The organism is Pseudomonas sichuanensis (assembly GCF_024749065.1).
Classification (GTDB): domain Bacteria; phylum Pseudomonadota; class Gammaproteobacteria; order Pseudomonadales; family Pseudomonadaceae; genus Aquipseudomonas; species Aquipseudomonas sichuanensis.
Map to the genome: position 1 here is coordinate 5,476,900 of NZ_CP087185.1, position 56,717 is coordinate 5,533,616.

The 56,717-nt window shown below is 65.4% G+C and carries 51 protein-coding genes, 3 pseudogenes and 1 riboswitch (2 of these 55 only partly in view); of the genes and pseudogenes, 28 read left to right on the top strand and 26 right to left on the bottom strand.

What is annotated here, in order from left to right:
• The 7 genes and pseudogenes from LOY51_RS24635 to tkt form a co-directional block, all read right to left on the bottom strand.
• Positions 1-1,219, bottom strand: partial view of a putative bifunctional diguanylate cyclase/phosphodiesterase gene (locus LOY51_RS24635; protein WP_125860735.1) — the 5' portion only. It extends 899 nt beyond the left edge of the window; only the first 1,219 of its 2,118 coding nucleotides appear in the window; its start codon is at positions 1,217-1,219; its stop codon lies off the left edge, out of view.
• Between the two features lie 233 nt (positions 1,220-1,452).
• Positions 1,453-2,517, bottom strand: a complete 1,065-nt coding sequence (gene fba, locus LOY51_RS24640) for a class II fructose-bisphosphate aldolase (RefSeq protein ID WP_008093958.1) — start codon at positions 2,515-2,517, stop codon at positions 1,453-1,455.
• Between the two features lie 100 nt (positions 2,518-2,617).
• Entirely contained in the window at positions 2,618-2,947 is a 330-nt protein-coding gene (locus LOY51_RS24645; RefSeq protein ID WP_110994178.1) for an MliC family protein, read from the bottom strand.
• A 160-nt stretch (positions 2,948-3,107) separates the two neighbouring features.
• Complete coding sequence (locus tag LOY51_RS24650; RefSeq protein ID WP_110994177.1) at positions 3,108-3,326, bottom strand: hypothetical protein; 219 nt, start codon at positions 3,324-3,326, stop codon at positions 3,108-3,110.
• Positions 3,327-3,358: 32 nt separating this feature from the next.
• Positions 3,359-4,522, bottom strand: coding sequence for a phosphoglycerate kinase (locus LOY51_RS24655; protein ID WP_125860737.1), 1,164 nt, complete (start codon positions 4,520-4,522; stop codon positions 3,359-3,361).
• A gap of 12 nt (positions 4,523-4,534) precedes the next feature.
• A pseudogene (epd, locus tag LOY51_RS24660) lies at positions 4,535-5,595 on the bottom strand (erythrose-4-phosphate dehydrogenase).
• Positions 5,596-5,725: 130 nt separating this feature from the next.
• On the bottom strand, positions 5,726-7,723 hold the full coding sequence (gene tkt / locus LOY51_RS24665; RefSeq protein ID WP_125465812.1) for a transketolase: 1,998 nt from the start codon (positions 7,721-7,723) through the stop codon (positions 5,726-5,728).
• Between the two features lie 316 nt (positions 7,724-8,039).
• Between tkt and LOY51_RS24670 the strand changes: the two genes are divergently transcribed.
• From LOY51_RS24670 to LOY51_RS24685, 4 genes are all read left to right on the top strand, one after another.
• A complete protein-coding gene (locus tag LOY51_RS24670) occupies positions 8,040-9,023 on the top strand; it encodes an ArsR/SmtB family transcription factor (protein WP_125860743.1) in 984 nt (327 codons plus the stop codon).
• A 12-nt stretch (positions 9,024-9,035) separates the two neighbouring features.
• A complete protein-coding gene (gene metK / locus LOY51_RS24675) occupies positions 9,036-10,226 on the top strand; it encodes a methionine adenosyltransferase (protein ID WP_125860745.1) in 1,191 nt (396 codons plus the stop codon).
• A gap of 145 nt (positions 10,227-10,371) precedes the next feature.
• The gene (gene ligB / locus LOY51_RS24680; protein ID WP_258643465.1) at positions 10,372-12,042 is read left to right on the top strand and encodes an NAD-dependent DNA ligase LigB; all 1,671 of its coding nucleotides are present in this window, start codon (positions 10,372-10,374) and stop codon (positions 12,040-12,042) included.
• Between the two features lie 59 nt (positions 12,043-12,101).
• Positions 12,102-12,497, top strand: a complete 396-nt coding sequence (locus LOY51_RS24685; RefSeq protein ID WP_125465816.1) for a DUF1090 domain-containing protein — start codon at positions 12,102-12,104, stop codon at positions 12,495-12,497.
• Between the two features lie 101 nt (positions 12,498-12,598).
• Here the strand turns inward: LOY51_RS24685 and LOY51_RS24690 are convergent, their stop codons facing one another.
• Positions 12,599-13,045 carry a c-type cytochrome gene (locus tag LOY51_RS24690; RefSeq protein ID WP_258646716.1) on the bottom strand — a complete coding sequence of 149 codons (447 nt, stop codon included), beginning with the start codon at positions 13,043-13,045 and terminating at the stop codon, positions 12,599-12,601.
• A 119-nt stretch (positions 13,046-13,164) separates the two neighbouring features.
• On the opposite strand from LOY51_RS24690, the gene mltA reads away from it, so the two are divergent.
• Entirely contained in the window at positions 13,165-14,316 is a 1,152-nt protein-coding gene (gene mltA, locus LOY51_RS24695) for a murein transglycosylase A (protein ID WP_258643467.1), read from the top strand.
• A gap of 87 nt (positions 14,317-14,403) precedes the next feature.
• On the opposite strand, the gene LOY51_RS24700 is transcribed toward mltA, so the two are convergent.
• Together LOY51_RS24700 and LOY51_RS24705 are read right to left on the bottom strand one after the other, a co-directional pair.
• A complete protein-coding gene (locus LOY51_RS24700) occupies positions 14,404-14,790 on the bottom strand; it encodes an MAPEG family protein (RefSeq protein ID WP_125860750.1) in 387 nt (128 codons plus the stop codon).
• Between the two features lie 30 nt (positions 14,791-14,820).
• Positions 14,821-15,654 carry an EamA family transporter gene (locus LOY51_RS24705; protein WP_125465819.1) on the bottom strand — a complete coding sequence of 278 codons (834 nt, stop codon included), beginning with the start codon at positions 15,652-15,654 and terminating at the stop codon, positions 14,821-14,823.
• Positions 15,655-15,894: 240 nt separating this feature from the next.
• Between LOY51_RS24705 and LOY51_RS24710 the strand changes: the two genes are divergently transcribed.
• The gene (locus LOY51_RS24710) at positions 15,895-17,130 is read left to right on the top strand and encodes a cation:proton antiporter (RefSeq protein ID WP_125465820.1); all 1,236 of its coding nucleotides are present in this window, start codon (positions 15,895-15,897) and stop codon (positions 17,128-17,130) included.
• Between the two features lie 96 nt (positions 17,131-17,226).
• Here LOY51_RS24710 and LOY51_RS24715 read toward each other — a convergent pair whose 3' ends face one another.
• Complete coding sequence (locus LOY51_RS24715; protein WP_016712397.1) at positions 17,227-17,628, bottom strand: acyl-CoA thioesterase; 402 nt, start codon at positions 17,626-17,628, stop codon at positions 17,227-17,229.
• 179 nt (positions 17,629-17,807) lie between these two features.
• A riboswitch (S-adenosyl-L-homocysteine riboswitch) is annotated at positions 17,808-17,903 on the top strand.
• Positions 17,904-17,924: 21 nt separating this feature from the next.
• Here LOY51_RS24715 and ahcY point away from each other — a divergent pair.
• On the top strand, positions 17,925-19,334 hold the full coding sequence (gene ahcY, locus LOY51_RS24720) for an adenosylhomocysteinase (RefSeq protein ID WP_125465822.1): 1,410 nt from the start codon (positions 17,925-17,927) through the stop codon (positions 19,332-19,334).
• A 68-nt stretch (positions 19,335-19,402) separates the two neighbouring features.
• On the opposite strand, the gene LOY51_RS24725 is transcribed toward ahcY, so the two are convergent.
• Positions 19,403-19,594 (bottom strand): hypothetical protein, encoded by a 192-nt coding sequence (locus LOY51_RS24725; RefSeq protein WP_258643471.1) that lies wholly within the window; start codon positions 19,592-19,594, stop codon positions 19,403-19,405.
• A gap of 60 nt (positions 19,595-19,654) precedes the next feature.
• Here LOY51_RS24725 and metF point away from each other — a divergent pair, with 60 nt between their 5' ends.
• From metF to rhlE2, 4 genes are all read left to right on the top strand, one after another.
• Entirely contained in the window at positions 19,655-20,500 is an 846-nt protein-coding gene (metF, locus tag LOY51_RS24730; protein ID WP_125465823.1) for a methylenetetrahydrofolate reductase [NAD(P)H], read from the top strand.
• Between the two features lie 78 nt (positions 20,501-20,578).
• Positions 20,579-21,655, top strand: coding sequence for a hypothetical protein (locus tag LOY51_RS24735; RefSeq protein WP_258643474.1), 1,077 nt, complete (start codon positions 20,579-20,581; stop codon positions 21,653-21,655).
• Between the two features lie 37 nt (positions 21,656-21,692).
• Positions 21,693-22,493 (top strand): substrate-binding periplasmic protein, encoded by an 801-nt coding sequence (locus LOY51_RS24740; RefSeq protein WP_374046875.1) that lies wholly within the window; start codon positions 21,693-21,695, stop codon positions 22,491-22,493.
• Between the two features lie 222 nt (positions 22,494-22,715).
• Entirely contained in the window at positions 22,716-24,623 is a 1,908-nt protein-coding gene (gene rhlE2, locus LOY51_RS24745) for an RNA helicase RhlE2 (RefSeq protein WP_258643475.1), read from the top strand.
• 127 nt (positions 24,624-24,750) lie between these two features.
• On the opposite strand, the gene LOY51_RS24750 is transcribed toward rhlE2, so the two are convergent.
• The 3 genes from LOY51_RS24750 to LOY51_RS24760 all read right to left on the bottom strand — a co-directional run bounded on the left by LOY51_RS24750 (position 24,751) and on the right by LOY51_RS24760 (position 28,063).
• Positions 24,751-25,329, bottom strand: coding sequence for a YceI family protein (locus LOY51_RS24750; RefSeq protein ID WP_125860760.1), 579 nt, complete (start codon positions 25,327-25,329; stop codon positions 24,751-24,753).
• Positions 25,330-25,363: 34 nt separating this feature from the next.
• Positions 25,364-25,915, bottom strand: coding sequence for a cytochrome b (locus LOY51_RS24755; protein WP_125860762.1), 552 nt, complete (start codon positions 25,913-25,915; stop codon positions 25,364-25,366).
• Between the two features lie 282 nt (positions 25,916-26,197).
• Positions 26,198-28,063 carry a flavin monoamine oxidase family protein gene (locus LOY51_RS24760; protein ID WP_258643479.1) on the bottom strand — a complete coding sequence of 622 codons (1,866 nt, stop codon included), beginning with the start codon at positions 28,061-28,063 and terminating at the stop codon, positions 26,198-26,200.
• 238 nt (positions 28,064-28,301) lie between these two features.
• Here LOY51_RS24760 and LOY51_RS24765 point away from each other — a divergent pair, with 238 nt between their 5' ends.
• Positions 28,302-29,708: an adenosylmethionine--8-amino-7-oxononanoate transaminase gene (locus tag LOY51_RS24765; protein ID WP_125860765.1), complete on the top strand. Its 1,407-nt coding sequence runs from the start codon at positions 28,302-28,304 to the stop codon at positions 29,706-29,708.
• A 126-nt stretch (positions 29,709-29,834) separates the two neighbouring features.
• Positions 29,835-30,554, top strand: a complete 720-nt coding sequence (locus tag LOY51_RS24770) for a 16S rRNA (uracil(1498)-N(3))-methyltransferase (protein ID WP_258643481.1) — start codon at positions 29,835-29,837, stop codon at positions 30,552-30,554.
• Here the strand turns inward: LOY51_RS24770 and trhA are convergent.
• The 7 genes from trhA to pilG form a co-directional block, all read right to left on the bottom strand.
• Complete coding sequence (gene trhA, locus LOY51_RS24775; RefSeq protein ID WP_110994155.1) at positions 30,551-31,168, bottom strand: PAQR family membrane homeostasis protein TrhA; 618 nt, start codon at positions 31,166-31,168, stop codon at positions 30,551-30,553. The two genes, LOY51_RS24770 and trhA, sit on opposite strands and share 4 nt — an antisense overlap.
• A gap of 128 nt (positions 31,169-31,296) precedes the next feature.
• Entirely contained in the window at positions 31,297-31,770 is a 474-nt protein-coding gene (locus LOY51_RS24780; RefSeq protein ID WP_125860767.1) for a chemotaxis protein CheW, read from the bottom strand.
• Positions 31,763-37,045 carry an Hpt domain-containing protein gene (locus LOY51_RS24785; protein WP_258643482.1) on the bottom strand — a complete coding sequence of 1,761 codons (5,283 nt, stop codon included), beginning with the start codon at positions 37,043-37,045 and terminating at the stop codon, positions 31,763-31,765. Before LOY51_RS24785 ends, LOY51_RS24780 begins: the two co-directional genes overlap by 8 nt.
• A gap of 11 nt (positions 37,046-37,056) precedes the next feature.
• Entirely contained in the window at positions 37,057-39,081 is a 2,025-nt protein-coding gene (locus LOY51_RS24790; protein ID WP_258705249.1) for a methyl-accepting chemotaxis protein, read from the bottom strand.
• A 48-nt stretch (positions 39,082-39,129) separates the two neighbouring features.
• Positions 39,130-39,684: a chemotaxis protein CheW gene (locus tag LOY51_RS24795; protein WP_125465834.1), complete on the bottom strand. Its 555-nt coding sequence runs from the start codon at positions 39,682-39,684 to the stop codon at positions 39,130-39,132.
• Complete coding sequence (gene pilH / locus LOY51_RS24800) at positions 39,681-40,046, bottom strand: twitching motility response regulator PilH (RefSeq protein ID WP_110994150.1); 366 nt, start codon at positions 40,044-40,046, stop codon at positions 39,681-39,683. The genes LOY51_RS24795 and pilH overlap by 4 nt, the downstream gene beginning before the upstream one ends.
• Before the next feature lie 48 nt (positions 40,047-40,094).
• Positions 40,095-40,496 carry a twitching motility response regulator PilG gene (gene pilG / locus LOY51_RS24805; RefSeq protein ID WP_110994149.1) on the bottom strand — a complete coding sequence of 134 codons (402 nt, stop codon included), beginning with the start codon at positions 40,494-40,496 and terminating at the stop codon, positions 40,095-40,097.
• Between the two features lie 243 nt (positions 40,497-40,739).
• On the opposite strand from pilG, the gene gshB reads away from it, so the two are divergent.
• From gshB to LOY51_RS24875, 14 genes are all read left to right on the top strand, one after another.
• Entirely contained in the window at positions 40,740-41,693 is a 954-nt protein-coding gene (gene gshB / locus LOY51_RS24810; RefSeq protein WP_125465835.1) for a glutathione synthase, read from the top strand.
• 147 nt (positions 41,694-41,840) lie between these two features.
• Positions 41,841-42,740, top strand: coding sequence for an energy transducer TonB (locus tag LOY51_RS24815; protein ID WP_258643486.1), 900 nt, complete (start codon positions 41,841-41,843; stop codon positions 42,738-42,740).
• Between the two features lie 174 nt (positions 42,741-42,914).
• Positions 42,915-43,484: a YqgE/AlgH family protein gene (locus tag LOY51_RS24820; RefSeq protein WP_258643488.1), complete on the top strand. Its 570-nt coding sequence runs from the start codon at positions 42,915-42,917 to the stop codon at positions 43,482-43,484.
• Positions 43,484-43,909 carry a Holliday junction resolvase RuvX gene (gene ruvX, locus LOY51_RS24825; protein WP_110994144.1) on the top strand — a complete coding sequence of 142 codons (426 nt, stop codon included), beginning with the start codon at positions 43,484-43,486 and terminating at the stop codon, positions 43,907-43,909. The genes LOY51_RS24820 and ruvX overlap by 1 nt, the downstream gene beginning before the upstream one ends.
• A gap of 51 nt (positions 43,910-43,960) precedes the next feature.
• The gene (gene pyrR / locus LOY51_RS24830) at positions 43,961-44,479 is read left to right on the top strand and encodes a bifunctional pyr operon transcriptional regulator/uracil phosphoribosyltransferase PyrR (RefSeq protein WP_125860773.1); all 519 of its coding nucleotides are present in this window, start codon (positions 43,961-43,963) and stop codon (positions 44,477-44,479) included.
• Positions 44,480-44,491: 12 nt separating this feature from the next.
• Positions 44,492-45,496, top strand: coding sequence for an aspartate carbamoyltransferase catalytic subunit (locus tag LOY51_RS24835; RefSeq protein ID WP_110994142.1), 1,005 nt, complete (start codon positions 44,492-44,494; stop codon positions 45,494-45,496).
• Entirely contained in the window at positions 45,493-46,764 is a 1,272-nt protein-coding gene (locus LOY51_RS24840; protein ID WP_125465839.1) for a dihydroorotase, read from the top strand. Before LOY51_RS24835 ends, LOY51_RS24840 begins: the two co-directional genes overlap by 4 nt.
• 183 nt (positions 46,765-46,947) lie before the next feature.
• On the top strand, positions 46,948-47,478 hold the full coding sequence (gene hslV / locus LOY51_RS24845) for an ATP-dependent protease subunit HslV (RefSeq protein WP_011536056.1): 531 nt from the start codon (positions 46,948-46,950) through the stop codon (positions 47,476-47,478).
• A 73-nt stretch (positions 47,479-47,551) separates the two neighbouring features.
• Complete coding sequence (gene hslU / locus LOY51_RS24850; protein ID WP_125465840.1) at positions 47,552-48,895, top strand: ATP-dependent protease ATPase subunit HslU; 1,344 nt, start codon at positions 47,552-47,554, stop codon at positions 48,893-48,895.
• A gap of 137 nt (positions 48,896-49,032) precedes the next feature.
• Entirely contained in the window at positions 49,033-49,410 is a 378-nt protein-coding gene (locus tag LOY51_RS24855; RefSeq protein ID WP_125465841.1) for a gamma-butyrobetaine hydroxylase family protein, read from the top strand.
• A gap of 336 nt (positions 49,411-49,746) precedes the next feature.
• A complete protein-coding gene (gene phaC, locus LOY51_RS24860) occupies positions 49,747-51,426 on the top strand; it encodes a class II poly(R)-hydroxyalkanoic acid synthase (RefSeq protein WP_125465842.1) in 1,680 nt (559 codons plus the stop codon).
• Positions 51,427-51,490: 64 nt separating this feature from the next.
• Complete coding sequence (phaZ, locus tag LOY51_RS24865) at positions 51,491-52,342, top strand: poly(3-hydroxyalkanoate) depolymerase (RefSeq protein ID WP_125465843.1); 852 nt, start codon at positions 51,491-51,493, stop codon at positions 52,340-52,342.
• Positions 52,343-52,519: 177 nt separating this feature from the next.
• Entirely contained in the window at positions 52,520-54,202 is a 1,683-nt protein-coding gene (gene phaC / locus LOY51_RS24870) for a class II poly(R)-hydroxyalkanoic acid synthase (protein ID WP_125860778.1), read from the top strand.
• Between the two features lie 4 nt (positions 54,203-54,206).
• Positions 54,207-54,821, top strand: a complete 615-nt coding sequence (locus tag LOY51_RS24875; RefSeq protein WP_125465845.1) for a TetR/AcrR family transcriptional regulator — start codon at positions 54,207-54,209, stop codon at positions 54,819-54,821.
• 86 nt (positions 54,822-54,907) lie between these two features.
• Here LOY51_RS24875 and LOY51_RS27305 read toward each other — a convergent pair.
• From LOY51_RS27305 to LOY51_RS24890, 4 genes and pseudogenes are all read right to left on the bottom strand, one after another.
• Positions 54,908-55,222, bottom strand: a pseudogene (locus LOY51_RS27305) (hypothetical protein); the annotation flags it as partial.
• A gap of 78 nt (positions 55,223-55,300) precedes the next feature.
• Positions 55,301-55,723: pseudogene (locus LOY51_RS27310) on the bottom strand (phasin family protein); the annotation flags it as partial.
• Positions 55,650-56,066, bottom strand: coding sequence for a phasin family protein (locus LOY51_RS24885; protein ID WP_125465847.1), 417 nt, complete (start codon positions 56,064-56,066; stop codon positions 55,650-55,652). The gene LOY51_RS24885 and the pseudogene LOY51_RS27310, both read right to left, overlap by 74 nt.
• Before the next feature lie 239 nt (positions 56,067-56,305).
• Entirely contained in the window at positions 56,306-56,581 is a 276-nt protein-coding gene (locus tag LOY51_RS24890; RefSeq protein ID WP_110994133.1) for a polyhydroxyalkanoic acid system family protein, read from the bottom strand.
• Between the two features lie 125 nt (positions 56,582-56,706).
• Here LOY51_RS24890 and ubiE point away from each other — a divergent pair, with 125 nt between their 5' ends.
• A protein-coding gene (ubiE, locus tag LOY51_RS24895) for a bifunctional demethylmenaquinone methyltransferase/2-methoxy-6-polyprenyl-1,4-benzoquinol methylase UbiE (RefSeq protein WP_050707258.1) crosses the window boundary here: on the top strand, positions 56,707-56,717 show its 5' end (the start). The gene runs 760 nt beyond the window's last position; 11 of the gene's 771 nt are visible here — the first part of the coding sequence; its start codon is at positions 56,707-56,709; its stop codon lies off the right edge, out of view.

Genomic DNA, 56,717 nt, shown 5'->3' on the forward strand with positions numbered 1-56,717 from the left:
CGGGGTAGGTGGCAATGCCGATGCTCACCCCCAGGCTGACCTCCAGCCCGTCCACTTCCTGCAGGCCCGACAGGCGCTCCAGCAGTTTCTCGGCAAAGCGCCCGGCCTGCTCCGGGTACGGCAGCCCGTCGAACAGCGCGGTGAACTCATCACCGCCCATGCGCGCCAGCAGCGCTTCGTTACCCAGGCAATCCTTGAGCTGCTCGCCCACCCAGCGCAGCACCTTGTCGCCGGCCTCGTGACCAAGCAGGTCGTTGATCCGCTTGAAACCGTCCAGGTCCATGTACATCAGGGCGCGGGCCTTGTCCGAGCGTTCGTTGCGCAGCAACGCGCCTTCGGCGGCCTGGTAGAAGCCACGACGGTTGAGCAGCCCGGTCAACGGGTCAGTCACCGCTTGGTACTCCAGCTGTTGATGCAGGCTGCGCACCACCGACATGTCCAGCACCGTCACCACCATGGCCCGCTGCTCGACGGGCAACGGCGCGCAGGACAGCGCCACCGGCACAAGCTGGCCGGAGACGGTGCGCAATTGAGCGTCATGCACGCGGAAGATCTGCCTACCCAGATACGCCTGGTAGAAGTCCGACTCGCGCCACAGGCTGGCGCAAGGCAACTGGATCAAGTCCAGCACGTGGGCGCCCTGCAAGGTGTCCACTGGTGCATTGAGCAGCCGCGAGATGGCGGGGTTGGCGAAGCCGATAGTGCCCGCCTCGTCGACCACCAGGATGCCCTCGGCAGCGTTTTCCAGGATCGAGGCGTTGAAGGCCCGTGCCGACTCCAGTTCGCGGGTCAGGCGCTGCAGCATGCGGCGGTTGCGCTGCTGGTCCAGCTGGGCCTGCACCTTGGGTTTGAGGATTTGTGGGTCGAAGGGTTTGAACAGGTAGTCCACCGCGCCACTGGCATAACCCTTGAGTACAGCGGCGTCGGACTGCTCGTTGGCGGTAAGGAAAATAATCGGGGTCAGCCGCGTGCGCTGGCTGCCGCGCATCAGCCGGGCGACCTCGAAGCCGTCCATCTCGGGCATCTGCACGTCGAGCAAGACCAGGTCGACTTCGTGTTCGAGCAGCGCGCTCAGGGCTTCCATCCCCGAACTGGCGGTCAACACCTGCCAATCCTGACGGGCCAGCAACGCCCGCATGCTGATGAGATTCTCCGGATAGTCGTCTACGACCAGTAGCACCGACCGGCTGTCCGGAGGTTGTGTGTGAGCGACATCCATGCTGCTTCCCATGTTAAGACCGACCCTGGCCCGCTATTGGATCCGATCTTTACTCTAGACAGGGCGACCGAAGACGCAACGCGGGTAGATGGCTAAGCGCCATCGAATTTGATGTTAGCCGACTAACGGTATGGCTGCGGGTTATGTGGGGATAATCCTCATCTGTCGCTGGATTGTTACAGGCATAAAAAAACCCGCATCTCTGCGGGTTTCTTCAAGCAACTACCAACGGATCAGTTGACCTTGGCAGCCAGCTCGCCTTTCAGGTAACGCTGGAACATGCCTTCCAGGGAGATCGGCTTGATCTTCGAGGCATTGCCGGCGGTGCCGAAGGCTTCGTAGCGGGCGATGCACACGTCACGCATGGCCTTGACGGTTTCACCGAAGAACTTGCGTGGGTCGAACTCGCTCGGGTTCTGCGCCATCAGGCGACGCATGGCGCCGGTGGAGGCCAGGCGCAGGTCGGTGTCGATGTTGACCTTGCGCACGCCGTGCTTGATGCCTTCAACGATTTCTTCGACCGGTACGCCGTAGGTCTCTTTGATGTCGCCGCCGTACTGGTTGATGATCGCCAGCCACTCTTGCGGTACCGAGGAGGAGCCGTGCATCACCAGGTGGGTGTTGGGGATGCGCTTGTGGATTTCCTTGATGCGGTCGATCGCCAGCACGTCGCCGGTAGGCGGCTTGGTGAACTTGTAGGCGCCGTGGCTGGTGCCGATGGCGATGGCCAGGGCATCGACCTGGGTCTTCTTGACGAAGTCGGCCGCTTCTTCAGGGTCGGTCAGCATCTGGCTGTGATCGAGCACGCCTTCGGCGCCGATGCCGTCTTCTTCACCGGCCATGCCGGTTTCCAGCGAACCCAGGCAGCCCAGCTCGCCTTCTACCGAAACGCCGCAGGCGTGGGCCATGGCAACGGTCTGCTGGGTAACACGGACGTTGTACTCGTAATCGGTCGGGGTCTTGCCGTCTTCACCGAGCGAGCCGTCCATCATGACCGAGCTGAAGCCCAGCTGGATGGAGCGCTGGCACACGTCAGGGCTGGTGCCGTGGTCCTGGTGCATGCACACCGGAATGTGCGGGAACTCTTCGATGGCCGCCAGGATCAGGTGGCGAAGGAAGGGAGCACCGGCGTATTTGCGGGCACCGGCGGAAGCCTGGACGATGACCGGAGAGTCGGTCTTGTCGGCGGCTTCCATGATGGCGCGCATCTGCTCGAGGTTGTTGACGTTGAAAGCTGGGACGCCGTAACCAAACTCGGCGGCGTGGTCCAGCATCTGGCGCATGCTAATGAGTGCCATGGTGTATCTCTCTCCCGACAAGCGTCGTTTGTTTCGTGCAAGCCTGCCGCAGGGGCGGTTGCTGTTCAAGTAGTGTGGGCCACCGTGGCGGCCCGGCCAGTCACGGTGCCTTGCAGCCCCGCCCAATCAGATCGTTGGTCGCCACCCAGTACACCAGGCCTTCCTGGCCCTTGGTGTGGAAGGCCAGCACGCCATCGCTGTACAGCGCGCCCGAGGCGCCCGGCTCGGACTTGAGCCGGTAGACCTGGTCGCCGCCGCCAAGGCGCACGTCGACCGCATCCTGTTTCACATCGGCGAAGCGCCACAGCACCTCGGCCTGGCTGTCGCAGACCCAACGGGTCCAGTTGTCCGCCACCGGGGCGGGTGCCGGCTGCAACAGCGAGCAGCCTGCCAGGGTCGCCAGGGCCAGTGCGGCCAGAAGCGCTTTCATCCTAAAACCTCGTCATGGGCCCGCTGCGCGGCCCTTCGCGGGTAAACCCGCTCCCACAAGGTCAGTGCATGCCCTGTGGGAGCTGGATTACCCGCGAAGGGCTGCGCAGCAGCCCCTCTTCCAAGACCACGAAAGCCAGGCTTGGTTGCCTGCCGCCCGATCAAGGGCAGCCCGGCGCCTTGCGCTGGTGCTCGTCGTCATACTTTTCCAGGCCGTCCGGGCCCAGGCGCTTGTTGATCACCGGTACCGTCTCGGCCTGCCACTGGGACTGATAGCAGCCGCCCTTGTGGCTCTGCGACGGCTCGCCGTCCGCGCCCTTGTCGCTGGCGCAGGCGCCCAGCAGCAAGGCCACGATCATCACAGGCAATTGCTTGACCATCAGGTCGCTCCCTTTGCCAGGCGCCTTCGTGCTCAGGCCTTGGCCCGCTCTTCGAGAATCGCCACAGCCGGCAGCACCTTGCCCTCGACGAATTCGAGGAACGCGCCGCCACCGGTAGAAATGTAGGAGATATCCGCGCCGACACCATATTTGTCGATGGCGGCCAGGGTGTCGCCACCACCGGCGATGGAGAACGCGGCGCTGTCGGCGATGGCCTGGGCCAGCACCTTGGTGCCGTTGCCGAACTGGTCGAACTCGAACACACCGACCGGGCCGTTCCACAGGATGGTCTGCGACGACTTCAGCAGCTCGGCGAAGTTGGCCGCGGTCTGTGGGCCGATGTCGAGGATCATGTCGTCAGCCGCCACGTCGGCAATCGCCTTGACGGTTGCTTCGGCGCTTTCGGCGAATTCCTTGGCGACCACCACGTCGACCGGCAGCGGCACATTGACCTTGGCGGCGATAGCCTTGGCGGTGTCGACCAGGTCGGCTTCGTACAGCGACTTGCCCACCGGATGACCGGCAGCGGCGAGGAAGGTGTTGGCGATGCCGCCGCCGACGATCAGCAGGTCGCACACGCTGCTCAGGCTGTTCAGCACGTCCAGCTTGGTCGACACCTTGGAGCCGGCGACGATGGCAGCCATCGGCTTGGCCGGGGCCTTCAGGGCCTTGCCCAGGGCGTCCAGCTCGGCGGCCAGCAGCGGGCCGGCAGCGGCGACCTTGGCGAACTTGGCGACGCCGTGGGTGGAGCCTTCGGCGCGGTGAGCAGTGCCGAAAGCGTCCATCACGAACACATCGCACAGGGCAGCGTACTGCTGCGCCAGCTCGTCGGCGTTCTTCTTCTCGCCCTTGTTGAAGCGCACGTTTTCGAACAGCACCAGGTCACCGGCCTGCACTTCGACACCGTCGAGGTAGTCGGCAACCAGCGGTACTTCGCGGCCCAGAGCCTTGCTCAGATAGTCGGCGACCGGCTTGAGGCTGTTCTCGGCCGAGAACTCGCCTTCGGTCGGGCGGCCCAGGTGCGAGCAGACCATTACCGCCGCGCCCTTCTCCAGGGCCAGCTTGATGGTCGGCAGCGCGGCCAGGATACGCGCATCGCTGGCAACCACACCGTCCTTCACAGGCACGTTGAGGTCTTCGCGGATCAGTACGCGCTTACCTTGCAGGTCGAGGTCGGTCATCTTCAACACGGTCATGAATGCAGTCCTTCAGGGCTGTTTGCTGCGGGTGGGGTGGACGACGTGCAGATAGTGTTCGGCAACGTCGAGCATACGGTTGGCAAACCCCCATTCGTTGTCGAACCAAGCCAGCAGGTTCACCAGGCGGGGCCGGAAACGCGGGTCTGGCTGGCATCGACGATGGCCGAATGCGGGTCATGGTTGAAATCACAGCTGGCGTGGGGCAGCTCGGTGTAGGCCAGCAGGCCTTTGAGCGGGCCATCCAGGGCGGCCTCGCGCAGCACCCGGTTGACCTCGGCCGCGCTGGTGTCGCGGGCGGTCTGCAGGGTGATGTCCAGGCACGACACGTTGACGGTCGGCACGCGTACCGCTTTGGCCTGAATTCGCCCGGCAAGTTCCGGCAGCAGGCGTTCGATGCCGCGCGCAAGCCCGGTGGACACCGGGATCACCGACTGGAACGCCGAACGGGTGCGGCGCAGGTCTTCGTGGTGATAGGCGTCGATCACCGGCTGGTCGTTCATCGCCGAGTGAATCGTGGTGATCTGCACATACTCGATGCCGAAGGCCTGGTCCAGCACCCGCAGCAGCGGCACGCCGCAGTTGGTGGTACAGGAGGCGTTCGACACCAGCAGCTCACTGCCGGTCAGGCAATCCTGATTCACCCCAAAGACCACCGTGGCATCGACGTCGGCCTCGCTGGCCATGGGCTGCGAGAACAGCACGCGCGGCGCACCGGCATCGAGGAAGCGCTGGCCGTCGGCGCGGGTGTTGTAGGCGCCGGTGCACTCGAGCACCAGGTCGATGCCCAGGGCGCCCCAGTCGATGCCTTCGGGGGTGGCACTGCGCAGCACTTTCACGCAGTCGCCATTGATATGCAGACAGTCGCCATCGACCTTCACCTCACCGGGGAAACGCCCGTGGGTGGAGTCGAAGCGAGTCAGGTATTCCAGGCTGGCCTGGTCGGCCAGGTCGTTCAGTGCAACGATCTCGAAACCGGCCTTCGCCCCACGCTCGAACAGTGCGCGCAGGACACAGCGGCCGATGCGGCCGTAACCGTTGAGTGCAACTTTGTAGGGACGCGGGTGGGGCATTCGATACTCACGTGGCAAGTGCGTTGAACGACCATCGCGGGGCAAGCCCGCTCCCACAAGGCACCGGGATGCCTTGTGGGAGCGGGCTTGCCCCGCGATCAGGTGGGAGGCACACGGCCTCCCGGATACATCAGTCTTCCAGCAGCTCTTCAGCGGTACCCAGGATGTTGTCCAGGGTGAAGCCGAATTCTTCGAACAGCGCGGCAGCCGGCGCCGACTCACCGTAGGTGGTCATGCCGATGACGCGGCCTTCGAGGCCGACGTACTTGTACCAGAAGTCCGCGTGGGCAGCTTCGATGGCGATACGCGCGCCCACTTGCAGCGGCAGTACCGACTGTTTGTAGGCAGCGTCCTGGGCGTCGAACACGCTGGTGCTCGGCATCGACACCACGCGGACCTTGCGGCCCTGCTCGCTCAGCTTGTCGAACGCCTGAACAGCCAGGCCCACTTCGGAACCGGTGGCGATCAGGATCAGCTCAGGCTCGCCGGCGCAGTCCTTGAGCACGTAACCGCCACGGGCGATGTCGGCGATCTGCTGGGCGTCGCGGTTCTGGTGCTGCAGGTTCTGGCGCGAGAAGATCAGCGCCGACGGGCCGTCCTTGCGCTCCAGGGCGCACTTCCAGGACACCGCGGATTCGACCGCGTCGGCAGGGCGCCAGGTGTCCAGGTTCGGCGTGCTGCGCAGGCTGGTCAGCTGCTCGATCGGCTGGTGAGTCGGACCGTCTTCGCCCAGGCCGATGGAGTCGTGGGTGTAGACGTGGATCACCCGCTGCTTCATCAGTGCCGACATGCGCACGGCGTTGCGGGCGTACTCCATGAACATCAGGAAGGTGGCGCCGTAAGGGACCAGGCCGCCGTGCAGGGCAACGCCGTTCATGATCGCGGTCATGCCGAATTCGCGCACGCCGTAATACATGTAGTTGCCGCTGGCATCTTCAGCGCTGACGCCCTTGCAACCCTTCCACAGGGTCAGGTTGGAGCCGGCCAGGTCAGCCGAACCACCGAGGAACTCTGGCAGCAGCGGGCCGAACGCATTGAGGGTGTTCTGGCTGGCTTTACGGCTGGCGATGGTTTCGCCCTTGGCCGCGACTTCGGCAATGTAGGCCGCCGCTTTCTCGGCGAAGTCCGCCGGCAGCTCACCGCTCAGGCGACGCTTGAGCTCGCTGGCCAGTTCAGGGAAGGCGCCAGCGTAGGCAGCGAAGCGCTGGTCCCACTCGGCTTCGACCTTGGCGCCCTGGGCCTTGGCATCCCACTCGGCGTAGATGTCGGCGGGGATTTCGAACGGGCCGTGGTTCCAGTTCAGTTCCTTGCGGGCCAGGGCGATTTCGTCGTTGCCCAGCGGTGCGCCGTGGCAGTCTTCCTTGCCCTGCTTGTTCGGCGAGCCGAAGCCGATGATGGTCTTGCAGCAGATCAGGGTCGGACGGTCGCTCTTGCGTGCGGTATCGATCGCGGTGCGGATTTCGTCGGCGTCATGGCCGTCGACATTGCGGATCACCAGCCAGCCGTAGGACTCGAAGCGCTTCGGCGTATCGTCGGTGAACCAGCCTTCCACTTCGCCGTCGATGGAGATGCCGTTGTCGTCATAGAAGGCAACCAGCTTGTTCAGGCCCAGGGTGCCGGCCAGCGAGGCGACTTCGTGGGAGATACCTTCCATCATGCAGCCGTCGCCGAGGAACACGTAGGTGTTGTGGTCGACGATGTTGTGGCCTTCACGGTTGAACTGGGCGCCCAGCACTTTTTCTGCCAGGGCGAAGCCCACGGCGTTGGCCAGGCCCTGGCCCAGCGGGCCGGTGGTGGTTTCAACGCCAGGGGTGTAACCGAACTCCGGGTGGCCCGGGGTGCGGCTGTGCAGCTGACGGAACGCCTTGAGGTCGTCGATGGTGACGTCGTAGCCGGTCAGGTGCAGCAGCGAATAGATGAGCATCGAGCCGTGGCCGTTGGACAGCACGAAGCGGTCACGGTCGGCGAAGTTCGGGTTGCTCGGGTTGTGCTTCAGGTAGTCGCGCCAAAGCACTTCGGCGATATCCGCCATGCCCATGGGGGCACCTGGGTGGCCGCTGTTGGCCTTTTGCACGGCATCCATGCTGAGGGCACGAATGGCGTTGGCACGTTCACGACGGCTGGGCATCGCTGAGTCTCCTGGGGCTTGAATAGATAGTGAAACGAAAAAAGGCGGCCATTTTCGCCCACTGGGGGTGCCGGGGGCAATGACGGATGGTCGCAGTCGGGCATTTTTCCTGTGTTTGGCTGGGTATTCAGGTGAAAACAGCGGGAACCGTGTGGACTTCTTCGCGGGTAAACCCGCTCCCACAGGTAACGCGCTGGCCTGTGGGAGCGGGTTTACCCGCGAACAAGCCCACACCTCTCTCCGCCCATCAGCCAATATCAAAACTTTTTGATATTGCTATTGCGACGACAGCATCGCCTGTCTAGACTCGCGCCCCATGAATCTTCATGCGCCCATTCCCGTTCAACGCAGCGACACGCTGGCCGCCTTGTGCAAGGCCAGCGGCGATCCGCTGCGCCTGAACGTGCTGCGCGCGCTGGCCAACGACTCGTTCGGCGTGCTGGAACTGGCGCAGATCTTCGACATCGGCCAATCCGGCATGAGCCACCACCTCAAGGTGCTGGCCCAGGCCGAGCTGGTGGCGACCCGCCGCGAAGGCAACGCGATCTTCTACCGCCGCGCGCTGCCCGGCGGGCGCCTGCATGCCGCCCTGCTCGACGAGGTCGATGAACTGGCCCTGGCGCAGGACGTGCAGACCCGCATCGCCCAGGTCCAGCAACGCCGTGCTGCCACCAGCCAGGATTTCTTCCTGCGCGTGGAAGAGAAGTTTCGCGCCCAGCAAGACCTGATCGCCGGCCTGCCGCAGTACCGCGAAAGCCTGCTGACGCTGCTCGACAAGCTGAGCTTCGCGCCCACCGCCAGCGCGCTGGAAGTCGGCCCCGGCGATGGCGGTTTCCTGCCGGACCTGGCGCAGCGCTTCGCTCAGGTCACGGCCATGGACAACAGCCCGACCATGCTCGACCTGGCCCGTCAGGTCTGCGAGCGCGACGGGTTGAGTAACGTAAACCTGCAGTTGGCCGATGCACTGGGTGCAACGGATGTGGAAGCCGACTGCGTTGTGCTGAACATGGTCCTGCACCATTTCAGCGACCCGGCCCTGGCCCTGCGCCTGCTGGCCAAACGGGTGAAGGCGGGCGGCAGCCTGCTGGTCACCGAGCTGTGCAGCCATGACCAGGGGTGGGCGCGCGATGCCTGCGGCGATCTCTGGCTTGGTTTCGAGCAGGATGACCTGGCCCGTTGGGCCAATGCGGCGGGGCTGACCCACGGGGACAGCCTCTACGTTGGCTTGCGTAACGGTTTCCAGATCCAGGTCCGGCATTTCCAGCGGGCCGCTGGCGACACACACATCGGTACATTTTAGGAACCCCTCGAGATGAGCGAATACTCCCTTTTCACTTCCGAGTCCGTGTCCGAAGGGCATCCGGACAAGATCGCCGACCAGATCTCCGACGCAGTGCTGGATGCCATCATCACCCAGGACAAGTTCGCCCGCGTTGCGTGTGAAACCCTGGTCAAGACCGGTGTCGCCATCATCGCCGGCGAAGTCACCACTTCGGCCTGGGTCGACCTGGAAGACATCGTGCGCAAGGTCATCGTCGACATCGGCTACAACAGCTCCGACGTCGGCTTCGATGGCGCCACCTGCGCCGTGATGAACATCATCGGCAAGCAGTCGGTGGACATCGCCCAGGGCGTTGACCGCAGCAAGCCGGAAGACCAGGGTGCCGGCGACCAGGGCCTGATGTTCGGCTATGCCAGCAACGAAACCGACGTGCTGATGCCAGCACCGATCTGCTTCTCGCACCGCCTGGTCGAGCGCCAGGCCGAAGCGCGCAAGTCCGGCCTGCTGCCGTGGCTGCGCCCCGATGCCAAGTCGCAGGTCACCTGCCGCTATGAAAACGGCAAGGTCGTCGGCATCGACGCCGTGGTCCTGTCCACCCAGCACAACCCTGAAGTGTCGCAAAAAGACCTGCAGGAAGCGGTGATGGAGCTGATCGTCAAGCACACCCTGCCAGCCGAGCTGCTGCACAAGGGCACCCAGTTCCACATCAACCCGACCGGCCAGTTCATCATCGGTGGCCCGGTGGGCGACTGCGGCCTGACCGGCCGCAAGATCATCGTCGACTCCTACGGCGGCATGGCCCGCCACGGCGGTGGCGCGTTCTCCGGCAAGGACCCGTCCAAGGTCGACCGCTCGGCCGCCTACGCTGGCCGCTATGTGGCCAAGAACATCGTCGCCGCAGGCCTGGCCGAGCGTTGCGAGATCCAGGTCTCCTACGCCATCGGCGTGGCCCAGCCGACCTCGATCTCGCTGAACACCTTCGGTACCGGCAAGATCTCCGACGACAAGATCGTCCAGCTGGTGCGCGAGTGCTTCGACCTGCGCCCGTACGCCATCACCACCATGCTCGACCTGCTGCACCCGATGTACCAGGAAACCGCTGCCTACGGTCACTTCGGCCGTACCCCGCAGCAGAAGACCGTCGGCGACGACACCTTCACCACCTTCACCTGGGAGCGCACCGACCGCGCCGGCGCCCTGCGCGCCGCTGCCGGCCTGTAAACCTCCTACGGCGGTACAGGAAGGCCCCTGCCGAGTGATCGGCAGGGGCCTTTTTCATGAAATACCGCCTGACAATCCGACGCGCCGCGGCTGCCCAGCCGCGCCTAGGCTGAGCATTCCCTTTCGCCACGCAAGGATGCCGGCCATGTCGCTCAGGATGTTGTTTGTTCTGCTGTACGCCTACCTCGCCCCGGCCAATGCCGAGCCCTGCCCCGACTGGAACACAACGCGCGCCCGTACTGAAGTCGCCCACCTGCGCCAGACCTTGGCCCACTGGGACGACCACTATCACCGCCAGGGCATTGCCCTTGTGGCGGACGAGCTCTATGACCAGAGCCGCCAGCAACTACTGACCCTGCAAACCTGTTTCAACCTGCCAGGCAGTGACAACCCGCTGGCCAGCGCACGCGGTCCGATCCCCCATCCTGTGCCGCATATCGGCGTCGACAAGCTGGCCGACGAGCAGGCTGTGCACAACTGGTTATTGGGCAAGAAAGACGTATGGATACAACCCAAGATCGATGGCGTGGCCGTGTCGCTGATCTTTCGCCAGGGCCGGTTAAGCCAGCTGCTCAGCCGCGGCGATGGCACCCAGGGGCATGACTGGAGCCGGCACATCCCCCGTTTGAACGGCGTCCTGCACGAGCTGCCACAGCCGCTGGACACGGTATTCCAAGGCGAGCTGTACTGGCGCCTCGAAGGCCATGTGCAGGCAGAGGCCGGCAGCGCCAACGCGCGCGGCACCGTTGCCGGGTTGCTGGCGCGCAAGCAACTGAGCGATGCGCAGGGCGCCGGTATCGGCCTGTTCGTCTGGGACTGGCCGACCGGCCCGGACACCCAGGCCGAACGCCTGGCGCAGCTCGCAACGCTGGGGTTTGCCGACAGCCTGCGCCACAGCGTGGCGATCAGCACCTTTGAGGAGGCCGCACACTGGCGCCAGCACTGGTATCGCACTGCCCTGCCCTTCGCCACCGATGGCGTGATCCTGCGCCAGGACAGCCGGCCACCGGCCGAGCGCTGGCAAGCCCGCACGCCCTACTGGATCGCCGCCTGGAAGTACCCGTTCAGGCAGGCGCTGGCACAGGTACGCGGGGTGCATTTTCGCATCGGCCGCACCGGGCGCATCACCCCGCTGCTGCAGCTCGAACCGCTGCGCCTGGATGACCGGCAAATCAGCCAGCTCAGCCTGGGCTCGCTGGCGCGCTGGCAGCAACTGGACATTCGCCCGGGCGACCAAGTGGCGGTGAGCCTGGCGGGCTTGACCATTCCACGCCTGGAAAGCGTGGTGCATCGCAGCCCACAGCGCACACCGGTAATCGCGCCAGACCCGGCAGAGCACCACGCCCTGAGCTGCTGGCAGGCCAGCGAGGGTTGCCAGCAACAGTTTCTTGCCCGGCTGGCCTGGCTCAGCGGCAAGCAGGGGCTGGACATGCCTGGCACGGGGCCCGGCACCTGGCAGCGGCTGATCGACAGCGGGCGACTCACGACCCTGGCCGACTGGCTGGACCTCGACCGCCACACCCTGGCGACCCTGCCCGGCATTGCCCAGGCCCGCGCCGACCACTTGCAACACGCCTTCGCCCAAGCTCGCCAACAGCCGTTCGAACGCTGGCTACGCGCTCTCGGCGTACCCGCCCCGGCCGCCCTCAAGCTTGGGCACGACTGGTCCACCCTGGCCTCCAGAAACATTGAGCAATGGCTTGCCGAGCCAGGCATCGGCCCTGGTCGGGCCACGCAATTGCGTGGCTTTTTCAACCATGAGCAGGTACAGGCCCTGGCCCTGCAACTGCGACAACATGCAATCGAGGGTTTCTAAATTTCGCTGTTCAGGGCAGCATTCCGCTTTCTGCTGCCCTGCCCCGAATGGAGCCCTTGATGAAACTGCTTTCGTCCCTCGCCCTGACCACCCTGCTGGGTTTCGTCGCCAGCCCGCTGATGGCTGCCGAAGAGCAGCCGGCGCTGACTGGATGCGCGGCCAAGCGTCAGGCCATCAGCGAACAGATCGAACAAGCCCGCGCCCATGACAACAAAGAGCAACTGGCCGGGCTGGAAACGGCCCTGGGCGAAGTGACCGAACACTGCACCGATGCCGGCCTGCGCAAGGAGCGCGAGCAGAAGGTGCTCGACGCCCGTCACGAAGTGAACCAGCGCACTAAAGACCTGGACAAAGCCATGAAGAAAGGCGACGCGGAGAAGATCAACAAGCGCAAGGACAAGCTCGCCGAGGCGAAGAAGGAACTGCAGGAAGCGGTGGACGAGCTGGAGCGCTAGCCGACCCGTCTCATGCAGGCACGAAGCGTTGTGGGAGCGGGCTTGCCCCGCGATGAGGCCATCGCGGGGCAAGCCCGCTCCCACAATGCCCCATGCTCATCTCAATGATTACGAAACTCGGTATGACAGGCCTTGCACGCCGCCTCGACCTTGTCCATCGGCCCTTTGAGCTGCGCGGCCTCCAACGGCTGGCGGCGAGTCACCTCCACCAGCTCGCCTGTGACCCCTTCCAGTTGCCGGGCCAGATCGTGAAAACGCGCCTGACGCTCCCAGACATCCGCCCGGGCACTGCTTTCGCCCTCGTCGCGCACCTGTGGAAAGTGCTGCCAGGGCTGGTGGGCAAGGCCATCGAGCTTCACCGCGCCATCGGCGAACTTCGCCCCGTCGAACGGCAGCCGGCCGCGCAGCATGCCGCCCAGGTCCTCGCTGGTCTTGAGCATCGCCTTGAAGATCGCCTTGCGCTGGCCCAGTGGCGAGTTGGGGTCGACCTGGTCACAGGCGGTCAGGGCCAGGGCAGCCAGCAGTACTACGGACAATCGCTTGAACATCATGGTCTCTTCGGCCGGGAACAACGGGGCGCCAGTATCGCCGCCCATCGGCCAAAGACCAATAGCCACACAGAAAACAAGGGCGAATATTCATGTTCACCCCGCACAGGACCACGCTCATGACATCTGCATTGCGCCACCTTGCCTGGGCGCTTCCGGCCCTGGCCCTGCTGGCCGGCTGCAACGGCGGCGAAAACGCCAAGCCCGAACCCCACGCCATCGCCACCTACGCCCCGGCCACCTGGAAAGACCTGCCCGCAGTCAGCGACGAAGACCTGCTGGCCGGCTTCAACGCCTGGCGCAACGGCTGCGAGAAACTCAAGCGTGACCCAGTGTGGGCCCCTACCTGTGAAGCGGCCGGCACGGCGACGGCCAGCGCCGAGCAGGTGCGCACCTTCCTCGAACAGAACCTGCAGGTGTATGGCCTGCGCTCGGCCGAAAACAACGCCAACGGCCTGATTACCGGCTACTACGAGCCGGTCTACCCGGGCAGCCTGCAACGCACCGATGCGGCCCAGGTGCCGGTGTATGGCGTGCCTGAGGACATGATCGTGGTGGACCTGGCCAGCGTGTACCCCGAGCTCAAGGGCAAGCGCCTGCGCGGGCGCCTCGAAGGCCGCGTGCTCAAGCCCTACGACACCGCCCAGGTCATCAACCGCGACGGCGCCAAGGCGCCGGTTCTGGCCTGGCTGACCGACCCGATGGACCTGCAGTTCCTGCAGATCCAGGGCTCCGGCCGGGTGCAACTGGACGACGGACGCCAGCTGCGCCTGGGCTACGCCGACCAGAACGGCCACCCGTACCGGCCGATCGGCCGCTGGCTGGTGGAACAGGGTCAGCTGAAAAAAGAAGAGGTGACCATGGGCAGCATCCACAGCTGGGCCCAGGCCAACCCGCAACGGGTACCTGAGCTGCTGGCGAGCAACCCCAGCTACGTGTTCTTCAGCACCCGCCCGGACAGCAACGAAGGCCCGCGCGGCTCGCTCAACGTACCCCTGACCGCAGGCTACAGCGTGGCCATCGACCGCAAGGTGATCCCGCTGGGCAGCCTGTTGTGGCTGTCCACCACCCGCCCTGACGGCAGCCCGGTGGTACGCCCGGTAGGCGCACAGGACACCGGCGGCGCCATCACCGGCGAAGTGCGTGCGGACCTGTTCTGGGGCACTGGGCCCGAAGCCGGCGAGCTGGCGGGCAACATGAAGCAGCAGGGGCAGATCTGGATGTTGTGGCCCAAGGGTGTAGCGCTGCCCGAGGTGCCGAAGGTGCCTTGAGGGCCACATCGCGGGTCAAGCCCGCTCCCACAGGGATTGCCGATCATTGTGGGAGCGGGCTTGACCCGCGAAGAAGGTCACTCGGTCTCAGACCGACACGACAAAAAACGCCACGATCAAGGCCAGCCCGGCGAACCACACGATCGAGCGCAGCGCCGCCCAATCGGCCAGATAGCAGATGATGTAGAGCAACCGGCTGGTGATATACATCACGCCCAGCACGTCCTGGGTCACCTGCTCGGCGTTGCCGACGATATCCGCCACCAGCACCGCCGCAGCGAACGCCGGGAATGCCTCATAGCCGTTCTGCTGAGCGGCATGGGCCCGTCGCGGCAGCCCCGACAGCGTGTCGAGGAAGGCGCGCGGATCATGGTTGTCACGCAAGCCGAAGCGCCCGCTGCTCACTTTCGCGATCAACGCGCAGAGCGGCGGCAGGACCAGGGCAATCAGGATGCACCACAGGGCTACGGTCATGGACAGGACTCCTTGTTCAAAAATGATCGGTCAGAGCTTCATCACCAGCATGCCCGCCAGCACCAGCCCGCAAGCTAGGAGTCTCGGCCCGCCAAAAGGTTCTTTGAGGTAGCGCATGCCCAGCAGCACCACAAGGATCACGCTGAGCTCGCGCAACGCCGCCGCCTCGGCCACCGACCCCAGGTGCATGGCCCACAGCACCAGGGCATAGCTCAACAGCACGCACACCCCCACCGCCAGGCCCAGGCGCCACTGGGTGCGCCAGAACAGCATGAAGGGTGCACGCCGGGCAACGCCGGCCAGTAACGGAAAAGGCCAGGCGCTGAGCAGGGTCAGCCATACCAGGTAATCCAACGGTTTGCCCCACAGGCGCACCGCCTGGCCGTCGAACCAGGTGTAGCAGCCAATGCACAGGCCGATCAGCGCCACCACCGGCAGCATCGACCAGGGCAACCGGTCGCCGCCGCCGCCCTGCCACAGCAGGCAGGCCATGCCACAGGGGATCAGCAGGATGCCGATGATCTGCTGCTGGCTGAGCGACTCACCGGCGAACGCCAGGGTCAGCCCCAGCACCACCAGCGGCGACAGCCCGCGCATCAGAGGGTAGACCAGGCCCAGGTCACCGACCCGGTAGGCCTTGATCAGCAGCACGCGATACAGCTGCTCGGCCAGCGCCGAAGCCAGCAACCAAGGCCAGATCTCGCCCGGCGGAAAGTCGACGAAGGCCACGGCCAGCAGCGCGAACACCAGTGCCACCAGGTCCATGCTGGCGATCACCAGCAGGCGCTCGCCGCTGAATTTGATGAGGGTGTTCCAGGTGGCGTGCAGCAGGGCTGCGATCAGAACGAGGGAGGTTGCCAGCACGCCTTGAGATCCTTGTCTGTTTTATCTGGCGATCACTATATAGCCTGGTAAAGCGTTTGCCTCATCGCGGGTCAAGCCCGCTCCCACGATGACTGCGTGGGAGCGGGCTTGACCCGCGATGATCGGAACCATCCCGACAATTCAGGTCATAAGGTGTGTCCCGAGCGCCGTGCCAGATCATCCAAGAACTGCCCGAGCCATTCGGGTAACGACTTGGAAGCCACTGTCACAGGATTCAGGATGCTTGAATTAGTTGCCGCGTTTATCTGCCTCACCACCCTCCTCACCTATGTGAACTACCGCTTCATCGGCCTGCCACCCGCCATCGGCGTGATGGTCACGGCGCTGCTGTTCTCCCTGATGCTCCAGGGCCTGAGCCTGATCGGCTTCCCCGGCCTTGAAGAACGCGTCGAAGGGCTGATGAACCAGATCGACTTCAACGACCTGCTGATGCACTGGATGCTGGCGTTCCTGCTGTTTGCCGGCGCCCTGCACGTCAACCTTGCCGACCTGCGCAGCTACCGCTGGCCGATCGGCCTGCTGGCCACCGTCGGCGTGCTGATCGCCACCGTGGTGATCGGCTACCTGGCGCACTGGGTGTTCGGCCTGTTCGGCTGGAACGTGCCACTGATCTACTGCCTGCTGTTCGGTGCGCTGATCTCGCCGACCGACCCGATCGCCGTACTCGGCGCATTGCGTACCGCCAACGCGTCGAAACCGCTGAAGACCACCATCGTCGGCGAATCGCTGTTCAACGACGGCACCGCGGTGGTGGTGTTCACCGTGCTGTTGGGCATCATCCAGCTGGGCGAGACGCCGAGCGTTGCCGACACGGCCCTGCTGTTCGCCCGTGAAGCAATTGGCGGCGTGGTCTTCGGTGGCCTGATCGGCTATGCCACCTACCGCATGATCAAGAGCGTCGAGCAGTACCAGGTCGAGGTCATGCTGACCCTGGCGCTGGTGATCGGCGGCTCGGCGATGTGCTACGAACTGCACGTCTCGGCGCCGATCGCCATGGTGGTGGCCGGCCTGATCATCGGCAACCTGGGGCGCAACCTGGCGATGAACGACATGACCCGCCGTTACATGGACGGATTCTGGGAATTGATCGACGACATGCTCAACGCCCTGCTGTTCGCCCTGATCGGCCTGGAGCTGTTGCTGCTGCCGTTCAACTGGCTGCACCTGGCGGCAGGTGGCGTGCTGGCCGTGGCGGTACTGGCCTCGCGCCTGCTGACCGTGGCGCCGGCGATCGTGCTGCTGCGCCGCTGGCGCACGGTGCCGCAGGGCACCATTCGAGTGCTGACCTGGGGTGGATTGCGCGGAGGCGTTTCGGTGGCGTTGGCGCTGTCGTTGCCAATGGGTGAAGAGCGCGACCTGCTGCTGTCGATCACCTACATCGTGGTGTTGTCGTCGATCCTGATTCAAGGCCTGACGGTCGGCAAGGTGGTGAAGGGCGTGAGCCAGCAAGCCTGACACATCGTGTTGGCCTCTTCGCGGGTAAACCCGCTCCCACAGGTGTTGTGAGAGCCTGTGGGAGCGGGTTTACCCGCGAAGAGGCCAACGCAAACCTTACTCTACGGCGCTGTCCGGGAACTGGTCCTGGATGTACTTGATCTCGGTGCGCCCGTGCGGTGCCGGCAAGCCATCTTCACCCAGGTTGACGAAGACCATCTTGTCCACGGTCAGGATCGCCTTGCGGCTGATCTTGTTGCGCACTTCGCACTTGAGGGTGATGGAGGTGCGGCCAAACTCGGTGGCGGTGATGCCCAGTTCGATGATGTCGCCCTGGCGCGAGGCGCTGACAAAGTTGATTTCGGAAATGTACTTGGTCACCACACGCTGGTTACCCAGCTGGACGATGGCGTAGATCGCCGCTTCCTCGTCGATCCAGCGCAGCAGGCTGCCGCCGAACAGCGTGCCGTTGGGATTGAGGTCTTCGGGTTTTACCCATTTGCGGGTGTGAAAGTTCATCGTGACTCCTGACCTGCCAGTTAGACGTGCGGTAATGATGGCAGACCGGCGAGTCACGCTCCATTTACCATCGACTATCGTCGCGATTAATCGACAGAAAGTCTTGGGTGTGTCACACACGCACGGCTATAATCGCTGCCGATCAAAATGGCCCCCCGCAGCGGTGGCCATCCCGCCACCCGACCGAGGGGCGCTGCAGCAGGTTCGTCCTGTCAGGCTCGGTTGGGGCGTTGTCCGCCAAGCGGACGCTCAACGCACAACGGCGCCCATTCGCACACTACGAATGGAGGCTCTTCATGAGCGCTGTAAACACGCCTGCCGGCTTTGCCGATTTCAAAGTCGCCGACATCTCCCTGGCTGCCTGGGGCCGTCGCGAAACCATCATCGCCGAGTCGGAAATGCCTGCTCTGATGGGCCTGCGTCGCAAGTACCTGGCCGAGCAACCGCTCAAGGGTGCGAAGATCCTGGGCTGCATCCACATGACCATCCAGACCGCCGTGCTGATCGAAACCCTGGTTGCCCTGGGTGCCGAAGTGCGCTGGTCGTCCTGCAACATCTTCTCGACTCAAGACCAGGCCGCCGCTTCGATCGCTGCCGCCGGTATCCCGGTATTCGCCTGGAAAGGTGAAACCGAAGAAGAGTACGAGTGGTGCCTGGAGCAGACCATCCTGAAGGATGGCCAGCCATGGGACGCCAACATGATCCTCGACGACGGCGGCGACCTGACCGAACTGCTGCACAAGAAATACCCAGCCGTTCTGGACCGCGTCCACGGCGTGACCGAAGAAACCACCACCGGCGTTCACCGCCTGCTGGACATGCTGGCCAAGGGCGAGCTGAAAGTCCCGGCGATCAACGTCAACGACTCGGTCACCAAGAGCAAGAACGACAACAAGTACGGCTGCCGTCACAGCCTGAACGACGCCATCAAGCGTGGTACCGACCACCTGCTGTCGGGCAAGCAAGCCCTGGTGATCGGCTACGGTGACGTGGGCAAGGGCTCGGCCCAGTCCCTGCGTCAGGAAGGCATGATCGTCAAGGTCTCCGAAGTCGACCCGATCTGCGCCATGCAGGCCTGCATGGACGGCTTCGAGCTGGTTTCGCCGTTCATCGACGGTAACAACGACGGCACCGAAGCGAGCATCGACAAGGCCCTGCTGGGCAAGATCGACCTGATCGTCACCACCACCGGTAACGTCAACGTCTGCGATGCCAACATGCTCAAGGCCCTGAAGAAGCGTGCCGTGGTGTGCAACATCGGCCACTTCGACAACGAAATCGACACCGCCTTCATGCGCAAGAACTGGGCGTGGGAAGAGGTCAAGCCGCAGGTGCACAAGATCCACCGCACCGGCGCTGGCGACTTCGACCCGCAGAACGACGACTACCTGATCCTGCTGGCCGAAGGCCGCCTGGTGAACCTGGGCAACGCCACTGGTCACCCAAGCCGCATCATGGACGGTTCGTTCGCCAACCAGGTACTGGCCCAGATCTTCCTGTTCGAGCAGAAGTACGCCGACCTGTCGGCCGAGAAGAAAGCCGAGCGCCTGACCGTCGAAGTACTGCCGAAGAAACTCGACGAAGAAGTGGCCCTGGAAATGGTCCGCGGCTTCGGCGGCGTGGTCACTAAACTGACCAAGCAGCAAGCTGACTACATCGGTGTGACCGTCGAAGGTCCGTTCAAGCCGCACGCCTACCGCTACTAAGCGGCAAGCTTGAAGCTGCAAGCGACAAGCAAAGGCAGAGCGTGCCGTTGCCGCTTGCAGCTTTCGCATCAAAGATCTTGAACGACGCCCAAGCCAGATCGGCCATCACCGGTTTGGCTTTTACTTGCAGCTTGCCACTTGAAGCTTGCTGCAAGCGGCAAGCTTGAAGCTGCAAGCGACAAGCAAAGGCAGAGCGTGCCGTTGCCGCTTGCAGCTTTCGCATCAAAGATCTTGAACGACGCCCAAGCCAGATCGGCCATCACCGGTCTGGCTTTTACTTGCAGCTTGCCGCTTGAAGCTTGCTGCTTGAGGAACGAGTGATGTCACAAGAACGCCGCTACAGTTTCGAGTTCTTCCCAACCAAGACCGATGCCGGCCACGAAAAGCTGATGGGCGTCGCCCGCCAGCTGGCCAGCTATAACCCGGACTTCTTCTCCTGCACCTACGGTGCCGGGGGCTCCACCCGCGACCGCACGCTCAACACCGTGCTGCAGCTGGAGAGCGAAGTGAAGGTGCCCGCCGCCCCGCACCTGTCGTGCGTGGGTGACAGCAAGGACGACCTGCGTTCGTTGCTGGCCGAATACCAGGCCGCAGGCATCAAGCGCATCGTTGCCCTGCGTGGCGACTTGCCTTCGGGCATGGGCATGGCCAGCGGCGAGCTGCGTTACGCCAGCGACCTGGTCGAGTTCATCCGCCAGGAAACCGGCGATCATTTCCACCTGGAAGTGGCCGCATACCCGGAGATGCACCCACAGGCGCGCAACTTCGAGAACGATCTGGCCAATTTCGTGCACAAGGTCAAGGCCGGTGCCGACAGCGCCATCACCCAGTACTTCTTCAACGCCGACAGCTACTTCTACTTTGTCGAGCGCGTACAGAAGCTGGGCGTGGACATCCCGGTGGTGCCCGGCATCATGCCGATCACCAACTACAGCAAGCTGGCGCGCTTCTCCGACGCCTGCGGCGCCGAGATCCCGCGCTGGATCCGCAAGCAGCTGGAAGCCTATGCCGACGACACCGCCAGCATCCAGGCCTTCGGTGAAGAAGTGATCACCCGCATGTGCGAACAACTGCTGCAAGGCGGCGCACCGGGCCTGCACTTCTACACCCTGAACCAGGCCGAACCGAGCCTGGCGATCTGGAACAACCTGAAGCTGCCGCGCTGAAAATCGTCGCCATGAAGAAGGCTTTGGCTTAGGCTAAAGCCTTCTTCACTTTTGCCTCGCGATAGGTTAACGGCCCGTATGCAGCACCCAGTCTCCGCCAATCCTCAGCTCGTCTACCTGGCATTCGGCCCGGCCACCTATCACCAGGAAGCCTGTTTCAGCATCGTCAGCGCCCTCGCGCACCTGCGCAGCACGCCCGGCGAAGCCATCGACATCCAGGTCTACACCGACAACCTCGAACCCTATCGCCAACTGCCGGTAACCGCCCACCTGCTGGACGAAGCCACCCGCAAGGCCTGGAACCAGCCCCACGGCTATCACTTTCGCAGCAAGCACGTACTGATCCGCCAGATCCTCGAACAGCACCCGCTGGCGGTACTCATCGACACCGACACCTTCTTCCGCGCCTCGCCCATGCAGCTGTTCCGCCGCGTCGTGCCCGGCACGCTGTTGTGCAACGCCATCGGCGGGCGTTTTGGCGACAACCCGCACTGCGTGCTGCACCAGGCCCTGGCAGGCATCCTCGCGGAGCGCGGCCTGGCCGATGAGCAGATGCCACTGCTCAACTCCGGCGTGATCGGCCTGAACGCCTGCGACGCGGCGCTGCTCGACCAGTCCATCGCCATGATGGACGAGTTCCACCCGCTCGCCCCGAAAGCCTACACCCTCGAGGAATTCTGCCTGGCGGTGGCGGCCTATCGCACGCTCAAGGTCAGCGAGTGTACCGACGTCATCCATCACTACTGGAGCCGCAAGGCCCAGTTCCGCGCCAAGATCCAGGCCTGGCTGCGCAAGCACGGTGAAGCCATGCTGAGCGAAGCGGCGCTGGCCGACGTGCCACTGGTCAACGACCAACTGCCACGGCCACCCTCCCTACACCGCTTGGGCTACAAGGCGTTGACCTACATACTCCCCGGCCAGCATCGGCAGTTCGCCCGCGAACTGCTGTACGGCTGCTATCCGTATGCCAACGAATTCGACCGCGCCTGCGCCTCGGCCTGGTGGGACAAGGCCCTGGAAAACCTCAGCCAGCGTCATGGCCGGCCCGACCCGGAGCAACTGCGGCGCTGCCTGCGCCATCCAGGCCTGCGCCTGTCACTGGGCAGCCGCCGCGGCGAAGTCGAGTCCCATCTGCTGAATCAGCACCAAGGCTGATCGGCATGCCGGGCACGCCATCGCGGACTAGACAGCCTTGACCCTGCCCCGCGCCCTGCTCAGCCTGTTACGCCCCTTGAGCCTGTTGCTGCTTGCCTGTCTGAGCCCACTGGCCCACAGCGAACGCCTGCGCATCGTCAGCGACGACTGGGCGCCCTACCTCTATCAGGAGAACGGCCAGCCCAGGGGCATCGACTATGAAGTGACCAACGAAGTGTTCAAGCGCCTGGGGGTCGATGTGCAATGGGAGTTCATGCCCTGGAAGCGCTGCCTGGCGATGATCCAGCAAGGCCTGGCCGACGGCGTGATGGACATCTTCCGGGTCGACTCGCGCCAGGCCTACATGGTTTACCCGGACGAACCGATGTCCGACGTCGAGTTCGTCCTGTACCAGGCCCGTACCCGCCGCCATGCCGTGCAGGCACTCGAAGACCTCGCAGGCCTGACCGTGGGCACCTCACCGGGTTACGCCTATAGCGATGCTTTCAACGAGTCCACGCTGTTTCGCCGCGAATCGGCGCCCAGCCACGAAGCCAACTTCGGCAAGCTGGCGCTGGGGCGCATCGACCTGCTGATCACCGACCGCAAAGTCGGGCGCTACCTGAGCCGCAGGCTCGGGCTTGACCAGCAGGTCGAAGCGCTGCCACTGGTGATCGCCCGCCAGACCCAATACCTGGGCCTGGCCCGCAAGCCGGGCCGCGAGCAACTGGCCCAGGCGTTTTCCGATGAGCTGCGACGCTTCAAGCAGGAGCCCGGCTACGCCGCCATCAATGCGCGCTATATCGGCGAAGACGCTATTCCTTTCGCCGTTGAGCAGCAGGAACGCAGCACACGCTGATTGCTCTGTTATACTCGGGCCTTCCCGCCCGGCTCACGCCCGGACGCTCGGTCTCACTGCAGGCATCTCGAGTAGCGGCGCAGCACACACAGTGCCCACCCGCCACCTCCAGGATGCACAGTAAAGGCCCAGCTGGACCGGACGCGATCGCATCCCTCCGATGCCCGTCGCGCCAGGCAGAACACCCCATAGGGCCTAGCCCCCACGAGAACAGGATTGCCCATGTCCTTTGCTTCCCTCGGTCTCTCCGAGGCACTTGTCCGCGCTATCGAAGCTGCGGGCTATACCCAGCCCACTCCAGTGCAACAGCGGGCCATTCCCGCCGTGTTGCAAGGCCGCGACCTGATGGTTGCCGCACAGACAGGTACAGGTAAAACCGGCGGCTTCGCGCTCCCTATTCTCGAGCGCCTGTTCCCGGGTGGCCACCCTGACAAATCGCAGCGCCACGGCCCACGCCAGCCGCGCGTGCTGGTGCTGACCCCGACCCGTGAGCTGGCCGCGCAAGTGCATGACAGCTTCAAGGTCTACGCCCGTGACCTGAACTTCATCAGCGCCTGCATCTTCGGCGGCGTCGGCATGAATCCGCAGGTCCAGGCCATGGCCAAGGGCGTCGACGTGCTGGTGGCCTGCCCTGGCCGCCTGCTCGACCTGGCCGGCCAGGGCAGCGTCGACCTGTCCCACGTCGAGATCCTGGTGCTGGACGAAGCAGACCGCATGCTCGACATGGGCTTCATCCACGATGTGAAGAAAGTGCTGGCGCGCCTGCCGGCCAAGCGTCAGAACCTGCTGTTCTCGGCCACCTTCTCCAAAGACATCACCGACCTGGCCGACAAGCTGCTGCACAACCCCGAGCGCATCGAAGTCACGCCGCCGAACACCACCGTCGAGCGTATCGAGCAGCGCGTCTACCGCCTGCCCGCCAGCCACAAGCGCGCGCTGCTGGCACACCTGATCACCCTCGGTGCCTGGGAGCAGGTGCTGGTGTTCACCCGCACCAAGCACGGCGCCAACCGCCTGGCCGAGTACCTTGAAAAGCACGGCCTGACCGCCGCCGCGATCCACGGCAACAAGAGCCAGAACGCGCGCACCAAGGCGCTGGCCGACTTCAAGGCCAACACCGTGCGCGTGCTGGTGGCCACCGATATCGCCGCCCGCGGCCTGGACATCGACCAGTTGCCCCACGTAGTCAACTTCGAGCTGCCCAACGTCGAGGAAGACTACGTTCACCGCATTGGCCGTACGGGTCGTGCCGGCCGTTCCGGCGAAGCCATTTCGATGGTCGCCCCGGATGAAGAGAAGCTGCTCAAGAGCATCGAGCGCGTCACCAAGCAGAAGATCCCGGATGGCGACTGGATGGGCTTCGATGCTTCGCAAGTCGAGGCAGAGAAACCAGAGGTGCGCGAGCGCCAGCCAAACGCCGGGCGCGGTGGCCGCAACCAGCAGGCTCGTGGCGATGCCAAGAAAGAAGGCAGCGGCGGGCGCAAGGACAAAGGCAAGGATCAAGGCAAGAGCAAGCCGGCAGCCGAGAAGTCGGCAGACAAGGACAAGGCCGACGACAAGCCGCAGCAGGGCCGCCAGCGTAAACCTCGCGATGGCAAACCTCGCCAGCAGCAAGGCGGCCAAGGCCAGAAAGCTGCGCAACCGATGCCGGCCAACCGTGATCCCGAAGAGTTCCTGGACGACGACATCGACAACTTCGGTAACCGTGCCGACTACGTCAGCCCCTACCAGAACGCCAAGAACCAGGGCCGCAACCGTCGCCCGGGTGGTACTGGCGGTCAGGGCCAAGGTCAGCGTGGCGGTGCCGGCGGTCAGGCTCAGGGCCAAGGTCGCGGCAATGGCCAGCAGCGCCAGGGCCAGGGGCAGAACCAGGGCTCGGGCGAAAAACGCGCCCGTAACGGTGGCGGCAGCAATGGCGGCGCCCGTCGCGACAACAACGGTGGCCGTAACCGCCGTGACGATTCGGCCCGCCAAGAACCGGCCGTGCGCAATCCGCGCGATTCGCAGCCGGCACCGGTGATCATCCGCAAGGAATCCAAGCTTGATCGTTACCCAACGCCCGAGCAGTTGGACGACCTGCCAAGCCGCCCACGGGGTGAGCGCCCAGCGCTGCTGACCCGCAAGGGTTAACAAGCGATCGCGGGGCAAGCCCGCTCCCATAAAGCCAGGCTGGCTGTTGTGGGAGCGGGCTTGCCCCGCGATGAGGCCAAAAATGAAAACGCCGCCCAATGGGCGGCGTTTTCGTTACCGAGGCAAATTACTTCTGCTTCACGCCTTCGACACTGATGTCCAGGTCGAGGGTCTGGGAAGCCGGTCCCGGGCCCTTGATGCCGAAGTCATTCAGGTTGAGGGTGGTGGTGGCGTTGAAGCCGGCACGCTCGCCGCCCCACGGGTCCTTGCCCTCACCGTTGAAGGTGGCCTTGAAGGTCACAGGCTTGGTCACGCCGTGCATGGTCAGGTCGCCGGTCACGTCGGCGGTCTTTTCACCGGTGGACTTGACGCTGGTGGAAACGAACTTGGCTTCCGGGTACTTCTTCACATCCAGGAAGTCTTTGCTGGCGATGTGCTTGTCACGCTCGGCGTGGTTGGACCACAGGCTGGCGGTTTTCAGATCGACGTTGATCTTGCTGGCCTCAGGCTTGGCGCTGTCCCAGGTGAAATTGCCGTCGAAGTCCTTGAAGGTGCCGTGGATGAAGCTGTAGCCCAGGTGGCTGATTTTCCAGTCGACGAACGCGTGCTGGCCTTCCTTGTCGATCTTGTATTCAGCGGCCATGGCCTGGCCGGCGGAGAACAGAGCGGTACCGAGCGCCAGAGCGGCAAAAGTCTTTTTCAACATCCTTACTTCCTTCCTTTGCAATTGAGGTTGAGAGTCAAGCTTTGCGGCCCAGCATACGAGTCAGGGTCGCGTCACGGTCGATGAAATGGTGCTTGAGTGCCGCAAGTGCGTGGAGCACGGCAAAGATCACCAGGCCCCAGGCCAGCCACAAATGGATGACCCCGGCAGTGTCGGCCTGGTCAGGCAGGTCGCTGATCAATGCCGGCACCTCGAACAGTTCGAACACCGGGATGCCGACGCCGTCGGCAGTGGAGATCAGGTAACCGGCGATCATCACCGCGAACAGCCCCAGGTACAGCGCCAGGTGCCCAAGTTTGGCGGCCAGGCGCGTCACCTTGCCATGGTTGGCCGGTGCCGGCGGTGGTGGGCTGACGAAACGCCAGAGCACGCGCAGCAGCATCACCGCCAGCAGCACCAGGCCAATGCTCTTGTGCAGGTCCGGCCCGGACTTGCGCCACGGGTCGTAGTAATCCAGACCGACCATCCACAGCCCCAGGCCGAACAACCCGAAGACCGCCAGCGCCACACCCCAGTGCAGGATGATGCTGACCAGGCCATAGCGAGAAGATGAGTTGCGCAGTTGCATGTTGGCGTATTTCCCCGTGAAAGCTGTGCACAAGACTAGCGGGTAATGTATCGAATAAAAGCGTAAAAACTTGCTTAGGATTATCGAGAAATCCGATAACAATTCTGCAAGCTTGCCATTAAGGAAACGTTAACGATAGCCGCTTGCGGTCTGGATGCCAGGGTAGTGTTGCCTGGTCCGCCCTCATCGCCGGCAAGCCGGCTCCCACACGAACCGCATCAACTTCAAAGCTGTGGGAGCCGGCTTGCCGGCGATGAGGCCTGGCCAGACGACGGCGAAGGCTCAGTCAGCCTTGGCCTGGCTGTTCACCACCGCCTTCTTCGCGGGCTCGCTCTTGGCCGTGGCTTTCTTCACTGGCGCAGGCTTGGCAGCAGGTTTGTGTGCCTGCTTGGCTGCCGGCTTCTGCGCAGCAGGCTTGGCCGGCGCAGCTTTGGCAGGGACGGCCTTGACCGGCTCTTCCTTGGCCACCACGGCAGGGGCTGCCGGAGCCTGCGCTGGGGCTGGGGCCGGGGCCGGCGCCACCTCTTCAACCTTGGCGACCGGCGCGGCCTTGACCTCTGGCTTGTCGCCACCACCGAACAGACGCGAGAAGAACCCCGGTTTGTCTTGCTTGGCCTGTTCAACCTTCACCGGCTCTGGCTTGGCAGGCGCCTTCTCGGCTTTGTCGGACGAGCCGCCGAACAGGTTGGAGAAGAACCCGCCCTTGTCCTTGGCCGCCGCTGCCGCCGCGGTACCTGCCGCTGCGGTGGCCGCGACCGCTTTGACCGGGTCGAACGACTTGCCCGCCGCCAGGTCCTGCACTTGGCCGGCGGCGCGCTGGCCACTGCGCAGGGCGCCTTCAAGGGTGCCCGGGTACAGCGCGTCGGTGTGCTCGCCGGCAAAGGTGATGCGTTGCACCGGGCGCTCCCACAGGCGCCAGTACTTGCTGATCTGGCCGGGGCCGAAGGCAAGGTAGGCGCCCCCCATGCCAGCGTCGGTGCTGTAGCGGCGCACCTCGTAGCCGGTGAAGGCACCACGGGCCTGCGGATAGAACGCATGCAGGCGAATCAGCACCTGATCGACCATCTGCTTGTCGCCGAACGCCTGCAGCAAGCGGGCATTGTCACCGGACAGGTTGATCACCACGTTGGCGCCACCCTTGAGCGCCGGCTCGATCCACAGCATGCCCAGGCCGGTGTTGCTGAAGATTTCACCCGACATGCGCGCGCGGCTTTCCCAGACCGGGCTCTTGAACTTGAGCATCAGCTGGTCGCGCCAGCCGTAGTTGGTGCCCTTGAGCGCGGCCAGGTGCTGGTTGTCCAGGCCTGGGGTCATCTGGATCTTGGCCAGCGCACGCAGCGGCACGGCCATGACCAGGTAATCGGCCTGGTAGCCGACCGAGCCGACCTTGACCGTCACGCCGTCCTTGTCCTGCACGATGGCAGTGACCGGCGAGCTGGTCTTGATGGTCTTGAGCTGCTTGACGAAGGCCTGGGCCAGCACCGGGCTGCCACCGGGCAGGCGCGCGGCGCGCAGGTCACGGTCGCTGACATTGCGGTACACACGGCTCTGCTGGGCGAAATACAGCAACGACAGACGCGACGGTTCGTCGTAGCGGGTGCGGATCTGCTGGTTCACCAACTGACGTGCGGTCGCCGGCAGTTGCAGCTTGTCGAGCCAGGTCGAGACGTTGATCTGGTCGAGGGCGAACAGGGTGCTGTTGGCCGCCGGGTTCAGTGGGTCTTCGATCGAGCGCGCCAAGTCATCCAGGGTCTTCTCATAGCGCTTGAGCGCCTCGGCCGTGGCCGGCTGCTTGGTGGCCAGGTCGGTGGCGCTGAAATACTCGCCGTCGATCAGGTAGCCAGGGGTGCGGACAAATTCCGGCGCGGGCAAGGTACCGACCTTGAAGCGCTCCAGGTACTGGTTGAGCACCGGCTGGGTCTTGTTGTTGCCGATCCACTCGCTGGTGGCCAGGCCCGAACGCCCGCCCATGCCCGCCTTGGCCTCCAGCAGGGTGACCTGCCAGCCCTTGCTCTGCAGCTCATAGGCGGCCGTCAGGCCCGCCAGGCCGCCACCGACGACGATCGCCGTCTTGTCCTTGGCCAGCGCGCCAGCGCTGGACACACCAATCAATACCAACGCGCACAGGCGCACCCAAGCAGCAGCCATGTCGGCGAACTCCGGTTCAGAAATCACTGAGAAAAAAGGGGAGGAATACCCCAGGGAAAGTAGCGCTAAGAATACGTCAGGTCCGCACACCCTGCCAGTTGGTCGCAGCAAGTGCTTTTAGCGGCTGGAGTTTTTGTCTGAAGCCGCCCCGTAGCAATGCAACCGGCGGTTGTCCCGCCTGCCCGCTTTGCTTAGGCTTACGCGGTCAAGCCACGCCGCCAAGCCAGGAGAAGTGCCCATGGGCCTCAACGATCAGTGGATGCAACGCGACCTCAAGGTCCTGTGGCACCCCTGCACCCAGATGAAAGACCACGAGCAGCTGCCGCTGATCCCGATCAAGCGCGGCGAAGGCGTATGGCTCGAGGACTTCGAGGGCAAGCGCTACCTGGACGCGGTCAGCTCCTGGTGGGTCAACGTGTTCGGCCACGCCAACCCACGCATCAACCAGCGCATCAAGGACCAGGTCGACCAGCTCGAACACGTGATCCTGGCCGGCTTCAGCCACCAGCCGGTGATCGAGCTGTCCGAGCGCCTGGTGGCCATGACCCCGGCCGGCCTGGACCGGGTGTTCTACGCCGACAACGGCTCGTCGTGCATCGAAGTGGCGCTGAAGATGAGCTTCCACTACTGGCAGAACACCGGCAAACCGCAGAAAAAGCGCTTCGTTACCCTTACCAACAGCTACCACGGCGAGACCATCGCCGCGATGTCGGTGGGTGACGTGCCGCTGTTCACCGAAACCTACAAGGCGCTGCTGCTGGACACCATCAAGGTGCCCAGCCCGGACTGCTACCTGCGCCCCGAGGGCATGGGCTGGGAAGAACACTCGCGCAACATGTTCGCCGCCATGGAGCAGACCCTGGCCGAGCACCACGCGACCATCGCCGCGGTGATCGTCGAGCCGCTGATCCAGGGCGCCGGCGGCATGCGCATGTACCACCCGGTCTACCTCAAGCTGCTGCGCGAAGCCTGCGACCGCTACGACGTGCACCTGATCCACGACGAGATCGCCGTGGGCTTCGGCCGCACCGGCACGATGTTCGCCTGCCAACAGGCCGGCATCCGCCCGGACTTCCTGTGCCTGTCCAAGGCGCTGACCGGCGGCTACCTGCCGCTGGCCGCCTGCCTGACCACCGACAAGGTCTACCAGGCCTTCTACGACGACTACCCGACCCTGCGCGCGTTCCTCCACTCGCACAGCTACACCGGCAACCCGCTGGCCTGTGCCGCCGCCCTGGCGACCCTGGACATCTTCGAGCAGGACAACGTGATCGAGGCCAACAAGGCCCTGTCGGCACGCATGGCCAGTGCCACCGCGCACCTGGCCGACCATGCCCACGTCGCCGAGATCCGCCAGACCGGCATGGCCCTGGCCATCGAGATGGTCCAGGACAAGGCCAGCAAGGCCGCCTACCCCTGGCAGGAGCGTCGCGGCCTGAAGGTGTTCGAGCACGCCCTGACCCGCGGCGCGCTGTTGCGCCCGCTGGGCAGCGTGGTGTATTTCCTGCCGCCTTACGTGATCACCCCGGAGCAGATCGACTTCCTCGCCGAAGTGGCCAGCGAAGGTATCGACATTGCCACCCGCGACAGCGTCAGTGTGGCGGTACCGGCCAACTTCCACCCCGACTTCCGCGATCCGGGCTAACCAGCAGCATCGCCGCATACCCTGTGGGAGCGGGTTTACCCGCGAATACCATGGTGGCCACGCCGCCGCATTCGCGGGTAAACCCGCTCCCACAGGGTCTATGACAACCTTTTCCCGAGCAGAACCATGAGACTCTCCCGCTTCTTCATCGACGCCCCCCTGGCCCTCGGCGAGCACGACCTGCCCGAAGCCCAGGCCCACTACATCGGCCGCGTGCTGCGCATGGCTGCCGGCGACGCCGTGCAGTTGTTCGACGGCAGCGGCCAGGAATACCTTGGCCAACTGCTCGAGGTCGGCAAGAAAAGCGTGCGCGTCAGTCTCGACCAGGCCCTCCCCGGCCAGGCCGAATCGCCCCTGCACATCCACCTCGGCCAGGGCCTGTCCCGTGGCGAGCGCATGGACTGGGCCATCCAGAAAGCCACCGAACTGGGCGCCAACGAAATCACCCCGATCGTCAGCGAACGCTGCGAAGTACGCCTGAAGGACGAGCGCGCCGACAAACGCCTGGCCCACTGGCGCCAGGTGGCCATCAGCGCCTGCGAGCAGTGCGGCCGCTCGACCCTGCCGGTGATCCACCCGCCGCTCACCCTGGCCGAATGGCTCAAGGCCTGCGAGGCCGACCTCAAGCTGGTGCTGCACCCGGTGGCCGAGCCGTTGACCAGCCACCCCAAGCCCGCACGCCTGGCCTTCCTGATCGGCCCCGAAGGCGGCCTGAGCGATGCCGAAGTCGAGCAGGCCAAGGCCGCCGGCCACCACGCCGCCCGCCTCGGCCCGCGGGTGCTGCGCACCGAGACCGCGCCAGTGGTGGCGCTGTCGGTGGCGCAACAGCTGTGGGGCGATTTCTAACTCACGTAGAAGAACACCGCGACGAAGTGCATCAGGCTGCCGGCGATGACGAACAGGTGCCAGATGCCGTGCCAGTGCCGGAACCGGCTGTCGAAGGCGAAGAACAGGATGCCGACGGTGTAGAACACACCGCCGGCCGCCAGCCAGGTGAAGCCGGCGGTACCCAGGCTGTACAGCAACGGCTTGACCGCCACCAGCACGATCCAGCCCATCACCGCGTAGATGACGATCGACAGGATGCGCGCCTCCGAGCGCGGCTTGATCTCCTGCAGCATGCCGATCAGCGCCAACCCCCAGACCACCCCGAACAGGCTCCAGCCCCAGGGCCCGCGCAGGCTGACCAGGCAGAACGGTGTGTAGCTGCCGGCGATCAGCAGGTAGATCGACAGATGGTCGAGCTTGCGCATGACCCGCTTCGCCCTGCCGCGGGTGCTGTGATAGAGGGTGGAGATGCTGTAGAGCAGCAGCAGGGTGAAGCCGTAGATGGAGAAGCTGACGATCTTCCAGGGATCGCCCTGCAGGCCCGCGACGACGATCAGCCACACCGCGCCGATGCAGGCCAATACCGCGCCGACCAGGTGGGTCCAGGCATTGAAACGTTCACCGTAATACATGCAAGCACAGACCTCCGAGGGCCAGCAGGGTTCCTGACGGCCTCATCGCGGGGCAAGCCCGCTCCCACGGTTTGCTCTCGAGCGTGGGAGCGGGCTTGCCCCGCTATAGGGCCGGGACTGCCTACATCCTAACCAAGGCCAGGTTGCAATTGCGCGTCACGCACCATCCGCTCAAGCCCCGCCAGGTCCGGCACCCGCGCCACTTGCTCGCCCACCTGCACCGCCGCCAGCTCCAGCGCGGCCAGCGGCACATCCACGTAATTGAGCTGGCTGTCGAGCTTGCACGAACGCGGAATCCCCTGCAGCAGCAGCGCCAGGTAACGCAGCCCGGTATCGCCCAGGGCATTGAGCACGACGATCCGCGCCCGCTCCCCGCACGGGGTGTGCCCACCGCAGGCGGCCTCGAAACCGACCAGCGGCAAGCGCTGCTGGCGCCAGTCGACCCAGCCCAGGTGCCAGCCGGGCTCGCCCGGCTCACAGGCGATGGCGCGGTGGCCGATCAATTCGGCCACCGCCACGTTCGGCAGCACCAGGGCACGGTCGCCCAGGGGCAGCAACAGCCCGGTCAGGCTGCTGCGCTGCCCGGCGATATGGTCAAGCATGGTGCTGGCTCCAGTGGGCGATGCTCTGCAACAGGACCGACTCCTGGTACGGCTTGCCAAGGTACTCGTTGACGCCGATGGCCATGGCCCGCTCACGGTGCTTCTGCCCCGTGCGCGAGGTAATCATGATGATCGGCAGTTGCTTGAGGCGCTCGTCACGGCGGATGCGCGTGGCCACTTCGAAGCCGTCCATGCGCGGCATCTCGATATCCAGCAACAGCACATCCGGGCGGTGCTCTTCGAGCAGGGCCATGGCATCGACACCGTCCTTGGCGGTCAGCACGCTCATGCCGTGGCGCTCCAGCAGGCGGCTGGTGACCTTGCGCACGGTCACCGAGTCATCCACCACCATCACCAGCAACGCCCGGCGCGGTGCAGGCCCGGTCAGCGCGCGCTGGCCGTCGCCGGCACCCGGCAGGCGCGCCAGGCGCCGTTGCTGGCCGCGCAACTGGCCCAGCAGGTCGAGAATCAGCACCACCCGGCCATCGCCCAACAGCGTCGCACCCGACAGCCCCGGCACCGCCGCGAACTGCGGCCCGAGGCTCTTGACCACGATCTCGCGGCTGGGCGACAGGCTGTCGACCTGGATGGCGAACGACTGCTCCTGGGAATGGGTGAGCAGCACCGGCAGCGGCACGCTCTGGCCCAGCAGCCCGGGCTGGCCACCGCCCTGCACCAGCTCGCCGAGATAGCGCAGGGCGTAGTCGTGGCCGGCGTAGGTGTAGCGCGGCGGGTCGAGGCGGTAGCAGGCCTCGAGCTCTGCGGCCGGCACCCGCACTATCCCTTCGATGGTATTGAGCGGGATGGCGTACTGCTCATCGCCCAGGTGCACCATCAGCGCCCGGTTCACCGACACGGTGAACGGCAGGCGGATGAGAAAACGCGCGCCCTTGCCCGGGCTGGACTCGATGCTCATCGAACCGCCCAGCTGCTTGACCTCTTCATGGACCACGTCCATGCCCAGGCCGCGTCCGGAAATCTGGGTGATCTTTTCGGCCGTGGAGAACCCGGGGCGCAGGATGAATTGCAGGATCTCGTGGTCGCTCAAGCGCGCCTGGGGGTCGAGCAGGCCGCGCTTGATCGCCTTGTTGCGCACCGCTTCCAGCGGCACCCCGGCGCCGTCGTCGCTCATTTCGATGACGATGTCGGCGCCTTCATGCAGCAGGTTGAGGTGGATGGTGCCCTGCTCCGGCTTGCCGGCAGCCAGGCGCGCCTCGCGGCCCTCCAGGCCGTGGTCGACGGCGTTGCGCAGCATGTGCTCCAGCGGCGCCACCATGCGCTCCAGCACACTGCGGTCGAGCTCGCCTTCGGCGTTGCCGACCACCAGCTCGACCTGCTTGCCCAGCTCGCTGGCCACCTGCCGCACCACCCGCTGCAAGCGCGGCACCAGGCGTTCGAACGGCACCATCAGGGTGGCGGTCAGGCCTTCCTGCAGCTGGCTGTTGACCCGCGCCTGCTGCTGCAGAAGGCTGTGGGTTTCCTGGGAGCGCTGCAGCAGGGTCTCTTTCAGGTCGAGCAGGTCCGACGCCGATTCGAACAGGGCCCGCGACAGCTGCTGCAACTGCGAGTGGCGGTCCATTTCCAGCGGGTCGAAGTCGTCGTAGGCGTCGCCCTCGAACTGCTGGCGGCTGGAGATCCGCCCCTGGGTTTCGATGTCCAGGCGCAGCAACTGGTCGCGCATGCGCTCCAGCGTGGTCTCCATTTCGTTGAGGGCGAACTGCGCATCGTTGACCTGCTGTTCGATGCGCCCGCGGATCACCGTGTGCTCACCGGCCAGGTTGCCCAGGTCGTCGAGCAGCTCGGCATCGACCTTGATCATGTCCCCGGCCCGCTCCGGCGCGGCGGCCGGCAGCTCGGCGGGCGTGGCCTCGACCTGCGGCGCGGCGGCGGCGCTGTCGGTCAGCGCGGCGCTGGAGAAGTTGCGGATGTAGTCGATCAGCGCCGTGGCGGCATGCAGCGGCTGGCCCAGGCGCACGGCATCGAGCATGTGGGCCAGGCGGTCGTGGCAGTTCTGCAGCAGGCTGAACAAGGCCGGCGTCGGCGGCAGCCTGCCGGCGGCCAGCAACTCGTAAAGGAATTCCAGTTCATGGGCCAGGTCGCCAATGGCGGCGATCTCGACCATCCGCGCGCCGCCCTTGAGGGTGTGCAGGTCTCGCAGCAGGTTCTCCACCTCGACCGTGCTACGCGGATCGGCCTGCCAGCGGTCCAGGGCATCGGCGGCGCTCTCGACGATGTCGGAGCTCTCTTCGAGGAATACTTCCAGCAGCTCCTTGTCGCCTGCGGCCTGGGCCTGTTCTTCGGGCGTGCCGGGCAGCTCGGCCGGGCTGGGCGGCGGCGCGGTCTGGCGAAACTCGCGCAGCTCGCCCAGCAGCGTCACTGCCGAGACCGGAGCCTCGCCCTGGCGCAGGCTGTGCAGCATCTCGGCCAGGGCCGCATGGCTGCGCCGCAGCAAGTCGAAAAGCGCTGCGCTGGCCCCCAGGCGACGGTCCACCAGCCCTTCGTAAAGCAGCGCCAACTCCTGGGCGAGCACTTCCACCGCGCCGATCGCGGCCATCTGCGCCCCGCCCTTGAGGGTCAGTGCATCATGTTGCAGCGAAGACAGCACGGTGACGTTGCCCGGCTCGCCTTGCCACTGCTGCAGGGCCTGGTTGGCGCTGTCGAGGATATCCCCGGCCTCCTCCAGGAACAGCTCGACCAAGGCTGGCGCCGGCAGCGGCGTCACCCCCTCGGCACCGACCACGCCCATCACCGACGGGTCGAGCGCATCGTCGAGCAACCCGCGCAAGGCCGCCAGGCACTCGGGGCGCGCATTCAGGTCCTGCCCGGCGGCGATCTCGTCGAGCATATCGAGCAGCACTTCATGAGCCTGGCCGGCCACTTCGAAGAACCTCGGCGTGGCCGCCAGGCTGCCCTCTTCCACCGCGCCATACAGGTCGAGCAAGCCTTCGCAGATTTCATCCACCTGCCACAGCTCGGCCTGGTGAGCCGCATGGCTGAGGCTGGTCATGGCATCCAGCAAAGGGTCCAGCGCCTGGCGCAGCGCCGGCTGTTGCTGCCAGTGCGCCAGTTGCGCCTCGGCGTCGAGCAAGGTGTCCATGCCTGCGGCCAGGAAAGCGGCGATCAACTGTGGGTCGCGACGGCTGCGCCGCACCTGGTGGGGGTCGCTGTGCAACTGCGCCAGGCGTGCATCGACGGTTTGACCGACCTGTTCGATCAGCGCGGCGGCACCGGTGATCGGCGCCAGCGGCGTGCTGCCCAGTTGCGCCAGGCCCAGGTGGAACAAGGCCCGGGCCGCTTCCAGCAGTTCGATTTCCACCAGCAGCAGGGGCAGTTCGTGGCCCTTGTACTCACGCACCAGGCGGTCGAGCGCGGTGGCAAGCTCGGCCACCGGCATCACCCCGGCCATGGCCGCACTACCCTTGAGCGTGTGCAGTGCGCGCTGCAGGCCGTCGCTGACCGGCGTGCCTTCGCCGCTGGCCGTGTGCAGGAAGGCATCGAGGCCGGCCAAATGGCCCTGGGCCTCGTTGCGGAAGATCTCCAGCAGCTGCGGGTCGAGCCCGTCGATGCTGGCGCCGGGCGCGGCGTCGTTGAGCGCCAGCGCATGCAGGTGGGCGGCCAGTTGCTCGATCTCGGCGCTGGCCGGCAACTGGCTGGCGGCGAAATCGGCCAGCAAGTCGGGCAAGCGCACAAACACCTGCTGCAGCGCGACCAGCCCCTCGGCGCTGAGCGCGATACGCCCCTCCAGCACCCGGTTGAGCAGGTGCTCGGCGCCCCATGCCAGCTCCGCCACGGCCTCGGCATGGACCATGCGCCCACTGCCCTTGAGGGTATGCAAGGCGCGCCGCACTTCGATCAACGCATCGCGCAGGCTGTTGTCGGCGCGCCAGCGTAGCCAGTGACGTTCGATTTCCGGCAGCAGCTCGCCGGCTTCTTCGAGGAATACGTCGCGCAGCTCGTCATCGATGCCATCCACGGCCCGGCCGCTGCTGGCCGACGGCTCCAGCGCCTGGCACTGCACACCCAGTGCAGCCAGGCTGGCGCGGGCCATCTCGATGAAGGGTTGCGCATCGGCCAACGGGTCGGCCACGCGCCATTGCAGGTACGCCTCGGCGGCGCACAGCGCGTCGGCCAGGTGCGCCAGCTCGTCGGGCAGTGGCTCGTCCTCCAGGTGCACCAGCCAACCCTGCACATAGCCGGCGGCCCCCGCGAACACCTCGGCGGCGGCCGGCAGCATCAGCATCGCCAGCGCCCCGCGCACTTGCTGCAACAGCCCAGGCAGGGCCTGCAGGCGTTGGCGCGACCAGTCCGACTCGAGGCAGTCGCCAATCAGGTCCTTGGCCTGCTGCAAGACGTTGAGCGACTCGTGGAGTACCAACTGGCGGATCTCGGCCAGGTCCGAGCCGGGCAGGCTGCCGGGCTGGCTTTCTTCCAGCGGGCCGACCATGCCGTTGAGCGTCGCTTCCACATACAGCAGCGCCCCGGCCACATCCATCAGCACCGCTTCATTCACGCTGTCGTCCTGCTCGACCAGGGCCTGCAACGCCAGCACCTGGTCGATGATCACCCGCCGTGGCTGCTGGAAGCCCAGCACCGCCAGGGTATCGGCGACGTGGCGCAGCGGTGCGAGCAAGGCTTGCAGCGGCGCCCGTGGCGGCCGCTCGTCACTGACCAGGGGGTCGAGCTGGTCCTTGATGCGCATCAGGTCGTCGCACAGGGCCGAGACCACCGAGCGTAAGGCATCGCGCCCGGCGCCGGCCTGCATGTGCTCGCGCCAGTTGCCCAGCGACAGGTCGAGGTTGGCCAGGTCTTCGGCACCGGCCAGGCGCGTGCCGAGCTCACCCAGCAGGCTGCCCTGGGCCAGCGCCTCGGCGCCCCGGCAGGCGCGCAGCTGGTTGAGCAGCGGCATCACCACCAGCGGCAGGTCGTGGCGCGCGCCGCGCAGCCGGTCGAGGTACGGCGGCAGTTGCTCCAGGCCCCGGAACAGCGCGCCCAGGCACTCGCCGCGGGGGCTGACCTGGCCCTCGGCCATGGCCCGCCCAAGCAGTTCCAGCTCTTCGGCCAGGCGCGTGGCGCCGGGCAACTCGAGCATGCGCAGGCAGCCATGCACCTGGTGCAGGTTGTCGACGAAGAAAGTCAGGTTGGACAGGTCGTCCGGCGCCCCGGTGAAATGTTCCAGGGCCTGGCGCGCCTGGCCCAGGCAGTCGAGGATGGGCGCCTTGGTCCAGGCCAGGGCGACCGTGTCGTGCCGTTCGCTGCTCGCCACCACCGACGTCATGGACTGCTCCATCAGCGGCGCTCGGCCGCGGCCGGCAGGGTGAAGCCCGACACCGAGCGGCGCATTTCACTGGCCATGCGCGCCAGGTGGCGGATGCTGTCGGCGGTGGCGCCGGAACCGGCGGAGGTCTGCGCGGTGATCTGCTGGATCACCGCCATGGTGTGGGAGATCTGCCCGGCGGACGAAGTTTGCAGCTGGGCAGCGTCGGAGATGCTGTGGATAAGTTCGGCCAGGGTCTGCGACACCCCCTCGATCTCGGCCAGCGCCACCCCGGCGTCCTGCGCCAGGCGTGCGCCGCGCACCACTTCGGCGGTGGTCTGCTCCATGGAAATCACCGCCTCGTTGGTGTCGGCCTGGATGGTGCGCACCAGCGCCTCGATCTGCCGGGTGGCCGACGACGAACGTTCGGCCAGGCGTTGCACTTCGTCGGCGACCACGGCAAAGCCGCGCCCGGCCTCGCCGGCCAGCGAGGCCTGGATCGCCGCGTTGAGGGCGAGGATGTTGGTCTGGTCGGCAATGTCGTCGATCAGGCTGACGATGTCGCCGATTTCCTGGGACGACTCACCCAGGCGCTTGATCCGCTTGGCGGTGTCCTGGATCTGCTCACGGATGTTGTCCATGCCGTTGATGGTGTTGTGCACCACCTCGTTGCCCTTGTTGGCGATGGCGACCGAACGCTCGGCCACCTTGGCCGACTCGTAGGCGTGGGCCGATACCCGGTCGATCGACTCGACCATGTCGCCCACCGCCTCGGAGGCCTCGCTGATCTGCGCGGCCTGGTGCTCGGAGGCCTTGGCCAGCTGGCGCGCGGTGTTCTGGGTGTCCTGCACGGCGGCGGCGACCTGCTCGGCGCTGTGGTTGATGGTGGCGACCAGGTCGCGCAGCTGGTCGACCGAGTAGTTGATCGAGTCGGCGATGGCGCCGGTGAAGTCTTCGGTGACCGCCACCGTGACGGTGAGGTCGCCGTCGGCCAGCTCTTCGATTTCGTCGAGCAGGCGCATGATCGCCTGCTGGTTGCGCTCGTTCTTCTCGGCGGTTTCGCGCAGCTGGCGGTGGGTGGCGCGCACCATCACCAGGCCGATGAGGATGATCGACGCCAGCGCCAGCAGGCCCAGCACGTAGCCGCCGACGGTGTCGAGGGTGCGCCCGCTGGCCAGGTTTTCGAAGCCGTTGGCCAGGTGCGAGGCCTCGTCGAGCAGGGTTTGCGAGAGGCTGAAGATGTTGCCGGCGGCTTCGCGCACACGGAACAGCTCGGGCGAGGTTTCGAGAATTTCGTCCACCGAGCCGGCAACGAACTGGAACAGCTCGGCAATTTCAGCCAGGCGCGCGCGGGCATCGGCGTCTTCGACCCGGGTCACCTGGATCGCCGGGTTGCCGGCGAGCATGCCTTCGAGCACCTGGCCGAAACGGCTGGCGTCGCGGCCGAAGGTGTCGGCGGCCTGCACCGAGCTGTCGTCGCCGGCCAACACGGTGTTGACCGAGCCGAGAATGCGCTCGGCCAGCAACAGCTGGCGCTGGGCCACCGCCACCTGGCTGGCCGGGGCACCGCTTTGCAGCAGGATCTCCACCACCTTTTCGTACTCGACCTGCAACTGCGGCACGGTCTCGGCCAGGGTGGCCGCCACCTGGTGCAACGACAGCACGGTCTGTTCGCTGGCCAGGATGGTGTCGGTGTTCTTGCGCAGGTTTTCCCAGTCCTGGCGCACCGCGTCCATTTCGTCGCGCACGGTGGCCGGGGCGGCGGGCAGGCCGGTGGCCTTGTCGCCCTCGCGCAGGTAGCTCCAGCGCCGCTCGAAATCGTTGCGCGCATCACTGAGCAGGCGGAACGCCAGGGCCTTGCCGGCTGCCGCCTCGGTGGCGTTCTTGGCGATGCGCTGGGACAGCACGCGCAGCTCGCCGGCATGCCCGATGTACTGCTTGTCGTGGTTGGCCTGGGTGTTGAGGTAGGCGAAATTGGCGAACAGCAGCACGATCGACAGGATCAGCACCACGAACAGCACGGTGATCTGCGCGCTGCTGCGCGGGCGCTGGGCCACGGCGGCGGGGGAAACGGAGGGGCCAGGCTTGTTCACGTCGAAAGTCCTCTACAACGCCACATCGAGAAAGCCCGGCGCCTGGGCCAGGGCGAACGGGCTGAAGATCGCCCAGTTGCGCTCACGGGGGAAATGCCCCTGCACGAAGGGTGCGGCGGCGCGGATCAAAGGCTGCGGCGGCGACAGTTCGAGGCTGCTCAGGGCGAAGTGCTGCAGGCCCACCACCTCGTCCACCAGCAGCCCGGCGAACAGCTCTTCGTGGTCCAGCACCAGCACCCGCCGCTGCTTGCCCGCCGCCGCAGGGCCTAAGCCGAAGAACGCGCTCAGGTCCATCACCGGCAACAGCCGCCCACGCAGGTTGGCCACCCCGCATACCCAGGGCTGTACCCCCGGCACCCGGCTGCTGCGCGGCTCACGCAGCACTTCGGCAATTTCACCCATGGGCGCGACGAACCATTGCCCGGCAATGCGAAAGCCGATGCCGCTCCACTGCTGCAGGCGGGTGTCCTGGAGCGGCTGGTCGGCCACCAGCAGGCGGCAACGCCGATCGATGTCCAGCAGCAGCTCGAAGGCGGTCAGTGCCGCGCCCTGAGGGCGAGTGGTCAAGCGCCGAGCACCTCGACCAGCTTGGCGATCAGCGCGTCCTCTTCCACGGGCTTGGTCAGGAAGTCGCGGGCGCCCTGGCGCGTGGCCCAGATGCGGTCGGTTTCCTGGTCCTTGGTGGTGACCACGATCACCGGGATGGCGCTGGTTTCCGGGTCTTTGCTCAGCTGGCGGGTGGCCTGGAAGCCGTTCATGCCGGGCATGACGATGTCCATCAGCACCGCATCGGGCTTCTCCTGACGGGCCAGGGCCACGCCGTCGGCGCCGTTGCTGGCCTTGAGCACCTGGTGGCCGTGTTTTTCCAGCCACTCGGTCAAGCGGTACATCTCGGTCGGCGAATCGTCGACAATCAGAACTCGGGCCATGCTGTTTCCCCATGAGGAACGTGAGACGCCGCCTTCAACTGGGCGGCGTCAGGGTGCGATTGGGTCCTGCGCGGCGAAACCGGGCACATGGGCGCGGATTGCGTCGAGCAGTTCTTCCTTGCTGAAAGGTTTGGTCAGGAACTGGTCGGAGCCGACCACCCGGCCGCGGGCCTTGTCGAACAGGCCGTCGCGGGAAGAAAGCAGAATCACCGGGGTGTCCTTGTAGGCGCTGTTGTGCTTGATCAGTGCGCAGGTCTGGTAGCCGTCCAGGCGTGGCATGAGCACATCGACGAAGATGATCCGCGGCTTGTGGTCGATGATCTTGGCGAGGGCGTCGAAGCCATCGCTGGCGGTGATCACCTCGCAGCCCGCCTCGCCGAGCAACATCTGGGCAGTGCGGCGGATCGTGCGCGAATCGTCGATCACCATCACCTTCAGGGGTTGTTCCATAAATTGCGCCACATTGAATGAGCGGTAAGCTGCACGCTTCAAACGACAAGAAAAAGCAGATCGCTGCGCAGCGCCTCTGTCTTGTAGCTTATAGCTTGCGGCCTGAAGCTGGATCGAGCCTTTTTAGCACACTCCGCAGGGCCATTCCATCTGCCCGCCCCCTTGACCGGGCGCGCGCCCGGCGCCACCCTGAGCCACTTTTTCGTGCCATCGCGGCCACTCGCCGCCAAGAGGAATTACCCCATGAGCGTTCGCCTCGGGATTGTCATGGACCCTATCGCGTCCATCTCCTATAAAAAGGACAGCTCGCTGGCCATGCTGCTGGCCGCCCAGGAGCGTGGCTGGAGCCTGTTCTACATGGAACAGCGCGACCTGTATCAGGGCGAAGGCAAAGCCCGCGCGCGGATGCGCCCACTGAAGGTGTTTGCCGACCCGGCGCGCTGGTTCGAGCTGGGCGACGAGCAGGACAGCCTGCTCAGCGAGCTGGACGTGATCCTGATGCGCAAGGACCCGCCGTTCGACATGGAGTTCGTCTACAGCACCTACCTGCTGGAGCAGGCCGAGGCCGACGGCGTGCTGGTGGTCAACCGCCCGCAGAGCCTGCGCGACTGCAACGAGAAGCTGTTCGCCACGCTGTTCCCGCAGTGCACGCCGCCGACCCTGGTCAGCCGCCGTCCGGACATCATCCGTGAGTTCGCCGCCAAGCATGGCGACGTGATCCTCAAGCCGCTGGACGGCATGGGCGGCACCTCGATCTTCCGCCACCGGGTCGGCGACCCCAACCTGTCGGTGATCCTCGAAACCCTGACCGCCCTGGGCGCCCAGCAGATCATGGCGCAGGCCTACCTGCCGGCGATCAAGGACGGCGACAAGCGCATCCTGATGATCGACGGCGAGCCGGTGGACTACTGCCTGGCGCGCATCCCGGCCAGCGGCGAGACCCGCGGCAACCTGGCCGCCGGTGGCCGTGGCGAAGCCCGCCCGCTGAGCGACCGCGATCGCTGGATCGCCGCCCAGGTTGGCCCAACCCTGCGCGAGAAGGGCCTGCTGTTCGTCGGCCTGGACGTGATCGGCGAGCACCTCACCGAAATCAACGTGACCAGCCCGACCTGCATCCGCGAGATCGACGCTGCCTTCAACACCAATATCGGCGGCAAACTGATGGATGCCATTGATCGCAAGCTGCAAGCGCGCTGACCGAGGACAGGTGGCAACACCGCACAGTGGGGTATGATGCGCAGCCGCAAGCTTCAAGCTGCAAGCCGCAAGTAAAAGCAGGCCTGCACTCAGCCGCCTCTGCTTGAAGCTTGCAGCTTGTGACTCGAAGCTGCCTTTGGATACCCGATGACGCTCCCCGCCGACATCCCCGCTGACCTGCTGCCACCCCGCGTTCGCCCGGTGGATCGGCTCGGCTTTACCCTGTTCCTGGCCGCGCTGGTGCACCTGGCACTGATCCTGGGCGTCGGTTTCACGGTGATCAAACCCGCTGAAATCCGCCACACCATGGACATCACCCTGGCCACCTTCAAGAGCGAGAAGGCGCCCGAGAAGGCCGATTTCCAGGCCCAGGAAAACCAGCAGGGCAGCGGCACCCTGGACAAGAAAGCGGTACCCAAGACCACCGAGGTGGCGCCGTTCCAGGACAGCAAGATCAACAAGATCACCCCGCCGCCGGCCGCGAGAGTAGAGTCGCCGCCCGCGCCATCGAAGTCCGCGGTCGCCACCCAGGCACCGCAACCGCAGAAGGTCGAGCCCAAGCCGAAGGAAAGCAAACCGCAGCCCAAGGCCGAGGCGAAAGTGCCGGACTTCGACAGCTCGCAGCTGTCCAGCCAGATCGCCAGCCTTGAGGCCGAGCTGTCCAACGAACAGCAGCTGTACGCCAAACGCCCGCGCATCCATCGCCTGAATGCGGCCTCGACCATGCGCGACAAGGGCGCCTGGTACAAGGAAGAGTGGCGCAAGAAGGTCGAGCGCATCGGCAACCTCAACTACCCCGACGAGGCACGGCGCCAGCAGTTGTACGGCAGCCTGCGGCTGATGGTGTCGATCAACCGCGATGGCTCGCTGTATGAAGTGCTGGTGCTGGAATCGTCTGGCCAGCCAGTGCTGGACCAGGCGGCCCAGCGCATCGTGCGGCTGGCCGCGCCGTTCGCGCCGTTTACCGGGGACATGGCGGAGTTTGACCGACTGGAGATCATTCGCACCTGGCGGTTTGCCCGCGGGGACAAGCTGTCGAGCAATTGACTTCAAGCTTGCAAAATCCCTGTGGGAGCGGGTTTACCCGCGAACACCGGCAAAGCCGGTGCCATGCACCGCGCTGCCTGCTTCGCGGGTAAACCCGCTCCCACAGGGCTGGGTGATCTCCCACAGGTACTGCGCACCTTGCCAGCCCCGCCACCTGGCGCCACACTAGCGCTCATGAAAACTTTCGCCCCCAGCTACCTCAAGCACCAGTTCCTGATCGCCATGCCGCACATGGCCGACCCGAACTTTGCCCACACCCTTACCTACATCGTCGAGCACAACGCCAACGGCGCCATGGGGCTGGTGGTCAACCGCCCGCAGGAGCTGAACCTGGGCGACATTCTCGAACAGTTGCGCCCCGACGAAACGCCCCCGACCAGCACGCTGCAGGTGCCCATCTACCTGGGCGGCCCGGTGCAGACCGACCGTGGTTTCGTGCTGCACAGCGATGAGTGCAGCTTCCAGGCCACCGTGGCCCTGGAAGGCCTGTCGCTGACCACCTCCCAGGACGTGCTGCTGGCCATCGCCGCCGGCGTGGGCCCGAAAAAGAGCCTGATCACCCTCGGCTATGCCGGCTGGGAAGCCGGCCAGCTGGAAGCGGAGCTGGCCGACAACGCCTGGCTCAACTGCCCGTTCGACCCCGCGATCCTGTTCGGCATGGACAACGAACAGCGCCTCGGCGCGGCCGCTGCCAGCCTCGGCATCAACCTGAGCCTGCTCACCAGCCAGGCGGGGCACGCCTGATGGCCGAACTGCGCCTGCTGCTGGGCTTCGACTACGGCAGCAAACAGATCGGCGTGGCCGTCGGCCAGGTGATCACCGGCCAGGCCCGCGAGCTCTGCGTACTCAAGGCACAGAACGGCGTGCCGGACTGGAACCAGGTCGAAAAACTGATCAAGGAATGGAAACCCGATGCCATCGTCGTCGGCCTGCCGCTGAACATGGACGGCACCCCCAGCGAGATGAGCGAGCGTGCCGAGAAATTCGCCCGGCGCCTCAACGGCCGTTTCAACCTGCCGGTGCACACCCACGACGAACGCCTGACCACCTTCGAAGCCAAGGGCGAGCAGATGGCCCGTGGCGGCCGTCACGGCAGTTACCGCGACAACCCGGTCGACGCCATCGCCGCCGCCCTGCTGCTGCAAGGCTGGCTGGAGGCCAACGTTTAATTCCGCTTTGCCGCCGGAGCTACCCGGCGCCCGCCTTCCGAGGAGCACGCAATGAGCCTACCCAATCCCGCCGACCTGATCCGGCAGATGGCCGTCGACCTTCGCGCCCACCTGGCCCGCCGCGCCATCGCCGAGCCACGCTTCATCGGCATCCGCACCGGCGGCGTATGGGTGGCCCAGGCGCTGCAGCAGGCATTGGCCGACGAGAGCCCGCTGGGCACCCTGGATGTCTCGTTCTACCGCGACGATTTCAGCCAGAACGGCCTGCACCCGCAAGTGCGCCCTTCGGAGCTGCCGTTCGAGATTGAAGGCCAGCACCTGGTGCTGGTGGATGATGTGCTGATGAGCGGCCGCACCATCCGCGCCGCCCTCAACGAACTGTTCGATTATGGCCGCCCGGCCAGCGTGACGCTGGTGTGCCTGCTGGACCTGGATGCCGGCGAACTGCCGATCCGCCCCAATGTGCTCGGTGCCACCCTGTCACTGGCCGCCCATGAACGGGTAAAATTGACCGGACCCGCACCGCTCGTCCTCGAGCGCCAGGACCTCGCTTCCGCTTCCGCCCTTTAAGAGTCCCCCGCGATGACGCCATTCGACGCCAAGCGCCCGCTGCAGCTCAATGACCAGGGCCAGCTGCGCCACTTCCTCTCGCTCGACGGTTTGCCCCGCGAACTGCTCACCGAGATCCTCGACACCGCCGACTCGTTCCTCGAAGTCGGCGCCCGGGCCGTGAAGAAAGTCCCGCTGCTGCGCGGCAAGACCGTGTGCAACGTGTTCTTCGAGAACTCCACCCGTACCCGCACCACCTTCGAACTGGCCGCCCAGCGCCTGTCGGCCGACGTGATCAGCCTGAACGTGTCGACCTCCTCGACCAGCAAGGGCGAGACCCTGTTCGACACCCTGCGCAACCTCGAAGCCATGGCTGCCGACATGTTCGTCGTGCGCCACTCCGACTCCGGCGCCGCCCACTTCATCGCCGAGCATGTGTGCCCGGACGTGGCGGTGATCAATGGCGGCGACGGCCGTCACGCCCACCCGACCCAGGGCATGCTCGACATGCTGACCATCCGTCGGCACAAGGGCAGCTTCGAGAACCTGTCGGTGGCCATCGTCGGCGACATCCTGCACTCGCGCGTAGCCCGCTCGGACATGCTCGCGCTCAAGGCGCTGGGCTGCCCGGACATCCGCGTGATCGGCCCGAAAACCCTGATCCCGATCGGCATCGAGCAGTACGGGGTGAAGGTCTACACCGACCTCGCCGAAGGCCTCAAGGACGTTGACGTGGTGATCATGCTGCGCCTGCAGCGTGAGCGCATGGCCGGCGGCCTGCTGCCCAGCGAGGGCGAGTTCTACCGCCTGTTCGGCCTGACCACCGCACGCCTGGCCGGCGCCAAGCCCGACGCCATCGTCATGCACCCCGGCCCGATCAACCGGGGCGTGGAGATCGAGTCGGCGGTGGCCGACGGCAAGCACTCGGTGATCCTCAACCAGGTCACCTACGGCATCGCCGTGCGCATGGCCGTGCTGTCCATGGCCATGAGCGGGCAGAACGCGCAACGTCAAATCGAGCAGGAGAACGCCCAGTGACCCTCAGCATTATCGGCGCTCGGGTAATCGACCCTGCCAGCGGCCTGGACACCATCACCGACCTGCACCTCGAAGGCGGTCGCATTGCCGCCATCGGCGCAGCCCCGGCAGGCTTCAGCGCCAGCCGCACGATCCAGGCCGACGGCCTGGTCGCAGCGCCCGGCCTGGTCGACCTCGGTGTATCGCTGCGCGAGCCGGGCTACAGCCGCAAGGGCACCATCGCCAGTGAAACCCGCGCAGCAGTCGCCGGCGGCGTCACCAGCCTGTGCTGCCCGCCGCAGACCAAGCCGGTGCTGGACACCTCGGCGGTGGCCGAACTGATCCTCGACCGCGCCCGCGAAGCGGCCAACAGCAAGGTGTACCCGATCGGCGCCCTGACCAAAGGCCTGGAAGGCGAGCAACTGGCCGAGCTGGTGGCCCTGCGCGACACCGGTTGCGTGGCCTTCGGCAACGGCCTGAAAGAGATCCCCAACAACCGCACCCTGGCCCGCGCCCTGGAATACGCGGCGACCTTCGACCTGACCGTGGTGTTCCACTCCCAGGACCGCGACCTGTCCCAGGGCGGCCTGGCCCACGAAGGGCCGATGGCCAGCTTCCTCGGCCTGCCCGGCATCCCCGAAAGCGCCGAGACCGTGGCCCTGGCCCGCAACCTGCTGCTGGTCGAGCAGAGCGGCGTGCGCGCGCATTTCAGCCAGATCACCAGCGCCCGCGGCGCACGGTTGATTGCCCAGGCCCAGCAACTGGGGCTGCCGGTCACCGCCGACGTGGCGCTGTACCAGTTGATCCTCACCGACGAAGCCCTGCGCGACTTCTCCAGCCTGTACCACGTGCAGCCGCCGCTGCGCAGCGCCGCCGACCGTGACGGCCTGCGTGAGGCGGTGAAGTCGGGCGTGATCCAGGCGATCTCCAGCCACCACCAACCCCACGAGCGCGATGCCAAGCTGGCGCCGTTCGGTGCCACCGAGCCGGGCATCAGCAGCGTCGAGCTGTTGCTGCCGCTGGCCATGACCCTGGTCGAGGACGGCCTGCTCGACCTGCCGACGCTGATGGCGCGGCTGAGCAGCGGCCCGGCGGCGGCCATGCGCCTGCCGGCGGGTGAGCTGAAAGTGGGCGGCGCGGCCGACCTGGTGCTGTTCGATCCGCAAGCCTCCACCGTTGCCGGTGAGCAGTGGTTCTCACGCGGCGCGAACTGCCCGTTCATCGGCCACTGCCTGCCGGGCGCGGTGCGTTATACCTTGGTCGATGGGCACATCTGCCACGAGGCCTGAGTAACCGTCATCGCGGGGCAAGCCCGCTCCCACGCACTGAACTGGCGTGGGAGCGGGCTTGCCCCGCGATGGGCCGGCAAAGACTGGATACAACCATTCATCCCTCTCGGTTGAAATCCTTCCCCCCTCCCCCCATATGACTCTCCATCAGGCATTTTCGCCCCGCTGCATGGAGACTCTCCCTTGACTACCATCGTTTCTGTCCGCCGTAACGGCAAAGTCGTCATGGGCGGCGACGGCCAGGTTTCCCTCGGCAACACCGTGATGAAAGGCAACGCCAAGAAGGTCCGCCGCCTGTACAACGGCCAGGTCATCGCGGGCTTCGCCGGCGCCACCGCCGACGCCTTCACCCTGTTCGAGCGCTTCGAAGCCCAGCTGCAGAAACACTCCGGCCACCTGGTGCGCGCTGCCGTCGAGCTGGCCAAGGAATGGCGTACCGACCGTTCCCTGAGCCGCCTCGAAGCGATGCTGGCGGTAGCCAACAAGGACGCTTCCTTGATCATCACCGGCAACGGCGACGTGGTCGAACCCGAAGACGGCCTGATCGCCATGGGTTCCGGCGGCGGCTACGCCCAGGCCGCAGCCCGCGCCCTGCTGAACAAGACCGACCTGTCGGCCCGGGAAATCACCGAGGCCGCCCTGAACATCGCCGGCGACATCTGCGTGTTCACCAACCACAACCTGACCATCGAGGAGCAGGACCTGGCCGAGTGATCAGTTGTTTTGGCGTCCCGTCCACAGCGGGACTTTTCCACACTGATGACTGCGCCTTAGGACCCTATTGATCATGTCCATGACCCCCCGCGAAATCGTTCACGAACTCAACCGCCACATCATCGGCCAGGACGACGCCAAGCGCGCCGTCGCCATTGCCCTGCGCAACCGCTGGCGGCGCATGCAGCTGCCTGCCGAGCTGCGTGCCGAAGTCACCCCGAAGAACATCCTGATGATCGGCCCCACCGGCGTGGGCAAGACCGAAATCGCCCGTCGCCTGGCCAAGCTGGCCAACGCGCCGTTCATCAAGGTCGAAGCGACCAAGTTCACCGAAGTCGGCTATGTCGGCCGTGACGTCGAGTCGATCATCCGCGACCTGGCCGATGCCGCGCTGAAGATGCTCCGCGAGCAAGAGATCGTCCGTGTGCGCCACCGCGCCGAGGACGCCGCCGAAGACCGCATCCTCGACGCCCTGCTGCCGCAGGCGCGCACCAGCAGCTTCGCCGAAGAGGCCGCACCGTCGAGCAGCGATTCCAACACCCGCCAGCTGTTCCGCAAGCGCCTGCGTGAAGGCCAGCTGGACGACAAGGAAATCGAGATCGAAGTGGCCGACGCGGTCGGTGTCGAGATCGCCGCGCCGCCCGGCATGGAAGAGATGACCAACCAGCTGCAGAGCCTGTTCGCCAACATGGGCAAGGGCAAGCGCAAGGCGCGCAAGCTGAAGGTCAAGGACGCGCTGAAGATGGTCCGCGACGAAGAAGCCGGCCGCCTGGTCAATGACGAAGAGCTCAAGGCCAAGGCCCTGGAAGCGGTCGAGCAGCACGGCATCGTGTTCATCGACGAAATCGACAAGGTGGCCAAGCGTGGCAACGTCGGCGGCGCCGATGTGTCCCGCGAAGGCGTGCAGCGCGACCTGCTGCCGCTGATCGAAGGCTGCACCGTCAACACCAAGCTGGGCATGGTCAAGACCGACCACATCCTGTTCATCGCCTCCGGTGCGTTCCACCTGAGCAAGCCGAGCGACCTGGTGCCCGAGCTGCAGGGTCGCCTGCCGATCCGCGTCGAGCTCAAGGCCCTGACCCCGGAAGACTTCGAGCGCATCCTCAAAGAGCCGCACGCCTCACTGACCGAGCAGTATGCAGCGCTGCTGAAGACCGAAGGCCTGAACATCGAGTTCGCCGACGAGGGCCTCAAGCGCCTGGCCGAGATCGCCTTCCAGGTCAACGAGAAAACCGAGAACATCGGTGCCCGCCGCCTGCACACCCTGCTCGAGCGTTTGCTCGAAGAGGTGTCGTTCAGTGCCGGTGACCTGGCCAGCGCCCACGACGAGACGCCGATCCACATCGACGCCGCGTATGTGAACAGCCACCTGGGTGAGCTGGCGCAGAACGAAGACCTGTCGCGCTACATCCTGTAAGCGGCAAGCTGTAGGCTGCAAGCGACAAGCTGATTTGCGTCGCTTGCAGCATCACCTCTCTCCTGTTTATCCGCGATGGCTTGAATATCGCTTCTTGAAGCTTGAAGCTTGCAGCTTGAAGCTCAAGAGAGAAGCCCATGGCCCGCCTGCCCACCGCCATCAACCTGCACAAAGCCTCGAAAACCCTCACCCTCACCTACGCCCCCGGCGAGGTCTACCACCTGCCTGCCGAGTTCCTGCGGGTGCACTCCCCTTCCGCCGAGGTCCAGGGCCACGGCAATCCCATCCTGCAATTTGGCAAGATCAACGTAGGCCTCAGCGGCCTGGAGCCTGCCGGCCAATACGCACTGAAACTGACCTTCGACGACGGCCATGACTCAGGGTTGTTCACCTGGGAATACCTCGAACAACTGTGTCTGCGCCAGGAACAACTGTGGGCCGAGTACCTGGATGAACTGCACAAGGCCGGCAAATCCCGCGACCCCGCCGAGTCGGTCGTCAAGCTGATGCTCTAGCGCGGGGCCTCCAGGTTTTAGAGCGCATTTTCTAATCTCATCTGCTTGAATGCGTGAATGGCGGCCAAAGACTGGCTGTCTTGCGCATTACATGAAAGTCGGGTAACCAATGGAGCTGGCAAGTTCCCTGCATCGCCTTTTCGGCAGGCAGGGCCAGGCCGGTATGTAGAGGTCGCGAGCGAAAGCAGGTTGTCTTCACACGCAGAAACCCCCGCAGCTCATCATCGACACGCATCCGGTCGCAGCACCGCTGTTCCTTATCACTGGTCACCCGAGTAGCAGTACCGGGCTGTCACAGCACACCGGTACTCGTCTCAGGACAACGGAGCGTCGTAGATGAGTAACAAGAACAACGATGAGTTGCAGCGGCAGGCCTCAGAGAACACCCTGGGGCTGAACCCGGTCATCGGCATTCGCCGTAAGGATTTGCTCACGTCGGCGCGCACGGTATTGCGCCAGGCGGTTCGCCAGCCATTGCACAGTGCCAAGCACGTGGCGCATTTCGGCCTGGAACTGAAGAACGTGCTGCTGGGCAAATCCAGCCTGCAGCCCGGTGGCGACGACCGTCGCTTCCAGGACCCGGCCTGGAGCCACAACCCACTGTACCGGCGCTACCTGCAGACGTACCTGGCCTGGCGCAAGGAGCTCAACGACTGGATCGGCGAAAGCGACCTGTCGCCCCAGGACATCACCCGTGGCCAGTTCGTCATCAACCTGATGACCGAAGCCATGGCACCGACCAACACCCTCTCCAACCCGGCGGCGATCAAGCGCTTCTTCGAAACCGGCGGCAAGAGCCTGCTCGACGGGCTGTCCAACCTCGCCAAGGACATGGTCAACAACGGCGGCATGCCCAGCCAGGTGAACATGGAAGCCTTCGAGGTGGGCAAGAACCTGGGCACCAGTGAAGGCGCGGTGGTGTACCGCAACGACGTGCTCGAACTGATCCAGTACAAACCCATCACCGAGCAGGTGCACAGCCGCCCGCTGCTGGTGGTGCCGCCGCAGATCAACAAGTTCTACGTGTTCGACCTGAGCCCGGAAAAGAGCCTGGCGCGCTTCTGCCTGCGCTCGCAGCAGCAGACCTTCATCATCAGCTGGCGCAACCCGACCAAGGCCCAGCGCGAGTGGGGCCTGTCCACCTACATCGACGCCCTCAAGGAAGCGGTCGACGCGGTGCTGGCGATCACCGGCAGCAAGGACCTGAACATGCTCGGCGCCTGCTCCGGGGGCATCACCTGCACCGCGCTGGTGGGCCACTACGCGGCCCTGGGCGAGAAGAAGGTCAACGCCCTGACCCTGCTGGTCAGCGTGCTCGACACCACGATCGATACCGAGGTGGCGCTGTTCGTCGACGAGCAGACGCTGGAGGCCGCCAAGCGCCACTCCTATCAGTCCGGGGTGCTCGAGGGCAGCGACATGGCCAAGGTGTTCGCCTGGATGCGCCCCAACGACCTGATCTGGAACTACTGGGTCAACAACTACCTGCTGGGCAATTCACCGCCCGTGTTCGACATCCTGTTCTGGAACAACGACACCACGCGCCTGCCGGCCGCCTTCCACGGCGACCTGATCGAAATGTTCAAGAACAACCCGCTGATCCGCGCCAATGCTCTGGAGGTGTGCGGCACCGCCATCGACCTGAAGCAGGTCGACTGCGACATCTTCAGCGTCGCCGGTACCGCCGACCACATCACCCCGTGGCAGTCGTGCTACCGCTCGGCGCACCTGTTCGGCGGCAAGATCGAATTCGTGCTGTCCAACAGCGGCCATATCCAGAGCATCCTCAACCCGCCGGGCAACCCCAAGGCGCGCTTCATGACCGGTGAAGACCGCCCGGACGACCCGCTGGCCTGGCAGGAGAACGCGGTCAAGCACGCCGACTCCTGGTGGCTGCACTGGCAGACGTGGCTGGGCGATCGCGCCGGGGAACTGAAGAAGGCGCCAACCCGGCTGGGCAACCGCACCTATGGCGCAGGCGAGGCCGCACCGGGAACCTACGTGCACGAGCGTTGAGCCCAACCGCCGTGATGTGCCGGCAGGCGCATCGCGGCGCTACCTTCACCCCAGAGTCACGCGTATGCCGCAACCCTACATCTTCCGCACCGTCGAGCTGGACGATCAGTCCATCCGCACCGCGGTGCGCCCGGGCAAGCCGCACCTGACGCCGCTGCTGATCTTCAACGGCATCGGCGCCAACCTCGAACTGGTGTTCCCCTTCATCGAGGCGCTGGACCCGGACCTGGAAGTGATCGCCTTCGACGTGCCCGGGGTCGGCGGCTCGTCGACGCCGCGTCACCCGTACCGCTTCCCCGGCCTGGCCAAGTTGACCGCGCGCATGCTCGACTACCTCGACTACGGCCAGGTCAATGCCATCGGTGTGTCCTGGGGCGGGGCGCTTGCCCAGCAGTTCGCCCACGACTACCCCGAGCGCTGCAAGAAGCTGGTGCTGGCCGCCACCGCCGCCGGTGCGGTGATGGTGCCGGGCAAGCCCAAGGTGCTGTGGCTGATGGCCAGCCCCCGGCGTTACATTCAGCCGTCCCACGTGATCCGCATCGCCCCCATGATCTATGGCGGCGCCTTTCGCCGCGACCCGGACCTGGCGCTGCACCACGCCTCGAAAGTGCGCTCCGGCGGCAAGATGGGCTACTACTGGCAGCTGTTCGCCGGGCTCGGCTGGACCAGCATCCACTGGCTGCACAAGATCCAGCAACCCACCCTGGTGCTGGCCGGCGACGACGACCCGCTGATCCCCCTGGTCAACATGCGCCTGCTGGCCTGGCGGATTCCCAATGCCCAGCTACACATAATCGACGATGGCCACCTGTTCCTGATCACCCGGGCCGAGGCCGTCGCCCCGATCATCATGAAATTCCTCCAGCAAGAGCGCCAGCGCGCGGTCATGCACCCCCGGCCCGCCTCGGGCGGCTGATGCAGACGCGCTGGCGTCTGTGGGAGCGGCTTTAGCCGCGAAGCAAGCGACACGGTGAATGGCACCGGCTACGCCGGTGTTCGCGGCTAACGCCGCTCCCACAGGTCTCTGGTGGGTCAGGCAGTGATGCGCAGCACCACCAGAGCGGCCCGATTGCTATAACGATGGAGTGTTGGCATGAAAGACAAACCGGCAACAGGGACGATACCGGTCCCGGCCACCAGCATGAACGTGCAGAACGCGATCACTGGCCTGCGCGGCCGCGACCTGCTTTCGACGCTGCGCCATGTCGGTCGCCATGGCCTGCGCCACCCGCTGCACACGGCAAAACACCTGCTGGAGCTGGGCGGCACCCTGGGCCGGGTGATGCTCGGCGACACCCCCTTCCAGCCGCACGCGCGCGACAGCCGCTTCAGTGACCCCACCTGGAGCCAGAACCCGTTCTACCGGCGCAGCCTGCAGGCCTACCTGGCCTGGCAGAAACAGACCCGCCTGTGGGTCGAGGAAAGCTCACTGTCCCACGATGATCGCGTGCGCGCGCAGTTCCTGTTCAACCTGATCAACGACGCCATCGCCCCGAGCAACTCGCTGCTCAATCCGCTGGCGGTCAAGGAGCTGCTCAACACCGGCGGCCAGAGCCTGCTGCGTGGCGTTGGCCACTTGCTCGACGACCTGCGCCACAACGACGGGCTGCCACGCCAGGTGGACGAGCGCGCCTTCGAGGTCGGCGGCAACCTCGCCGCCACGCCTGGCGCGGTGGTGTTTCGCAATGAGCTGCTGGAGCTGATCCAGTACAAGCCGATGAGCGAAAAGCAGTACGCCCGGCCAGTGCTGGTGGTGCCGCCGCAGATCAACAAGTTCTACATCTTCGACCTCAGCCCGACCAACAGCTTCGTCCAGTACATGCTCAAGAACGGCCTGCAGGTATTCATGATCAGCTGGCGCAACCCCGACCCGCGCCATCGCGAGTGGGGCCTGTCGAGCTACGTGCAGGCCCTGGAAGAGGCGCTCAACGCCTGCCGCAGCGTCAGCGGCAGCCGCGACCCGAACCTGATGGGCGCCTGCGCCGGCGGCCTGACCATGGCCGCGCTGCAGGGCCACCTGCAAGCCAAGAACCAACTGCGCAAGGTGCGCAGCGCCACCTACCTGGTGAGCCTGCTCGACAGCCAGTTCGACAGCCCCGCCAGCCTGTTCGCCGACGAACAGACCATCGAGGCGGCCAAGCGCCGCTCGTATCAGCGCGGCGTGCTCGACGGCGGCGAGGTGGCGCGGATCTTCGCCTGGATGCGGCCCAACGACCTGATCTGGAACTACTGGGTCAACAACTACCTGATGGGCAAGACCCCGCCGGCCTTCGACATCCTCTACTGGAACGCCGACAACACCCGCCTGCCGGCCGCCCTGCACGGCGACCTGCTGGACTTTTTCAAGCACAACCCGTTGCCCCACCCCGACGGGCTGGAGGTGTGCGGCACGCCCATCGACCTCAAGCAGGTCGACCTGGACAGCTTCACCGTGGCCGGCAGCAACGACCACATCACCCCCTGGGACGCGGTGTACCGCTCGGCCCTGCTGCTGGGTGGCGAGCGACGCTTCGTGCTGTCGCACAGCGGGCATATCCAGAGCATCATCAACCCGCCCGGCAACCCCAAGGCCTATTACCTGGATAACCCCAAGCTGTCCGGTGACCCGCGCGCCTGGTTCTACGATGCCGAGCGCCGCGACGGCAGTTGGTGGCCGCAGTGGCTGGAGTGGATCAGCCAGCGCTCCGGTACGCTCAAGGCACCGCGCACCGAGCTGGGCAACGCCACCTACCCACCGCTGGCCCCCGCGCCAGGCACCTACGTACTGGCACGCTGACTGAATGAAGACCCGCGACCGCATCCTCGAATGCGCCCTGCTGCTGTTCAACCGCCAGGGCGAACCTAACGTCTCGACCCTGGAGATCGCCAACGAACTGGGGATCAGCCCAGGCAACCTGTACTACCACTTCCACGGCAAGGAGCCGCTGGTGATCGGCCTGTTCGAGCGCTTCGAAGAACAGCTGATGCCGCTGCTCGACCCACCGCTGGACGTGCGCCTGGACGCCGAGGACTACTGGCTGTTCCTGCACCTGATCGTCGAGCGCATGGCCCAGTACCGCTTCCTGTTCCAGGACCTGTCCAACCTCACCGGGCGCCTGCCCAAGCTGGCGCGGGGCATGCGCAGCCTGATCAACGCGCTCAAGCGCACCCTCGCCGCGCTGCTGGCCAGCCTCAAGAGCCAGGGCCTGGTGACCAGCGAAACGCAAGCCTTGGGGCAATTGGTGGAACAGATCGCCCTGACCCTGATCTGTTCGCTGGATTACCAGCGGGTACTGGGGCGTGAAGGCGATGTGGGGGTGGTGGTGTACCAGGTGATGATGCTGGTGGCGCCGCACTTGCAGGCGCCGGCGCGCACGGCGGCGGAGCAGCTGGCGATGAGGTATCTGGAGGGGTGAAATGATCGCGGGGTAAGCCCGCTCCCACGTTGGCCTGAGTAGCCATTGTGGGAGCGGGCTTGCCCCGCGATGAAGGCGACGCGGTATCAGGCCTGGGCGGCCACGTTCACCGGTGCCGACGGGGTGGCGCTGGCCGGGGCCGCGCTCGGCGCCGGGGCGGCGGTGGCGGCAGGTGCCGCTGCTACCGGCTTGGCTGCCGCAGGTTTGGCCGCAGGTGCTTTCTTGACTGCTGGCTTCTTCGCCGCTGCCGGTTTGGCCGCAGGTTTGGCAGCAGCCGGCTTGGCTGCAGCGGTTTTAGCCGCAGGCTTGGCCGCAGGTTTCGCCGCAGCGGTCTTGGCGGCCGGTTTGGCAGCTGCCTTGGCCAGTGGCTTGGCAGCCGTCTTGCTGGCGGCGGCCTTGGATACCGGCGTGACCGAAGCGCCGGTCAGCTTCTCGATCTGCTTGGTCAGCGTGTCGACCTGCTGGTGCAGTGCCTTGATCTCGTTGCGGCTGGGCACGCCCAGGCGCGAGATGGCGCTGTTCAGGCGCTTGTCGAAGGCCTCTTCGAGTTCGCTCCACTTGCCCAGTGCGCGTTCCTTGACATCCGATACCCGCGAGGTGGTGGCGGACTTGGCCGAGTCGGCTGCCGAGTCGACGCTTTTCTTCGCCTGCTTCTCGGCTTTCTCGCCATCCTTCACCAGCGAATCGAACAGCTTCGGACCGTCCTGGTCGACCTTGGAATAGATACCCAGGCCAGCCAACCAGATCTTGCGGGAGTACTTCTCGATTCCGCCGATCCAGGAGCTGCCTTCTTTTTCGGTGTTCTTCTTGCCAGCCATCCTGCTCTCCTTATGGTTTGTGCGCGACGCGCTCGAGCAGCTCGTGCAGCTGTTCAAGCTTGATGGACAACGCCTCAACGTCATGTTTAGACGGAATGCCGAGGCGATTCAAGGCGCGGCCGACGCGCTCGTCGAAGGCTTTCTCGATTTTGTCCAGCTGGACCTCGACCTTGCCCCGCACGCGGGTCACTTCCTGGCCAGCTTCGTCGAGCTGGTGGTTGGCCGCATCGAGTTCTTTATGGATGCGTTTCTTGCCGCGCTTCTCGACGCCTTCACCGGCCTTGACCAGTTCCTTGAAGTAGTCGGAGCCTTCCTGGCCGACACGGGCGTATGCACCGATGCCAGCCAGCCAGATCTTGCGCGCGTAACCGCGCACTTCGCCCAGGGTGCCCTGGGCGTCGTCCTGCTTGAGATTCACTTTGGCCATGCTCTGTACCTCATGCTCATTTGGGGAGGGAGGATGAGCCCAGGGTGGTAGGGCTTGAGCGTGAAGGTAGGCGGAATAATTAGAATCCTCACCCTAAGGTGTGGCGATGCGGGGTTAGTGTGTACGGGGATCGTGGGAGCGGGCTTGCCCCGCGATAGCGTCAGCCCCGGCAATCGCTATCGCGGGGCAAGCCCGCTCCCACAAAGCCTGCCCCCGCAAACAGCAAGGACCTCGCGGCCTCAGGCCAGGGCTTTGTCCAGCGCCCGCTCGATCTCGCCCTTGATGGTGCCGCCCATCATCGACAGCATCATGCCCAGCTTGAGCTCGACGCGGATGCTGTCGTCAAAGATGTGCACGCTGCCATTGGCGCCGCTGCGGGTCACGTCTACCCGGTCGCCGTTCCAACTGGCCTTGAGGTCGTATTCGCGGCTGAGCTTGTCCACCAGCGCTTCGGCCTTGGCGCGGGCGGCTTCGCGGCCGAGGGAGTGTTTGCGTTCGACGCTGATCTGGGTCATGCGGGTGTTCCTGCTGATGTAGACATAATCGCCATTATGCCCGCCACCCCGCCACGGCACACCCCGCGAAGACAAATCCGCCCGATGCCCCTAGAATGGCGGTAATTTTTTTCTGGTGAAGCGAAATGACCGACCA

Coding starts and splice junctions, on each gene's coding strand:
- fba (WP_008093958.1), bottom strand. CDS start 2,517: ATGGCACTCATTAGCATGCGCCAGATGCTGGACCACGCCGCCGAGTTT.
- LOY51_RS24645 (WP_110994178.1), bottom strand. CDS start 2,947: ATGAAAGCGCTTCTGGCCGCACTGGCCCTGGCGACCCTGGCAGGCTGC.
- LOY51_RS24650 (WP_110994177.1), bottom strand. CDS start 3,326: ATGGTCAAGCAATTGCCTGTGATGATCGTGGCCTTGCTGCTGGGCGCC.
- LOY51_RS24655 (WP_125860737.1), bottom strand. CDS start 4,522: ATGACCGTGTTGAAGATGACCGACCTCGACCTGCAAGGTAAGCGCGTA.
- tkt (WP_125465812.1), bottom strand. CDS start 7,723: ATGCCCAGCCGTCGTGAACGTGCCAACGCCATTCGTGCCCTCAGCATG.
- LOY51_RS24670 (WP_125860743.1), top strand. CDS start 8,040: ATGAATCTTCATGCGCCCATTCCCGTTCAACGCAGCGACACGCTGGCC.
- metK (WP_125860745.1), top strand. CDS start 9,036: ATGAGCGAATACTCCCTTTTCACTTCCGAGTCCGTGTCCGAAGGGCAT.
- ligB (WP_258643465.1), top strand. CDS start 10,372: ATGTCGCTCAGGATGTTGTTTGTTCTGCTGTACGCCTACCTCGCCCCG.
- LOY51_RS24685 (WP_125465816.1), top strand. CDS start 12,102: ATGAAACTGCTTTCGTCCCTCGCCCTGACCACCCTGCTGGGTTTCGTC.
- LOY51_RS24690 (WP_258646716.1), bottom strand. CDS start 13,045: ATGTTCAAGCGATTGTCCGTAGTACTGCTGGCTGCCCTGGCCCTGACC.
- mltA (WP_258643467.1), top strand. CDS start 13,165: ATGACATCTGCATTGCGCCACCTTGCCTGGGCGCTTCCGGCCCTGGCC.
- LOY51_RS24700 (WP_125860750.1), bottom strand. CDS start 14,790: ATGACCGTAGCCCTGTGGTGCATCCTGATTGCCCTGGTCCTGCCGCCG.
- LOY51_RS24710 (WP_125465820.1), top strand. CDS start 15,895: ATGCTTGAATTAGTTGCCGCGTTTATCTGCCTCACCACCCTCCTCACC.
- LOY51_RS24715 (WP_016712397.1), bottom strand. CDS start 17,628: ATGAACTTTCACACCCGCAAATGGGTAAAACCCGAAGACCTCAATCCC.
- ahcY (WP_125465822.1), top strand. CDS start 17,925: ATGAGCGCTGTAAACACGCCTGCCGGCTTTGCCGATTTCAAAGTCGCC.
- LOY51_RS24725 (WP_258643471.1), bottom strand. CDS start 19,594: ATGGCCGATCTGGCTTGGGCGTCGTTCAAGATCTTTGATGCGAAAGCT.
- metF (WP_125465823.1), top strand. CDS start 19,655: ATGTCACAAGAACGCCGCTACAGTTTCGAGTTCTTCCCAACCAAGACC.
- LOY51_RS24735 (WP_258643474.1), top strand. CDS start 20,579: ATGCAGCACCCAGTCTCCGCCAATCCTCAGCTCGTCTACCTGGCATTC.
- rhlE2 (WP_258643475.1), top strand. CDS start 22,716: ATGTCCTTTGCTTCCCTCGGTCTCTCCGAGGCACTTGTCCGCGCTATC.
- LOY51_RS24750 (WP_125860760.1), bottom strand. CDS start 25,329: ATGTTGAAAAAGACTTTTGCCGCTCTGGCGCTCGGTACCGCTCTGTTC.
- LOY51_RS24755 (WP_125860762.1), bottom strand. CDS start 25,915: ATGCAACTGCGCAACTCATCTTCTCGCTATGGCCTGGTCAGCATCATC.
- LOY51_RS24760 (WP_258643479.1), bottom strand. CDS start 28,063: ATGGCTGCTGCTTGGGTGCGCCTGTGCGCGTTGGTATTGATTGGTGTG.
- LOY51_RS24765 (WP_125860765.1), top strand. CDS start 28,302: ATGGGCCTCAACGATCAGTGGATGCAACGCGACCTCAAGGTCCTGTGG.
- LOY51_RS24770 (WP_258643481.1), top strand. CDS start 29,835: ATGAGACTCTCCCGCTTCTTCATCGACGCCCCCCTGGCCCTCGGCGAG.
- trhA (WP_110994155.1), bottom strand. CDS start 31,168: ATGTATTACGGTGAACGTTTCAATGCCTGGACCCACCTGGTCGGCGCG.
- LOY51_RS24780 (WP_125860767.1), bottom strand. CDS start 31,770: ATGCTTGACCATATCGCCGGGCAGCGCAGCAGCCTGACCGGGCTGTTG.
- LOY51_RS24785 (WP_258643482.1), bottom strand. CDS start 37,045: ATGACGTCGGTGGTGGCGAGCAGCGAACGGCACGACACGGTCGCCCTG.
- pilH (WP_110994150.1), bottom strand. CDS start 40,046: ATGGCCCGAGTTCTGATTGTCGACGATTCGCCGACCGAGATGTACCGC.
- pilG (WP_110994149.1), bottom strand. CDS start 40,496: ATGGAACAACCCCTGAAGGTGATGGTGATCGACGATTCGCGCACGATC.
- gshB (WP_125465835.1), top strand. CDS start 40,740: ATGAGCGTTCGCCTCGGGATTGTCATGGACCCTATCGCGTCCATCTCC.
- LOY51_RS24815 (WP_258643486.1), top strand. CDS start 41,841: ATGACGCTCCCCGCCGACATCCCCGCTGACCTGCTGCCACCCCGCGTT.
- LOY51_RS24820 (WP_258643488.1), top strand. CDS start 42,915: ATGAAAACTTTCGCCCCCAGCTACCTCAAGCACCAGTTCCTGATCGCC.
- ruvX (WP_110994144.1), top strand. CDS start 43,484: ATGGCCGAACTGCGCCTGCTGCTGGGCTTCGACTACGGCAGCAAACAG.
- pyrR (WP_125860773.1), top strand. CDS start 43,961: ATGAGCCTACCCAATCCCGCCGACCTGATCCGGCAGATGGCCGTCGAC.
- LOY51_RS24835 (WP_110994142.1), top strand. CDS start 44,492: ATGACGCCATTCGACGCCAAGCGCCCGCTGCAGCTCAATGACCAGGGC.
- hslU (WP_125465840.1), top strand. CDS start 47,552: ATGTCCATGACCCCCCGCGAAATCGTTCACGAACTCAACCGCCACATC.
- LOY51_RS24855 (WP_125465841.1), top strand. CDS start 49,033: ATGGCCCGCCTGCCCACCGCCATCAACCTGCACAAAGCCTCGAAAACC.
- phaC (WP_125465842.1), top strand. CDS start 49,747: ATGAGTAACAAGAACAACGATGAGTTGCAGCGGCAGGCCTCAGAGAAC.
- phaZ (WP_125465843.1), top strand. CDS start 51,491: ATGCCGCAACCCTACATCTTCCGCACCGTCGAGCTGGACGATCAGTCC.
- phaC (WP_125860778.1), top strand. CDS start 52,520: ATGAAAGACAAACCGGCAACAGGGACGATACCGGTCCCGGCCACCAGC.
- LOY51_RS24875 (WP_125465845.1), top strand. CDS start 54,207: ATGAAGACCCGCGACCGCATCCTCGAATGCGCCCTGCTGCTGTTCAAC.
- LOY51_RS24885 (WP_125465847.1), bottom strand. CDS start 56,066: ATGGCCAAAGTGAATCTCAAGCAGGACGACGCCCAGGGCACCCTGGGC.
- LOY51_RS24890 (WP_110994133.1), bottom strand. CDS start 56,581: ATGACCCAGATCAGCGTCGAACGCAAACACTCCCTCGGCCGCGAAGCC.